46 protein-coding genes, 2 tRNA genes and 1 pseudogene (1 of these 49 running past the window's edge) are annotated in these 53806 nt (G+C 65.5%); 22 read left to right on the top strand and 27 right to left on the bottom strand.

Going from position 1 to position 53806, the window contains the following annotated elements; genetic code table 11:
• Nucleotides 1-158: pseudogene (locus GCN78_RS04320) on the top strand (methylmalonate-semialdehyde dehydrogenase (CoA acylating)); the annotation flags it as partial.
• A gap of 39 nt (nucleotides 159-197) precedes the next feature.
• Here GCN78_RS04320 and GCN78_RS04315 read toward each other — a convergent pair.
• The 12 genes from GCN78_RS04315 to GCN78_RS04260 form a co-directional block, all read right to left on the bottom strand.
• Nucleotides 198-1772 (bottom strand): histidine phosphatase family protein, encoded by a 1575-nt coding sequence (locus GCN78_RS04315; protein ID WP_226939456.1) that lies wholly within the window; start codon nucleotides 1770-1772, stop codon nucleotides 198-200.
• A 98-nt stretch (nucleotides 1773-1870) separates the two neighbouring features.
• Nucleotides 1871-3484, bottom strand: a complete 1614-nt coding sequence (locus tag GCN78_RS04310; RefSeq protein ID WP_152250565.1) for a histidine-type phosphatase — start codon at nucleotides 3482-3484, stop codon at nucleotides 1871-1873.
• Between the two features lie 75 nt (nucleotides 3485-3559).
• Nucleotides 3560-4960: an alkaline phosphatase family protein gene (locus tag GCN78_RS04305; RefSeq protein WP_152250564.1), complete on the bottom strand. Its 1401-nt coding sequence runs from the start codon at nucleotides 4958-4960 to the stop codon at nucleotides 3560-3562.
• A gap of 230 nt (nucleotides 4961-5190) precedes the next feature.
• Nucleotides 5191-6177, bottom strand: coding sequence for a LacI family DNA-binding transcriptional regulator (locus tag GCN78_RS04300; protein ID WP_226939455.1), 987 nt, complete (start codon nucleotides 6175-6177; stop codon nucleotides 5191-5193).
• Nucleotides 6178-6371: 194 nt separating this feature from the next.
• Nucleotides 6372-8852: a TonB-dependent siderophore receptor gene (locus GCN78_RS04295; protein WP_152250562.1), complete on the bottom strand. Its 2481-nt coding sequence runs from the start codon at nucleotides 8850-8852 to the stop codon at nucleotides 6372-6374.
• 73 nt (nucleotides 8853-8925) lie between these two features.
• Entirely contained in the window at nucleotides 8926-9918 is a 993-nt protein-coding gene (locus GCN78_RS04290) for a FecR family protein (RefSeq protein WP_152250561.1), read from the bottom strand.
• Complete coding sequence (locus tag GCN78_RS04285) at nucleotides 9915-10442, bottom strand: sigma-70 family RNA polymerase sigma factor (RefSeq protein WP_152250560.1); 528 nt, start codon at nucleotides 10440-10442, stop codon at nucleotides 9915-9917. Before GCN78_RS04285 ends, GCN78_RS04290 begins: the two co-directional genes overlap by 4 nt.
• 183 nt (nucleotides 10443-10625) lie before the next feature.
• A tRNA-Met gene (locus GCN78_RS04280) sits at nucleotides 10626-10702 on the bottom strand.
• A gap of 59 nt (nucleotides 10703-10761) precedes the next feature.
• Nucleotides 10762-10838, bottom strand: a tRNA-Met gene (locus tag GCN78_RS04275).
• A gap of 91 nt (nucleotides 10839-10929) precedes the next feature.
• Nucleotides 10930-11877, bottom strand: a complete 948-nt coding sequence (gene miaA, locus GCN78_RS04270; protein ID WP_152250559.1) for a tRNA (adenosine(37)-N6)-dimethylallyltransferase MiaA — start codon at nucleotides 11875-11877, stop codon at nucleotides 10930-10932.
• Nucleotides 11878-11976: 99 nt separating this feature from the next.
• Nucleotides 11977-13881 (bottom strand): DNA mismatch repair endonuclease MutL, encoded by a 1905-nt coding sequence (gene mutL / locus GCN78_RS04265; RefSeq protein ID WP_152250558.1) that lies wholly within the window; start codon nucleotides 13879-13881, stop codon nucleotides 11977-11979.
• Between the two features lie 69 nt (nucleotides 13882-13950).
• Nucleotides 13951-14889: a peptidylprolyl isomerase gene (locus tag GCN78_RS04260; protein ID WP_152250557.1), complete on the bottom strand. Its 939-nt coding sequence runs from the start codon at nucleotides 14887-14889 to the stop codon at nucleotides 13951-13953.
• 248 nt (nucleotides 14890-15137) lie between these two features.
• On the opposite strand from GCN78_RS04260, the gene GCN78_RS04255 reads away from it, so the two are divergent.
• Nucleotides 15138-15788 (top strand): VTT domain-containing protein, encoded by a 651-nt coding sequence (locus tag GCN78_RS04255; protein WP_070223029.1) that lies wholly within the window; start codon nucleotides 15138-15140, stop codon nucleotides 15786-15788.
• 97 nt (nucleotides 15789-15885) lie between these two features.
• Here the strand turns inward: GCN78_RS04255 and GCN78_RS29555 are convergent, their stop codons facing one another.
• Entirely contained in the window at nucleotides 15886-16077 is a 192-nt protein-coding gene (locus GCN78_RS29555) for a hypothetical protein (RefSeq protein WP_226939461.1), read from the bottom strand.
• On the opposite strand from GCN78_RS29555, the gene GCN78_RS04250 reads away from it, so the two are divergent.
• On the top strand, nucleotides 16076-16975 hold the full coding sequence (locus GCN78_RS04250) for a carbonic anhydrase (RefSeq protein WP_413465175.1): 900 nt from the start codon (nucleotides 16076-16078) through the stop codon (nucleotides 16973-16975). The genes GCN78_RS29555 and GCN78_RS04250 overlap by 2 nt on opposite strands.
• A 98-nt stretch (nucleotides 16976-17073) precedes the next feature.
• Here GCN78_RS04250 and GCN78_RS04245 read toward each other — a convergent pair whose 3' ends face one another.
• Genes GCN78_RS04245 through tsaE form a run of 3 tightly spaced genes read right to left on the bottom strand, consistent with a single transcriptional unit; the run spans nucleotide 17074 to nucleotide 19777 of the window.
• A complete protein-coding gene (locus GCN78_RS04245; RefSeq protein WP_152250556.1) occupies nucleotides 17074-17910 on the bottom strand; it encodes a D-hexose-6-phosphate mutarotase in 837 nt (278 codons plus the stop codon).
• 14 nt (nucleotides 17911-17924) lie between these two features.
• A complete protein-coding gene (locus GCN78_RS04240; RefSeq protein ID WP_152250555.1) occupies nucleotides 17925-19325 on the bottom strand; it encodes an N-acetylmuramoyl-L-alanine amidase in 1401 nt (466 codons plus the stop codon).
• Nucleotides 19289-19777 carry a tRNA (adenosine(37)-N6)-threonylcarbamoyltransferase complex ATPase subunit type 1 TsaE gene (tsaE, locus tag GCN78_RS04235; protein WP_152250554.1) on the bottom strand — a complete coding sequence of 163 codons (489 nt, stop codon included), beginning with the start codon at nucleotides 19775-19777 and terminating at the stop codon, nucleotides 19289-19291. The genes GCN78_RS04240 and tsaE overlap by 37 nt, the downstream gene beginning before the upstream one ends.
• Nucleotides 19778-19855: 78 nt before the next feature.
• Between tsaE and queG the strand changes: the two genes are divergently transcribed.
• On the top strand, nucleotides 19856-20947 hold the full coding sequence (gene queG / locus GCN78_RS04230; RefSeq protein WP_152250553.1) for a tRNA epoxyqueuosine(34) reductase QueG: 1092 nt from the start codon (nucleotides 19856-19858) through the stop codon (nucleotides 20945-20947).
• 24 nt (nucleotides 20948-20971) lie between these two features.
• On the opposite strand, the gene GCN78_RS04225 is transcribed toward queG, so the two are convergent.
• On the bottom strand, nucleotides 20972-21349 hold the full coding sequence (locus GCN78_RS04225) for a DUF3052 family protein (RefSeq protein ID WP_226939453.1): 378 nt from the start codon (nucleotides 21347-21349) through the stop codon (nucleotides 20972-20974).
• 229 nt (nucleotides 21350-21578) lie between these two features.
• On the opposite strand from GCN78_RS04225, the gene GCN78_RS04220 reads away from it, so the two are divergent.
• Complete coding sequence (locus GCN78_RS04220; RefSeq protein WP_226939452.1) at nucleotides 21579-22136, top strand: PadR family transcriptional regulator; 558 nt, start codon at nucleotides 21579-21581, stop codon at nucleotides 22134-22136.
• A gap of 22 nt (nucleotides 22137-22158) precedes the next feature.
• On the top strand, nucleotides 22159-22986 hold the full coding sequence (locus GCN78_RS04215; RefSeq protein WP_152250550.1) for a siderophore-interacting protein: 828 nt from the start codon (nucleotides 22159-22161) through the stop codon (nucleotides 22984-22986).
• A gap of 82 nt (nucleotides 22987-23068) precedes the next feature.
• On the opposite strand, the gene GCN78_RS04210 is transcribed toward GCN78_RS04215, so the two are convergent.
• Both GCN78_RS04210 and GCN78_RS04205 read right to left on the bottom strand, forming a co-directional pair.
• Nucleotides 23069-23653 carry a response regulator transcription factor gene (locus tag GCN78_RS04210; RefSeq protein WP_034780029.1) on the bottom strand — a complete coding sequence of 195 codons (585 nt, stop codon included), beginning with the start codon at nucleotides 23651-23653 and terminating at the stop codon, nucleotides 23069-23071.
• A gap of 32 nt (nucleotides 23654-23685) precedes the next feature.
• Nucleotides 23686-25704: a sensor histidine kinase gene (locus GCN78_RS04205; protein ID WP_226939451.1), complete on the bottom strand. Its 2019-nt coding sequence runs from the start codon at nucleotides 25702-25704 to the stop codon at nucleotides 23686-23688.
• A gap of 136 nt (nucleotides 25705-25840) precedes the next feature.
• On the opposite strand from GCN78_RS04205, the gene GCN78_RS04200 reads away from it, so the two are divergent.
• The 6 genes from GCN78_RS04200 (at nucleotide 25841) to GCN78_RS04175 (ending at nucleotide 30938) form a co-directional block, all read left to right on the top strand.
• Nucleotides 25841-26833, top strand: a complete 993-nt coding sequence (locus GCN78_RS04200) for a TRAP transporter substrate-binding protein (RefSeq protein WP_413465176.1) — start codon at nucleotides 25841-25843, stop codon at nucleotides 26831-26833.
• A 116-nt stretch (nucleotides 26834-26949) separates the two neighbouring features.
• A complete protein-coding gene (locus GCN78_RS04195) occupies nucleotides 26950-27522 on the top strand; it encodes a TRAP transporter small permease (RefSeq protein WP_152250548.1) in 573 nt (190 codons plus the stop codon).
• Nucleotides 27519-28799: a TRAP transporter large permease gene (locus tag GCN78_RS04190; RefSeq protein ID WP_070223052.1), complete on the top strand. Its 1281-nt coding sequence runs from the start codon at nucleotides 27519-27521 to the stop codon at nucleotides 28797-28799. Before GCN78_RS04195 ends, GCN78_RS04190 begins: the two co-directional genes overlap by 4 nt.
• 425 nt (nucleotides 28800-29224) lie before the next feature.
• Nucleotides 29225-29737: a methylated-DNA--[protein]-cysteine S-methyltransferase gene (locus GCN78_RS04185; RefSeq protein ID WP_152250547.1), complete on the top strand. Its 513-nt coding sequence runs from the start codon at nucleotides 29225-29227 to the stop codon at nucleotides 29735-29737.
• Nucleotides 29734-30651 (top strand): site-specific tyrosine recombinase XerD, encoded by a 918-nt coding sequence (gene xerD, locus GCN78_RS04180; protein ID WP_226939450.1) that lies wholly within the window; start codon nucleotides 29734-29736, stop codon nucleotides 30649-30651. Before GCN78_RS04185 ends, xerD begins: the two co-directional genes overlap by 4 nt.
• 80 nt (nucleotides 30652-30731) lie before the next feature.
• A complete protein-coding gene (locus GCN78_RS04175) occupies nucleotides 30732-30938 on the top strand; it encodes a hypothetical protein (protein ID WP_102296696.1) in 207 nt (68 codons plus the stop codon).
• Between the two features lie 66 nt (nucleotides 30939-31004).
• Here the strand turns inward: GCN78_RS04175 and GCN78_RS04170 are convergent, their stop codons facing one another.
• From GCN78_RS04170 to GCN78_RS04160, 3 genes are read right to left on the bottom strand one after another with little or no spacing between them, the layout of a single operon-like run.
• The gene (locus tag GCN78_RS04170; RefSeq protein ID WP_152250546.1) at nucleotides 31005-32282 is read right to left on the bottom strand and encodes a TolC family protein; all 1278 of its coding nucleotides are present in this window, start codon (nucleotides 32280-32282) and stop codon (nucleotides 31005-31007) included.
• The gene (locus tag GCN78_RS04165; protein ID WP_152250545.1) at nucleotides 32269-35370 is read right to left on the bottom strand and encodes an efflux RND transporter permease subunit; all 3102 of its coding nucleotides are present in this window, start codon (nucleotides 35368-35370) and stop codon (nucleotides 32269-32271) included. Before GCN78_RS04165 ends, GCN78_RS04170 begins: the two co-directional genes overlap by 14 nt.
• The gene (locus tag GCN78_RS04160; RefSeq protein ID WP_152250544.1) at nucleotides 35363-36487 is read right to left on the bottom strand and encodes an efflux RND transporter periplasmic adaptor subunit; all 1125 of its coding nucleotides are present in this window, start codon (nucleotides 36485-36487) and stop codon (nucleotides 35363-35365) included. Before GCN78_RS04160 ends, GCN78_RS04165 begins: the two co-directional genes overlap by 8 nt.
• Before the next feature lie 242 nt (nucleotides 36488-36729).
• Here GCN78_RS04160 and GCN78_RS04155 point away from each other — a divergent pair, with 242 nt between their 5' ends.
• Together GCN78_RS04155 and GCN78_RS04150 are read left to right on the top strand one after the other, a co-directional pair.
• Nucleotides 36730-37410 carry a response regulator transcription factor gene (locus GCN78_RS04155; protein ID WP_035821962.1) on the top strand — a complete coding sequence of 227 codons (681 nt, stop codon included), beginning with the start codon at nucleotides 36730-36732 and terminating at the stop codon, nucleotides 37408-37410.
• A complete protein-coding gene (locus GCN78_RS04150; protein ID WP_193316610.1) occupies nucleotides 37403-38800 on the top strand; it encodes a sensor histidine kinase in 1398 nt (465 codons plus the stop codon). The genes GCN78_RS04155 and GCN78_RS04150 overlap by 8 nt, the downstream gene beginning before the upstream one ends.
• Here the strand turns inward: GCN78_RS04150 and GCN78_RS04145 are convergent.
• The 4 genes from GCN78_RS04145 to GCN78_RS04130 all read right to left on the bottom strand — a co-directional run bounded on the left by GCN78_RS04145 (nucleotide 38792) and on the right by GCN78_RS04130 (nucleotide 44543).
• The gene (locus GCN78_RS04145; RefSeq protein ID WP_152250542.1) at nucleotides 38792-39100 is read right to left on the bottom strand and encodes a hypothetical protein; all 309 of its coding nucleotides are present in this window, start codon (nucleotides 39098-39100) and stop codon (nucleotides 38792-38794) included. The two genes, GCN78_RS04150 and GCN78_RS04145, sit on opposite strands and share 9 nt — an antisense overlap.
• Nucleotides 39101-39102: 2 nt before the next feature.
• On the bottom strand, nucleotides 39103-39822 hold the full coding sequence (locus tag GCN78_RS04140; RefSeq protein WP_226939460.1) for an MgtC/SapB family protein: 720 nt from the start codon (nucleotides 39820-39822) through the stop codon (nucleotides 39103-39105).
• A gap of 362 nt (nucleotides 39823-40184) precedes the next feature.
• Nucleotides 40185-43298 (bottom strand): efflux RND transporter permease subunit, encoded by a 3114-nt coding sequence (locus GCN78_RS04135; protein ID WP_152250540.1) that lies wholly within the window; start codon nucleotides 43296-43298, stop codon nucleotides 40185-40187.
• Nucleotides 43299-43301: 3 nt separating this feature from the next.
• Entirely contained in the window at nucleotides 43302-44543 is a 1242-nt protein-coding gene (locus GCN78_RS04130; protein ID WP_152250539.1) for an efflux RND transporter periplasmic adaptor subunit, read from the bottom strand.
• Between the two features lie 397 nt (nucleotides 44544-44940).
• On the opposite strand from GCN78_RS04130, the gene GCN78_RS04125 reads away from it, so the two are divergent.
• Nucleotides 44941-47475, top strand: coding sequence for a sensor domain-containing protein (locus GCN78_RS04125; protein ID WP_152250538.1), 2535 nt, complete (start codon nucleotides 44941-44943; stop codon nucleotides 47473-47475).
• On the opposite strand, the gene GCN78_RS04120 is transcribed toward GCN78_RS04125, so the two are convergent.
• Complete coding sequence (locus tag GCN78_RS04120; protein WP_152250537.1) at nucleotides 47472-48434, bottom strand: endonuclease/exonuclease/phosphatase family protein; 963 nt, start codon at nucleotides 48432-48434, stop codon at nucleotides 47472-47474. The genes GCN78_RS04125 and GCN78_RS04120 overlap by 4 nt on opposite strands.
• 37 nt (nucleotides 48435-48471) lie before the next feature.
• On the opposite strand from GCN78_RS04120, the gene ybaK reads away from it, so the two are divergent.
• The 7 genes from ybaK to GCN78_RS04085 all read left to right on the top strand — a co-directional run.
• On the top strand, nucleotides 48472-48963 hold the full coding sequence (gene ybaK / locus GCN78_RS04115) for a Cys-tRNA(Pro) deacylase (protein ID WP_152250536.1): 492 nt from the start codon (nucleotides 48472-48474) through the stop codon (nucleotides 48961-48963).
• A gap of 121 nt (nucleotides 48964-49084) precedes the next feature.
• Nucleotides 49085-49717 (top strand): glycerol-3-phosphate 1-O-acyltransferase PlsY, encoded by a 633-nt coding sequence (gene plsY / locus GCN78_RS04110; RefSeq protein ID WP_152250598.1) that lies wholly within the window; start codon nucleotides 49085-49087, stop codon nucleotides 49715-49717.
• A gap of 90 nt (nucleotides 49718-49807) precedes the next feature.
• A complete protein-coding gene (locus GCN78_RS04105) occupies nucleotides 49808-50479 on the top strand; it encodes a DsbA family oxidoreductase (protein WP_152250535.1) in 672 nt (223 codons plus the stop codon).
• A gap of 70 nt (nucleotides 50480-50549) precedes the next feature.
• Nucleotides 50550-50840 carry a DUF427 domain-containing protein gene (locus tag GCN78_RS04100; protein WP_152250534.1) on the top strand — a complete coding sequence of 97 codons (291 nt, stop codon included), beginning with the start codon at nucleotides 50550-50552 and terminating at the stop codon, nucleotides 50838-50840.
• Nucleotides 50841-50875: 35 nt separating this feature from the next.
• Entirely contained in the window at nucleotides 50876-51835 is a 960-nt protein-coding gene (locus GCN78_RS04095) for a DUF2157 domain-containing protein (protein WP_152250533.1), read from the top strand.
• Nucleotides 51832-53493 (top strand): GDYXXLXY domain-containing protein, encoded by a 1662-nt coding sequence (locus GCN78_RS04090; RefSeq protein WP_152250532.1) that lies wholly within the window; start codon nucleotides 51832-51834, stop codon nucleotides 53491-53493. Before GCN78_RS04095 ends, GCN78_RS04090 begins: the two co-directional genes overlap by 4 nt.
• A gap of 103 nt (nucleotides 53494-53596) precedes the next feature.
• A protein-coding gene (locus tag GCN78_RS04085) for a metal-dependent hydrolase (RefSeq protein WP_152250531.1) crosses the window boundary here: on the top strand, nucleotides 53597-53806 show its start. Its footprint extends 1035 nt past the window's final position; 210 of the gene's 1245 nt are visible here — the first part of the coding sequence; its start codon is at nucleotides 53597-53599; the stop codon falls past the right edge of the window.

The following is a 53806-nucleotide window of genomic DNA, read 5'->3' as shown; positions in this document are numbered from 1 at the left end:
TCCACAGCTTCGGCGGCTGGAAGCGCAGCCTGTTCGGCGACCACCACGCGCATGGTCCGGAATCGGTGCGTTTCTATACCAGGCAGAAGGCCGTGACGCAGCGCTGGCCGGCCTCGACGGCGGCCGGGGCGGAATTTGCCATGCCGACCCTGAAGTAATTCCGCTGTAAAACGCTGGCGGCGCGCAGCATCAGCGCGTCAGCGCGCCGCCACGTGGCCGTAGCAGGTTTTCAGTTTCGCATAGTCGTAGAAGACGCTGCCCGGTGCGATGCGGGCGCCGTCGCAACTGGCCTGGAAGTCGGTTTCCTTTTCGTTGTACAGCAGGCGCACGATCAGCCGGCCTTCGCCGTTGCGGTACACATCCCACTGCATGTTGGCCGCCAGCGGCGAGACGCTCTGGCCGCGCCACGGATTCGTCTCATAACTGTAGCTGGCCGATGCCGGCAAGGGCGCCAGCACCTGCTTCAAGCCCATGGCCGAAGCGAGCGGAATGAGCATCTCGGCGTGCGTGAAGCGCAGCTTGGCCGCGTGGCGCAAATCTCCCCTGGCCAGCGCGTCGACTTCCTTGAAAAAATCCTCGCGCAAGGCCAGCGCGAAACGCCAGGTCACACCGCCGCTTTCCGTGGTGGCCGGTCCCTTCTGGTAAAAATCCTCGTAGTCGGCGACATACGCGTAGTAGCGCGCATCTTCGACGGGCATGTAGCGGCTGAAATCGGCCGGCACTTCATGCCGCATGCCGGCGGCGATCGCATACAGTTCATACAGTTTCGTGGCGGCCGCATTCAGGCTGCGGATGACGGTCTTGCCGCTGCCCGTCATGGTGCGCGTGAGCTTGCCGTCCGCGCTGGTGAAGGTGTAGCTGCCCGTGTCCGCATAGCTGGCGCGGCCGCCTTCAAACTGGTCGAGGAAGGCGGGCGCAAACAGCCGTTCGAGCACGTGGCGCGCATGCGCGGCCGCTGCTGGCAGCCTGGCGGGAGCATCCATCAGCGCATGCAGCTGCTTGGTTCTTTCATAGTATTGGTAGGCCTGGCTGGCGGCATAGGTGGCGTAATGCGGGTTGGCCCGATCGGTGACAAGATCCGTCTGCGGCGCCAGCTTGTGCGCATACAGCAGGAAGCGGTTCACGCCATCGGGCTGCGCCACTGCCTTGCGTCCTTGCGGGTAGGGTGCCGGCGCGGGCGGCAGGTATAACAAGGGCGCCAGCGCGGGTGCGTGCTCGAGCAGCGATTGCGTGAAGAAGCGCGAACTGTCGCGCGCGCGGTCCACGCCCGAGTTGATGGTGACGAGCTGGCGCGGCGCCGTCGCCGCCGCCTGCCCCACTTGCGCGAACAGGGCGGGCATGCGCGCCAGCATGCGCGCGGCCAGTTGCCGGTGTTCGTCGATGCCCGTCTGCGACAGATTGCCATAGCCGGCTTGCTCGATTCCGGCCACGCCATAGCCGAGCAAGGCATTCGCCTTCATCAGGGCCAGGATGTCGGGACCCAGTTCGCGACCCAGGGGCGTGAGCGCATCCTGCGCGGCCGCTTGCTGCCACATCGCATACAGGGCCGCATCGTTTTTCATGCTGGTGAGCCCCCGCGAGCCGTGGCGCGCCACGAGCTGCGTGAAGACGGGCTGGAAGCCGTCCGGCGGCGCGGCATAGGTGGCCGGGTCCTGTTGCGGCGCATATGGCGTCTTGGTCTGGTAATAGCCTTCGACGGCCAGGGCGGGGCTGGCGCAGAGGGCCAGTGCCAGGGCCAGCATCTTGCTAGTCGGGGTAAGTGGTGGGCGCATGGCAGTCCGTAGCTGAGTTCAATTTCCTACGCGCAAGCCTAGCACCAAACGTGAAACAGGCGGGCACGGATGAATGCCGTCCCGCCCGCGTTCCCTGCTTACTGTGCCACGTGGCCGTAGCAGGTCTTCAGCTTCGCGTACACATAGAAATGGCTGCCGGCGGCAAAGCGGGCGCCATCGCAGGCGGCCTGGAAGTCCGTTTCCTTTTCGTTGTACAGCATCTTCACCAGCACATTGCCGCTGCCGTCGCGGTACACATCCCACTGCATGTTGGCGGCCATCGGCGCCACATACAGGCCGCGCCAGCTGCTGTTGTCATAGCCGTAGGTCTGCGCCGCCGGCAGCGTGCCGACGACGGTCTTCAGGCCCATGGCCGTGGCCAGCGGGATGATGGCTTCGGCGTGCGTGAAGCGCAGCTTGGCGCCGTGCGACAGGTCGCCGCGCGCGATGGCGTCCACTTCCGTGAAGAAGTCTTCGCGCAGCGCGCGCACATAGTTCCAGGTGACGTTGGCGCTCTCCGTGGTGCCGGGCCCCTTGTTGTAGAAATCCTGGTAGTCCTGCACGAAGGCCTGGTACTTGGCCGCATCCGACGGCATGTACTGCACGAAGTCGGTTTTGACCTCGTTCGTCATGCCGGCCATGATGGCGTACAGGTTGTACAGCACGGAAGCGGCATCGGCCAGGCCCTTGATGGTGGTCTCGCCGTCGCCCGTGACGGTGTTGGTGAACTTGCCGTCGTCGCTGGTGAAGCTGTAAGTGCCCGTATTGGCGAAGCTGTAGGTGCCGTTGTCGATCTTGTCCACAAACGCCTTGGTAAACAGGCGTTCAAGCACTTCGCGACCCAGGGTGCGCGCCGTGGCGTCCGTGTCGATGGCCGTGTATTTGGCCAGGAAGTCGGGGCTTTTCAGGTAGGCCTGGTAGGCCTGGCTGTCCTGGTAGGTCTGGTAGTAGCGGTCGAGGGCATCGGTGACCAGGTCCGTCTTCGGCACCAGCTTGTGCGCATACAGCAGGAAGCGGTTGGTGCCGGCCGGTTGCGCCACGGGCTTGCCGGTCGGGTAGCCGGCGGGGGCGGGCGGCAAGGTGATCAGCGGGGCGACGGCCGGCGCCGTGCTGGCCAGCGACTGCGCGAAATACGCGGCGCTGTCCTTGGCGCGGTCCACGCCGGAGCTGACGGTGACGATCTGGCGCGGCGCGCTGGCGGCATTGGCGCCGAGCTGCGTGAACAGGGCGGGCAGGCGCGCCAGCATGCGCACGGCCAGCTGCTTGTGTTCATTGATGCCCGTCTGCGACAGGTTGCCGTAGCCGGGCGCCGTGATGCCGTCCACGCCATAGCCGAGCAGGGCGTTGGCCTTCATCAGTTTCAGGATATCGGCGCCCAGTTTTTGCCCCAGCGGCGTGAGCGCATCGTCGGCCGCCGCCCTTTGCCAGACGTTGTAAAAGGCGGCGTCGTACTTCATGCTCGACAGGCCGCGCGAGCCGTGGCGCGCCACCAGTTCGGTGAACACGGGCGCGTAGCCGGCTGGCGCGGCCTCATAGGTGGCGGCTTCCTGTTGTGGCGTGTACGGCGTCTTGGTCTGGTAGTAGGTGGCGGGCGGTGGCGTCACCGGCGGCGTCACCGGCGGCGTGACAGGGGGCGGCGTATCGTCGCCGCCGCCACAGGCGGCCAGGGCGAGCATCAGGAGGGACAGGGGAAGATGGCGTGCGTGCAGCATGGCGTTTCCTTCAGGTGTGGTTAGCCCGGGCGCGCCGCGCAGGACGGCGCACCCAGGGTAGACGGGCAGGGGAAGTTACAGCTTGAGGGCCTTGGCCAGGCTGTTGGCGCGCGCATCGCGTTCGCTCAATGGCGCCAGGCCGTGGCGTTCCTCGATGAACTTCAGGATCGACACGGTTTCATATTCGGTATGGTCGATATGCCCGCCTTCGCTGAAGGGCGAGATCACCAGCGCGGGGATGCGCGTGGCAGGGCCGAAGCGGTCGCCCTTCGGTGGCGCCACGTGGTCCCAGAAGCCGCCGTTTTCATCGGTGGTGACGATGACGACGGTATCCTTCCATTGCGGGCCTTCCATGATGGCGCTGATGATGGCCACGCCTTCGTCGTCGCCGGCCGCCACGCTCGATTTTTCCATCCCCGGGTGCATGTTCTTCTTGCCCATCGGCTTGTAGAACGAGACGGGCGGCAGCTTGCCGGCCTTGATGTCCGCGAGCATGTCGGAGCGGTCCTTCAGGTGCGTGGCGCGCTGCTGGGGACTGTCGATGAAGCGCTTGAAGTAGGTGAACGGCTGGTGGTGGTACGAGAAATCCTCGGCCTTCTTGCCCGACTTGGTCGAGGCGACGGCGATGTCGTAGCCGTCGGCATAGTAGACCCAGGAAATGCCCTTGTCCGTCAGGCGGTCGCCGATGGTGGGCATGGTTTGTGGTGGCAGGAAGGTCTGCTTCTTGGTGGGGTCGAACAGCAGCGGGCCTTGCATGGTGTTGACGGCGTAGCCATCCTGTGTCACTTCCGCCTCTTCGCCCTTCTTGTGGCCCGTGCCGCGGTCATCCTGGGCGACGATGGACTTGGGCGCGTTCGGGAACACGGGCGTGCAGGCGCAGGTCAGCCACATGTGGTTGAGGAAGGAACCGCCGTAGGCGGACTGGAAGAAGCGGTCGGCCAAGGTGTAGCGTTGCGCCAGCGTCCACAGTTTGAGCTTGCTGCCGTCGAAATAGCCCATGGGCAGGGCGCCCGTATTGCCCTCGACGACGAAGCGGTCATTCTTGCCGTCGTTGATCTGGCGCTTGTGCGTCCAGAAGGCATGCACGGGACTGGCCGTCTTGTCGCCCAGCGAGACGCTCGGCTCCATGCGGAAGGCCTGGTTGCCGATGTCGCCCTTGAAGCGCGGGTCCAGGCCGCCCTTGTCGAACGCCACGGCGGGCAGCAGGCGGTACGGCTTGCCATCGGGGCCTATCTGCGTGGTGGTGTCGGGCGCGTGGCCATTGGCGATGCCGTCGGCGCCGGGGAAGGTGCCGAACAGATGGTCGAAGCTGCGGTTTTCCATGTATACGACGACGATCTGGCCGATCTTCGCCAGCTTCGGATCGGCGGCGACCGTGGCGGCCATGTCTTGCCGCGTGGCGGTGGGGGTGGTGCAGGCCGCCAGGCCGATGGCCCCGGCGCCGAACAGGGCGATTCTTAGAACGTGGTTCAACATAACAGTCTCCTGATACGCCACCGCGGACGGGGCGCTTTTTTAATGGTGTGGCCAGAACTGGCCTGTTTGAAGAAATTGCACACGTGTGCAGCACGCGTGTGCAAACAGTAACCCGGATTTTTTTTGATGTCAACAAGTACAGGTGGGGGATGAAAAAGTGTGGAAAACGGGGAACGGCGGGCCGTGGCGGGCGGGCAGACGGCGCGGCGCCATCTGCCGTGTTGCATCGCTTAGCGCGTCGTGCCGCGCCGCACCAGGGTGACGGGCACTTCCTTCAGGCGGCCCGGCATGGCAAATTTTTCCATGCGCTCGACCAGGCTCTTGACGGCGCGGCGCGCCAGTTCGCCCGCATCCTGGCGGATGGTGGTCAGCTGGTAGGCGTCCAGCGCGGCCATGGGAATGTCGTCGAAGCCGATCACCTGCAGTTGCGCGGGCACGTCGATGCCGTACTTGCTGCGCGCCGCGTCGATGAAACCGCAGGCGATCAGGTCGGTGGCGCAAAAGACGCCGTCGGGCAGCTTGCTTGACGCGAGCAGGGCGTCGGCCGCTTCCTGGCCCGCCTGGTAGCCGATGGCGTCGGCCAGGTATTCGCCGGCCGTGCAGCGCTTCTTCGCCACGGCCGGCGCCAGGTGGTCGAGGAAGGCCTTGCCGCGCGCGATGCCGCTGAAACTGCTGGCGCGCGTGTTGACGAAGGCCAGCCGTTTGGCGCCGCTGTCGAGCAGGGTGCTGGCCGCCAGTTCGCCGCCATGGCGATTGTCGCTGTTGACCACGTCCACGCCTTTCAGGTCGCGCGCGCGGTTGATCATGGCCACCGGCACTTGCCGCTGCAGGTACTCCGTGGCGACGGCGGATGGCGGCGAGCCGGACGTCATGATGACGCCGGAAATCTTGTAGCTGAGGAGGATGCGCAGCAATTCGCTGAGGCGTTCGGGGTCTTCCGTATTCATCAGCAGCGGCACCAGCGCATGTTCGCTCAGGCTGCGCGTGATTTCCCCCAGCAGGGCCACGCGGAACGGGTCCGTGAAGCCCGTGATGACGACGCCCACCAGGTTGCTTTGTCCCTGGTTCATGCTGCGCGCCAGGATGTTGACCTGGTAGCCCAGCGACTGCGCCGCTTCCATCACGCGCGCTCGCGTTTCGGGCGCCACGCTGGCGCCGGGCGTGAACGTGCGCGAGACGGCGGAGCGGGAGACGCCGGCACGTTTGGCGACGTCCACCGAAGTGACCCAAGACTTGTCTTTTTGTTCCATTGACGGTGTAGATGAATGAGAGGCCGATGCACGATGCGGTGCGGCGCAATGCCGCGCCATCATCTTAGCCGAAAATGCCGGCCGCGGCGCGAACTGAATGCCGGTCGTCCCGTCAGTCACGCGGCGCGGCCATCGCGCCGGCCCTCAGCCTCCCGGTCGTCCTACCATTTCGGCGTGTACTTCAGGGTGAACTGCACGTTGCGCGGATCGCCATAGTAGTTATTCGACCCCGTGGTGTTGTAGGACGGGATGATGTAGCGCTTGTCGAAGACGTTGTTGACGTTCAGCGACAGGGCCACTTGCGGCGTGGCTTGCCAGCCCAGGCGTGCATTCCAGATCGAGAAGCCGGCAACCTTGAAGGTGCGCTCCGTGTCGACCGTATGGCTTTGCAGGTTGGCGCCGGCGCCCACGCTGAACTTGTCCCACGCGCCTGGCAGGGTATAGCTCGACCAAAGGCGCAGCATGTGCTTCGGCGTCCAGGTGGAAAAGACCTGGCCCTTGTTGTCCGGATCGTCGAGATAGGTCGTCGTCGTGTAGGCGTAGCCGGCCGACAGCTGCAAGCCGCGCGCCACTTCGCCCGATACTTCCGCTTCCAGGCCCTGGCTGCGCACCTTGCCCGAGGCGCGCGAGCAGTACCAGCCGTCGCAGGCGAAACCGGCGGCGTAATCGGTGACGGCGCGGTCCTTGTGGTCATAGCGGAAGACGGCCAGCGAGGTGTTGACCTTGCCGTCCAGCAATTCGCCCTTGATGCCGCCCTCGTAGCTGCTGCCCGTGATGGGCTTGAGGGTGCGACCGGCCACATCGTGGTTCGTCTGCGGCTGGAACACGTCCGCATAGCTGGCGTAGGCCGACCATTGCGGCGTCAGTGCGTAGATCAGGCCCACCGACGGCGTGAACTTGGCCGTGGTGCGAGTGGCGTCGCGGTAGCCGTCCGGCGTGGCATACACGAAGTCGTACCAGTTGAAGCGCCCGCCCAGCAGGGTTTTCAGATTGCTCGTCAGCTGGCCGTTCCAGGTGGCGTACAGGCCTTTCTGGCGCATGTCGTAGGTGCTGTAGCTGGTCACACCCGTTGGGCGCGCGGCGATGGTGTCGAAATCCTGCCATGGCCGATTGTGCTTGATATGGAAGATATCCGCGCCCGTTTCCCACGCGCGCGCATAGCGGTCGTTCGACGTCATGCTGACATAGCTGGCGCCGACGACGACTTCCTGCGCGATGCCCAGGCCATCGAATTTGCCGCGCACGAAGGCGTCGATACCGCGCTTGCGGTTGTCGAAATCGGTGGAAAAGTCGCCATAGCGCGCGCCGCTGCCGTCGGGATTGATCTTGAAGGCCGTGCGCTGGTGCGTCGAGCTGGTACTTTCATTCATGCCCAGCGCCGACGCTTTCAGGCTCCATTGCGTATTGAAGTGGTGTTCCAGGTCCAGGTAGACGGTGCTCTGTTCCACCAGGCTGCGGTTCCAGTCGGCACCTGTGAAGGTGGAGCGCGGCAGAGGCAGTTCGCTGCCGTCCGCGTAGCGGGGCAGGCCGATGAAGGTGGGGCGGCCATGGTCGTTGACGTTGCTGATGGCCAGGCCCAGGGTGGTGGCCGGTCCCAGGTCGTAGTCGAGCGCCGCGTACAGGGTGCGGTTCTTGCTCCACACCTGGTCGACGAAGGAATGGGTGTCGTCTTCATCGACGATGGCGCGTCCGCGCAGGGTGCCTTCCGCGTTCAGGGGGCTGCTGATGTCGACCTGGGCGCCGTAGTGGTCCCAGGAGCCGGCGCGCCCCGTCAGCGTGATCGCGCGCGTGGCCAGCGGGCGCTTGCGCACCAGATTGACGGAACCGCCCGGGCTGCCCGTGCCGACGAGCATGCTGGAAGCGCCGCGCAGCACTTCCAGGCGGTCGTAGATGACCATGTTTTCCTGGCCCCAGTTACCCAGCGCATAGGTGTTGCGGTCGATCGGCACGCCGTCGTACTGCCATTGATCGATCTGGAAGCCGCGCGCCGTGATCACCACGCCCGGTCCCACGCCATGCACGCCCACCACGCCGGTGACGTTGTTGACGGCTTCGCGCAAGTCCGTGATGCCCTGGTCGTCCAGGCGCTGGCGCGTCAGCACGCTCACCGATTGCGGGATGTCCTTCATCGCTTGCTCGCCCTTGCCGATGGTGAGCTTGCGCGCCGTGTAGGAGCCGCTGCCTTCCGTGGTGGCGCCTTGCTCGGCCTGGCCGACGATGGTAATCGCGGGCATGGTGCGTTCGGCCGCCGAAGCGGCGCTGGCCGCCGCCGTGGGCGCGGACGCCGGCGCGGCCACCAGCACATAGCCGGTGGACGTCTTGCCGATCGTGTAGCCGCTGCCGCGCAGCAGCGCGGCGAAACCGTCCTCGATGGCGTAGCTGCCCTGCAGGCCGGCCGTCTGCAGCCCCTGCACCTTGGAGGCGTCGATGACGATGGAGACGCCCGCCTGCAGGGCGTAGCGGTTCAGGGCGCCGGCCAGCGGACCGGCGGGGATGGCATAGCTGATGGCGGCAGGGCTGGCCTGCGCTGCGGCCTGGGCGTGCAGACTGGCGCCGGCCAGCAGCATGGCCGCCAGGGCCAGCGGGCGCAGACGCGTGCGCAGGGTGTGCGGGGATGAAACGGCAACGACTTGAGCGTACATGGTGACAGCCTTTTTTGATTGATCTCAGCTGCCTTGACGCACGAGATGCGCCAACACGAACCTGCGCGGGCATTTATTTTTTTGCGGGCGCGTCCACCATCACCAGGTAGCGCGTCAGCATGCGGATGCGCAGCTGCGGGAAATTGTCGATCAACAGCTGCAGCGCCTTGTCCGTGTCATCCAGCGGCAGTACGGCCGCCACGCGGATGCCGGCGATCTGCGCGCTGTCGTAATGCAGCTGGCCGGGGCGGTGACGGGCCAGCTCGTCGAGCACTTCGGTCAGCGGCTGGTCGTCGACCACCAGCTGGCGCGTGCGCCACGCTTCCTGCACGCTGACCGCATCGATGGCCGTGATCGGCCCCACGCCGTCGTCCGTGATGCGCGTGCGCTGGCCCGCCTGCACCACGACGGCTGGTTGTTGCGGCACCTGCGCCAGCACCTTGGATTCCAGCATGCTCAGGATGGTGGCGCCATCGTCCCTGCGCACCGTAAAGCGCGTGCCCAGGGCGCGGATCGCCGCCTGCTCGCTGTCGACGATGAAGGGGCGCCGCGCATCCTTGGCCACGTCGACGAGGATGTCGCCACGCACCAGTTCCACATGCCGCTCGTCCGCATGGAAACGCACGTTGACGGCGCTGTCGCTGCCCAGGGTGATCCGGCTGCCGTCGGCGAGCGTGTGCGTGTGCCATTGTCCGGTGGGGCTGCGCAGGTCGGCCAGCAGGTAGGCGGGGCGCCCGCCGAGGGCCAGCGCGCCGGTCAGCACCAGCACGGCTACGGCGCTGGCGGCGGCCAGCTGGCGCAGACGCTGGCGGGGACGGTCGGGCGCGATGGCGGCCAGGGCGGCGCGCGCGGGGCGATGGTCGCCGCCGGCCGGCTCGCGCACGGCGTGCAATTGACGCAGCAGGTTTTCCATGCCGGCGGCGACCGTCGCGTGCAGCGGGTCGGCCGCCTTCCACGCGGCGAAGCCGATGCGCGCCTGTTCGCGCTCGGCCGGGTCGTCGGCGCTGAACTGCACGATCCAGTGCGCGGCCTCCTCGGCCGCCACCTCGGCGTCGGGGCGATTCATGCCGCCATGGCCGGGCAGGCGTGGCGGCAGGCCAGCAAGGCTTGCACCAGGTATTTTTGCACCATGCGCGTGGAGACGTTCAGGTGTGCGGCGACGGCGGCCTGCGATTGCTCTTCCAGGTAGTGCAGCAAGAAGGCGTCGCGCGCCTTGCTGGACAATCCGTCCAGCGCCGTGGCGATCTGCCCGAGCGCCTGCACGGCCATCAGGATCTCGTCCGGCGAAGGCGCGCCGGGCAGGCTGTCGGCCAGCAGGGCCAGTTCCGCCAGGTAGCTGCGTTCGAGGATCTGGCGGCGCGCGCGGTCGAGCAGCAAGCGCTTCGCCGTCGTCGACAGGTAGGCGCGCGGCTCGCGCATGCCGAACAGCGCGTCGCGCGAAGCGATGATGCGCACGAAGGTGTCTTGCGCCACGTCGGCCGCGCCATGCGGGCAGCGGAGTTTTTTGCGTAACCAGTCGACCAGCCAGCCGTGATGTTCGCTGTAGAGCGACTGCACTTGCTGTTGCAGGCTGGGCTGGATGGCGGACATGGGCGATGAATAATATGAATGAGAATTATTCTCATTTTAAGCGCCAGTGGCGGTTTGTCACAATCCCCGATTGCATGCGAGTGGCGCAGGTGTTGTGCGCAGGCCGCATGCGCGGCGGCGCCGGAAATGAAAAAACCCGCCGCTGCACGGGGCAGTGGCGGGTTTTTCGATGCTGCTAATTCTTGGTGGTGATAGGTGGACTTGAACCACCGACCCCAGCATTATGAATGCTGTGCTCTAACCAACTGAGCTATATCACCAAACAGACCGGTCAGACCGGATGCTGGTTTTGATCAGGGCAAACCTGATCGATGTTCTTTGGTGGTGATAGGTGGACTTGAACCACCGACCCCAGCATTATGAATGCTGTGCTCTAACCAACTGAGCTATATCACCCAACAGCCGAGCATTATCCAGTCTTCGCATTTCCTTGTCAATGCCGGCGCAAAAAAATGTGCGGATTTTTTGCGTGCCGCAGCGTTCATGATTATTTCAGCAACGGCCGGATTTGCGCCAGCATGGCGCTGGCCGGGTCGGCGCCGAGGCAATCGATGACGATGCGCTCCGGCATCGAGCGCAGCCAGGTCAGCTGGCGTTTCGCCAGCTGGCGCGTGGCGATGATGCCCGTCTCGCGCAGGGTGGCGCGGTCGATGCGGCCGTCCAGGTATTCCCAGGCCTGGCGGTAGCCCACGCAGCGCATCGAGGGCAAGCCCGGATGCAGGTCGCCGCGCCGGCGCAGCTGCTCCACTTCGTCGAGCAGGGCGTCGTTTTTCAGCATGAGGTCGAAGCGCGTGGCGATGCGCGCGTGCAGCACGGCGCGGTCCGACGGTTCCAGCGCGAACGATTGCAATTGAAATGGCAGCACGGTCTTTTCGCGCCGTGCCAGCAGGGCCGACATGGGCTGGCCGGACAGGGCGATGATTTCCAGCGCGCGGCCGATGCGCTGCGCGTCCTGCGGCGCCAGGCGCGCGGCCGTGACGGGGTCTTGCTGCGCCAGGCGCGCATGCATGGCGGGCCAGCCGATGGCGGCCGCATCCTCTTCCAATCGGGCGCGCAACGCAGGATCGGCGCCGGGCAAATCGTCGAGGCCATCGGCCAGGCCCTTGAAGTACAGCATCGTGCCGCCGACGAGCAGCGGCAGCTTGCCGCGCGCGGAGATCTCCGCCACCAGGCGCAGGGTATCGTTGCGGAACTGCGCCACGGAATACGCGTCGAGCGGATCGATGATGTCGATCAGGTGATGCGGTACCTGGGCCAGTTCCTCTTGCGACGGCTTGGCCGTGCCGATATCCATGCCGCGGTAGACGAGGGCGGAATCGACGGAAATGATCTCGGACGGGATGGCTTGCGCGATGGCCAGCGCGCTGGCCGTCTTGCCGCTGGCCGTGGGGCCCATGATGGCGACGGCCAGGGGGAGGTGTGGGGTGATAGTCATGGCGCTTTTTTGATGTGCTTGCTATGTCAAACCCAACGACAAGGGCTGGGGTCGGACCCTCAGGGGCCGACCCCAGTAGTCGCCGTTCGGGGTGAAAAGTTACTGGCCGCGCAGGAACAGTTTATCCAGCGCGTTGATCTCGACCTGCACCCACGTGGGCCGGCCATGGTTGCACTGGTCGGCGCGTTCCGTGCTCTCCATCTGGCGCAGCAGGGCGTTCATTTCCTGCACCGACAGGATGCGGTTGGCGCGCACGGCCGTGTGGCAAGCCAGGGTGCCCAGCAATTCGTTCTGGCGCTCGATCAGCACGCGCGAGCCGCCGTATTCGCGCACGTCGCGCAGCACGTCGCGCGCCAGCGTCTGCGCGTCGGCGTTCTTCAGCAGGGTCGGCACGGAACGCACGGCCAGGGTGGTGGGCGACAGGGCGGCGATGTCGAAGCCCAGCGCTTTCAACGTATCCTGGTTTTCATTTGCCGTCGACACTTCGATGGCGTCCGCGTAGAACGTCACGGGGATCAGCAGCGACTGCACCTGCATGTCCTGGCCCGACACCTGCGCCTGCAGCGCGTTCTTCAGCTGTTCGTACAGGATGCGCTCGTGCGCGGCGTGCATGTCGACCAGCACCAGGCCCTTGGTATTCTGCGCCAGGATGTAGATGCCGTGCAGCTGGGCCAGGGCAAAGCCCAGCGGATATTCTTCGCGCGCCATCGCCTCGGGCGAGGCGATGTAGGGTTCCACCTGCGTGATCGGCGAGGATGCGCCGCTGCCGCCGAACAGGGCGCCGTAGGCCGCCGTATCCTGGGCGATGCCTGGCGCCTCGGCAAAGAAGGGGCGGGCCGCGCCGGGCGAGGCGGGCGCGAAGGTGTTCGTGAATTGCGCGCCGAACGACGTTTGCGTCTGTTCGCGGCGCCAGATGCCGGGGCCGCCGCTAGCCGCGCCAGAGTCGCCGCCCAGGCTGGAGGCGGCCGGCAAGGGGGCGGGCACGCTGCCAAAGGCCGTGGCCGACGTCTGTGCCAGCGCGCGCTGCACCGCGTGGAAGACGAACTGGTGCACGGAGCGGCTGTCGCGGAAGCGCACTTCGATCTTCGACGGGTGCACGTTGACGTCGACCAGGGCCGGGTCGAGGTCGAGCGCCAGCACATACGAAGGGAAGCGGTCGCCGTGCAGCACGTCCTGGTAGGCCATGCGCACGGCATGCACCAGCAGCTTGTCGCGCACGAAGCGCCCGTTGACATAAAAGAACTGGCCATCGGCGCGCGCCTTGGAGGCCGTCGGCAAGCCGGCAAAGCCGTGAATACGCAGGGTGCCGGCCGACTCGTCCAGCGCCAGGCGCGCCTCGGCGAAGTCATTGCCGAGGATGTGGGCGCTGCGCTTGGCCAGTTCGCTGATATTCCACTGGTCGATGGTGCGGCCATTGTGCGACAGCGAGAACGCCACGTCCGGCCGCGCCAGGGCGATGCGGCGCACGACTTCGGCGCAGTGGCCGTATTCCGTCTGCTCGGATTTGAGGAATTTGCGCCGCGCGGGCGTGTTGAAATACAGGTCCTGCACGTCGACCGTGGTGCCGTGCGCGCCCGACGACGGCGAGACGCTGCCATTGTGCGAGCCGACGATTTCCCACGCGTGGGCCGCGTCCGCCGTGCGCGAGGTCACGGTGACGGCGGCCACCGAGGCGATCGAGGCCAGCGCCTCGCCGCGAAAGCCCAAGGTGCCCACGTTTTCCAGGTCGTGCAGCGAGGCGATCTTCGAGGTGGCGTGGCGCGCCAGGGCCAGCGGCAGCTGGTCCTTGTCGATGCCGCGCCCGTTATCGGTGATGGCGATGCGCTTCACGCCCCCTTCTTCCAGCCGCACCGTGATCTGCGTGGCGCCCGAGTCGAGCGCGTTTTCCAGCAGCTCCTTGACGACGGCCGATGGCCGCTCGACCACCTCGCCGGCGGCGATTTGCGAAATCAACTGGTCAGGCAAGGCCTGGATCGGGCGGTGGGGCGTGATGGGAGCGTTCATGCGGTCATTATACCGGGGTCAGACCCGTCGGGTCTGACCCCGGCCCTTGTTCTTGGGCTAAAAGTTGGCCTACTTCCCCACCTCCCGCACCGGTATCGGCGCATTGCACACGTCGACGTGGCCGGCCGTGACCTTGCTCCACGGGCCGCCGCGGTGGCGCTGCGCTTCCAGCACGGCCTGGTAGGCGGCGCTATCGGTGCGCATCACTTCCAGGTTGCTGCGCTGGGCCAAAGGCACGCTGGCGGCCAGGCGGATGGCCTGGATCGGCACGTTTTTCTCGGGGCTGTCATAAAAGCCCATGGGGGCCGTGCCGCGCGGCAGGGTCGACAGCAATGGCATGCCGGAGACGACTCGGCCGACGACCGTGATGTCGCGGTCCAGGTGACGCGGCGACTGGCCGATGACGGCGTACAGCTCCGCGCCGCCGCCGCTGTCGCTGGCGTTGTCGCGGCCCACGCCCACGGTGGCATAGCAATGCGTGAGCCAGGCCGTGCCGGACTTCGGGTCGCGCGCGGACGGGAAACCGTTCGAATGGCCCACCTGCGGCGCATAGCCGTCAACGTCCGGCAGACGCGTGAAGTTCCTGACGTTTTTCAGGGGCACGGTGAATTCGCCGGGCAGGGTGCGCCGGGCATGCTGGATCGGCTTGGGATTTTTCTCGTTCGGATCGCCCCACTGCGCCACCCAGTTGTCCTGCGCGCGCGTGATGGCCAGGCCGTCGTAATACTGTTCCGCCACCAGGGCCTTGATGTTGGCCACGTGCCTGGGCGCGAAATCGGGCGCCAGTTCGATCACCACGCGGCCGGCGGGAATGTCGAGGTACAGGGTGTTGTCCGGGTCCAGCGGACGCCAGTCGGATGGCTTCGAAGCCTTGATCACGTCGGCCAAGGTCGCCTTGGCGGGCAGTTCGGCGGGCGCCTTGATCTGGACGGGCGCCGCGTGGGCGGTCAGCTGTGCAAGGCCCAGTACGGTGGCCATGGTCAGGCCGCTCAGTGTGGGTCGATACATGTTTTCTCCTGGTCGGCGCGGGTTGCGCTGGTCAGAAAGTGTATACCGGAATGGCAATGTTTCGTTGGAAAAACATTGCGGATAGCAATCCTGGCAGCGGCCTGCCGCGACGGCGTTTCCTTAACCTTTACTTAAAATGCCACGCCGCCAGGGGCGCTGCCGAATTAATCACGAAATATCGGCCGGGGGACTGCCGTTGCGCTGGCCGGGTGGTGTATGATTCCGCCGCTACCTTTAGGGAAAAATATATGGATTTTGTGCAATTCCTCGACATGATCGTGCATGTCGACAAGACGCTGGGTCTCTTGATCGAGCAGTACGGTACCCTCGTGTATGCGGTGCTGTTTGCCATTATTTTTTGCGAGACAGGCCTCGTGGTGCTGTTTTTCTTCCCTGGAGATACCTTATTGTTTATCGCCGGCGCGTTTTGCGCGACGGGACAGATGCACCTGGGCTTGCTGATCGCCTTGCTGGTGACGGCCGCCGTCACGGGCAACACGCTCAATTACTGGATAGGCGAGGCCATCGGGCAAAGGGTGTTCACCCACGATTACCGCTGGATCAACAAGGATGCCATGCGCCGCACGCATGAATTCTTTGAAAAGCATGGCGGCAAGACCATCATCCTGGCCCGTTTCGTGCCGGTGGTGCGTACCTTCGCTCCGTTCGTGGCCGGCATTTCCGACATGACGCATGCGCGCTTCCAGATGTACAACGTGACGGGCGCCCTGTTGTGGGTGGTCGGTCTGGTGACGGCGGGCTACTTCTTCGGCAATATCCCATGGATCCGCGACCACCTGACCTTGATCGTGCTGATCGGTGTCGGCGCCGCCGTCGTGCCGGTGGTACTGGGCGGCTTGTGGAAACTCTACAAGCGCATGGTCGGTAAGTCGGCTTGACGCTCCGTCGATCCAGGGCAAGCACGCTGCGGCGCCGTCCGCAGCTGGCCCTGGATTAACTTTCTTCTCCGCATTTCTGTTTTACTCCCCCACTGATTCAAGTTTTGTTGCTTTCCAGCCGTAAACCAGAGGGTATTCTCACTTTCTGGATTTCCATGCGACATTTGAGCGCCCTGTTAGCTTGCAGCCTTGCCGCGATGACGGTCATGGCAAGCGCCAAAGATGCCCCCGCTTCGGCGAGCGCCACCGCATCCGCGCCCATGTCGGCGTCGGCGCGCGCGGCCGCCATGAAAACCCTGACCGAATCGGTGAAGGGCAAGGAGGCCAAGGCGCCTGTCGTCGTCGCGCCCACGGCGCGCGAGAAGGAAGAAGCGGCCGAAGTCGACCTGTCCGAACGCATCGCGGCGCGCCTGGCGGAAATGCGCGCCACCCAGGCGGCCCGCGCCGCCGCCCGCGCCAGGCGCGCCGCCGTGGTGAAGGCCGCGCCGCCGCCACCGCCGCCCGTGCCGCGCGGCACGCACTGGTCGTATGAGGGCGACAGCGGCCCGGCCAACTGGAGCAAGATCAATGTCGACTGGGCCAAGTGCGGCAATGGCAGCCGCCAGTCGCCGATCGACATCCGCGATGGCATGAAGGTGGAGCTCGAGCAGATCAGCTTTGACTACCACCCCTCGTCGTTCAATGTGGTCGACAACGGCCATACGGTGCAGGTGGGCGTGAGCGGCGGCAATTACATCACGGTGCAGAACCGCATGTTCGAGCTGCAGCAATTCCATTTCCACCGTCCGTCCGAAGAGCGCATCAATGGCAAGGCATTCGAGATGGTGGTGCACCTGGTGCACCGCGACGCGGAAGGGCGGCAAGCCGTGCTGGCGCTGCTGCTGGAACGGGGCGCGCCGCAAGCGACCATCCAGACCGTGTGGAACAACCTGCCGCTGGAAAAATTCGAGACCATGCAGCCGACCATCCTGCTCGACCCGGCCGAGATGCTGCCGGCGCGGCGCGACTACTACACCTACATGGGATCGATGACGGAGCCGCCTTGCAGCGAAGGCGTGCTGTGGATGGTGATGAAGCAGCCGGTGCAGGCCTCGCCGGCACAGATGGCGCTGTTCAGCCGTTTGTATCCGTTAAATGCGCGCCCGATTCAGCCGACCAACGGCCGCATCATCAAGGAATCGAACTAAGAGCGCCTGAAAAAAGCCCATGGCGTTGTTGCCATGCCTCGTCGTACATGCGTACTGCCTTCGGCAAGGCGCCTAGCCCTGGACTTTTTCAGTCACTCTTACATAAATTCGAGGCGCTGGCGGCCGACCCATTCGGCGCCGGCTGCCAGCGAATCGGGCTGGATCAGGGCCGGCTCGATGCAGATGAAGCGCTGGTATTCGTCGTCGGCCAGGTCGGGCAGGGCGGCCGCGTCCTGCGCGCCCGGGTTCCACACGACGGCATCCGTAAAGCCCTGCTGCTCCAGGTGCAGGGTGGCGTCGCCGGACTGCAGCTGCAAGGCACCCGGCAACTGGTAATAAATGCGGTCCAGCTTGTCCGCGAATTGCAGCACCTCTTCCGCCTGCAAGGCATCTTGCGGCGTCTCGTCCGAATAGCGCACGCGCTGCAGGCCGCCGATGCGCGCCTCGCTCAATTGATCAATCGCAAAATAGCTGTGCAGGGCGGCCGAGAACGGGAACGCCTGCTCGCCCGTGTTGTGCACGGACAGACTCAGCTCCAGCGATTGGCCTTGCACCGCCACGCGCAGGCGCAGGGTGAAGGCCCAGGGCCAGCTGGCGGCGATCGCTTCCGGCAAGTCGGCCTGGGTCAGGGAAAATTGCGCCCACGCGGCGCCATCGGTGTCGCCCGTCGATTCCAGCTGCCACGTCGCCACGCGCGCAAAGCCGTGGCGCATGCCCGTGCCGCGCGCGCCGAACTGGGGGAAGATCACGGGCACGCCGCCGCGGATGGCGCGGCTGCCGTCGAGGGCCGAATCGCGGCTGCAGAACAGGCGCTCCTGACCATCGCTGGTCTGCCAGGCGACCAGGTGGCCGCCGTACAGGGTGACGGTCGCTTGCGCGCCATCGGCGGCGCGGATGGTCACGGCCGGCAGCTGGCCAAAGGTGCTGTTGCTCATGCTAGGCTTTCATGTCAGGTCAGGCGGCTTTTCGCCAGCGGCGGATTCTTGGCAAAGTAATTCTTGATGCCCGTGACGATGGCGTCGGCCATCTGGTCCTGGTAGCCGTTGTCGGTCAGCTTGGCTTCCTCTTCCGGATTCGAGATGAAGGCCGTCTCGATCAGGATGGAAGGGATGTCCGGCGCTTTGAGCACGGCGAAGCCGGCCTGCTCGACGGAACCCTTGTGCAGGCGGTTGATGCCGCCGATTTCGCGCAGCACGGCCTTGCCCAGCTTCATGCTGTCATTGATCTGCGCCGTCGTCGACAGGTCGAGCAGCACGCTGGCCAGCTGCTTGTCGTGGTTCTTCACGTTCACGCCGCCGATCAGGTCGGCCTGGTTTTCCTTGTTGGCCAGCCACCGCGCGGCCGTCGAGGTGGCGCCCTTTTCGGACAGCACGAAGACGGACGAGCCGCGCGCCGTCGGCTGGATGAAGGCGTCGGCGTGGATCGAGACGAACAGGTCGGCCTGCACCTTGCGCGCCTTTTCCACGCGCATGCCCAGCGGGACGAAGAAGTCGGCGTCGCGCGTGAGCATGACGCGCATGTTGGGCTGCAGTTCCAGCTTGGTCTTGAGGCGCTTGGCGATGGCCAGCACCACGTCTTTTTCGCGGCTGCCGCGGCTGCCCATGGCGCCCGGGTCTTCGCCGCCGTGGCCGGGATCGAGGGCGATGGTAATCATGCGCACCACCTTCTGGCCCGGCAGCGGGCGCGCTTCGGGGCGCTGTTCCGGGCGCAGTTCGGGTGCGGGCGGCGCGATGCTCGTCACCGGTGGCGTCACAGCGGCCACGGGCGGCTTGCCGCTCTCGGGCAGGGGTAGCGCGGGCGGCGGCGTATGCGTGTCGGACATCAAAGGCTTGGCCGGGTCGCTCGACCAGTCGCCCTTTTCGATCATCTGCGCGATCAGGTCCGGCTCGCGCACGGGATACAGATCGAAGATCAGGCGGTGGTTGTAGGAGCCGGCCGGCGGCAGGGTAAACAGCTGCGGCGTGACTTCTTCCTTCAGGTCGAACACCAGGCGCACCACGTTGGGCCGGTTCTGGCCCACGCGCACCTGCTTGATGTACGGGTCGTTCGACTGGATCTTCGCCACCAGGCCCTTCAAGGTGGGATTGAGTTCCAGCCCTTCGATGTCGACCACCAGCCGTTCCGGATCCTTGACGATGAAGTGGGTCGCCTTGAGGATGCTGTCGTTTTCCAGGGTGACGCGGGTGTAGTCCTCGGCCGGCCAGACGCGCACGGCGAGAATTTGCGCCGCCATCGCCGACATGGGCGCGAACACGGACAACAGCAGGGTGCCGCCGGCCTTGAGGACCGTGCGCCGGGTGATGGGCGAGGAGATCAAAGGTTCGGGGCGAATTTGAGACGGTGAAGGCATGACAGACCCAATTCAGAAGACGCTTGCAATTCTACATCACGTCCTGACCCCGCAACGTTCAAATAAACATTCAGGTCTGCCGGCGGCAGCACCGGTTCGGCTTTCTCTGGCCATTCGACGATGCAGATGTTGCGGCCATCGAAGTCTTCGCGAAAACCGGCGTCGAGGAATTCCTCGGCGCTGCCCATGCGGTACAGGTCGAAGTGGATGACGTTGACGCTCTGGCCGTCGAGCTGCACCGTGTACGGTTCGGACAAGGTGTAGGTGGGGCTTTTCACGTGGCCCGCATGGCCGGCCGCGTGCAGCAGCGCGCGCGTGAGGGCCGTCTTGCCGGCGCCCAGGTCGCCGTGCAGGTAGATCGCCAGGCCCGGCGCCAGCGCGCGCGCCAGTGCGGCGCCCAGCGCGGCGGTGCCGGCTTCGTCGTGGAGGTGGGCTTTGAAGTGTTCGGTCATTATCTTCCGTATCGCATAAAATGGAGGCTGCTGTCATTGTAACCGCCCGCGCGCCTGCCGTTTTCCGTAAAGTCCCCTATGTCCGCCACCGTCACCGATCTCGCCGTCCTGGCGCGCACCATTAAAGAATGGGGGCGCGAGCTGGGTTTTGCCGAGGTGCGCATCGCCGACGTCGACCTGTCGCACATGGAAGCACCCTTGCAAGCCTGGCTCGATGCAGGGTACCACGGTGAAATGGATTACATGGCCAGCCATGGCATGAAGCGCGCGCGCCCGGCCGAACTGGTGCCGGGCACGGTGCGCGCCATCAGCGCGCGCATGAACTACCTGCCGCCGGCGCTGGGACCGGACTGGCGCGCGCACGAGGCGGCGCGCGACGCCGACCCCGCGGCGGCCGTGATTTCCGTGTATGCGCGGGGCCGCGATTATCACAAGGTGATGCGTTCGCGCCTGCAGCAGCTGGCCGAGCGCATCAAGGGCGAGATCGGCGACTTCGGCTACCGCGTCTTCAGCGATTCGGCGCCCGTGATGGAAGTCGAGCTGGCGCAAAAGGGCGGCTTGGGCTGGCGCGGCAAGCACACCTTGCTGATCAACCGCCAGGGCGGTTCCTTCTTTTTCCTGGGCGAGATCCTCGTCGACGTGCCGCTGCCCGTCGACCCGCCGGAGACCCCGCGCTGCGGCCAGTGCTCGGCGTGCATCACGGTGTGCCCCACGCAAGCCATCCTGGGGCCGTACCAGCTCGACGCGCGCCGCTGCATTTCCTACCTGACGATCGAATTGAAGGGCGCCATTCCCGTCGAGATGCGCCCCCTGATCGGCAACAAGGTGTACGGCTGCGACGATTGCCAGACCGTCTGCCCGTGGAACAAGTTCGCCCAGCGCGCCGTGGTGCCCGACTTCGACGAGCGCCATAGCCTGGGCAGCGCGGGCATGGTGGAGCTGTTCGCCTGGACGGAAGAGGAATTCAACCGCCGCATGGAAGGCAGCGCGATCCGCCGCATCGGCCACGAACGCTGGCTGCGCAATCTGGCCGTCGGCATGGGCAACGCGGCCGCCAAGGCCCGGGGCCAGGCCGACATCGTCGCGGCCCTGCTGTCGCGCCGCGCGCATCCATCGGCCATCGTGCGCGAGCATGTCGAATGGGCGCTGGCGCTGCACGGCATCGTTTGACCCGCCGTTATAGCTGCGTTTAGTTTAAACCTGCTTCAGGCGCAGCGCCGACCACTCGCCGTCGATGGCGACCATCGCCACGCTGTCGAGCCCCACGCTTTGCGCATGGTCGCGGATATCGTCGCGCTGGATGTCGCTGCCCGCCTTCGCGCCGCCCTTGCGGTACGCCACCCACAGCGCGCCACCGGGCGCCAGGCGCGCCTGCGCCACGGGCAGGAAGCGCTCCAGTTCCACGCGGCTGCGCGCGAACAGCAATAGCCAGTCGGCGCTTTCTCCTTCGCTCGCCAGCTTTTCCGCCGGCAGCTGCGCCAGCAGGGCATCGTGCCCGCCGTCGTCATTGAGCACGGCCAGGGTCCTGGCATTTTTCACGTACATTTTTTCAGCAATGGTTTTGTCAGGCATGGCAGGGGCGTGGGCTGGGGAAAAGACCAGCATAACAAATTTTTCCTTGACTTATCGATATATCGTTATAAAATGTCGACACCTACTAACGATATATCTTTAAAGAGAAAACATGAGAAACTCACACCACACAGAACACGGCCACGGCGGCCATTACCATCGTCACGGCCATTGCGGCCAGCACCACCATCACGGCGAGCATCGCCACGAACACCGTCATGAATACTTCATGCATGGCCGCGGCCCGCGCGGCTTCGACGAGCGCGGTGATGGCATGGGCGGCATGGGCGGTGGTCCTGGCGGGCGCGGCGGGCGCGGCGAACGGGCCGAGCGCGTCTTCGGCCGCGGCGACCTGCCGCTGATCGTGCTGGCGCTGATTGAGATCAGCCCCCGTCACGGCTATGAAATCATCAAGGCCATCGAAGAGCGTTGCGGCGGCGCCTACGCCCCCAGCCCGGGCGCCGTGTATCCCACGCTGACCCTGCTGGAAGAGCAGGACCACGTGACGTCCTCCGAAAGCGCCAGCGGCAAGAGGCTCTACACGATCACGGACCTGGGGCGCGCGTATCTCGACGAGAACCGCGCCCAGGTGGACGGCATCCTGGCCCGCCTCGACATGTTTGCCCGCGTCCAGGCGAAAAACGCCTTGCCCGAGCGCGTGCGCCAGGCCATGCACACCCTCAAGCATGCGCTGTTGCTGAACAAGACCAACTGGAGCGAGGCGGAAGCCGAGCGCGTCTCCGCCGTGCTGGAACAGGCGGCGAACGCCATCGTCGACGGCCACTGAGCCCACTTTACAAGGACAAGCAATGACTGCTGCCTCACCTGCCACACCCCGCCCGCACGCCATCGAGCGCGTGCGGCACGACTTGAAACTGCGCGTGCTCACCGTCGCGCGCACCGAGCAGCTGACGCCCCACATGCGCCGCATCACCCTGGCGGGCGACGACCTGGATGGCTTTGTCTCGCCGGCGCATGACGACCACGTGAAACTGTTCTTCCCCGCTCCCGGCGAAGACACCCCCGTGTTCCCCGTGCTGGGCAATGGCGCCAATCCCATAGAGTATGCGGAAGGGCCGCGTCTCATCGCCCGCAACTACACGCCGCGCCGCTACGACGCCGCGCGGCGCGAGCTGGAAATCGACTTCGTGCTGCATGGCGACGGCCCCGCGTCGCTGTGGGCGGCGCAAGCCGCGCCCGGCCAGACCCTGGGCGTGGGCGGCCCGCGCGGCTCGATGCTGGTGCCGCTCGACTTTGACTGGTATGTGCTGGTGGGCGACCAGACGGCCTTGCCGGCCATCGCCCGCCGCCTGGAGCAGTTGCCGGCCACGGCGCGCGCGATGGCCGTGATCGAAATCGTCGAAGACGGCGAACAGATCGCCTTGGAGTCCGCCGCGCAGCTGGACGTGCGCTGGGTGGCGCGCCATGGCCGCAAGGGGCCGCTGCTGCTGGAAGAATTGGCGAAGGTCGCCTTGCCACAGGACGGTGACGGCTACGTGTGGGTGGCGTGCGAACATGCGCAGGTGCAGGGCTTGCGCGGGCATTTCATCGATGCCGGCGTGCCGAAACAGCACCTGCATGTGGCCAGCTACTGGAAGCATGGCGTGGAAGAGCACCATGAGCACCATGACAACTGATTAAAGCCGGGGTCAGACCCCCTCATGCGTCGACGTATGATATTACGTCGACGCGTTTGAGGGTCTGACCCCGGATTTCAACTTACTTTAACAACCCCGCCAGCTCCACCGCCGTCTTGACCTGCATCTTGTCGAAGATATGCGCGCGGTGCACTTCCACGGTGCGCATGCTGATGCCCAGCTTGTCGGCCACCACCTTGTTCATCTTGCCCGCCAAAATCAGGTCCAGCACTTCGCGTTCGCGCGTCGACAGGGTTGCCAGGCGCGCGTGCACGGCGGCCAGTTCGCCCGCCTGGCGCGAGTTGGCCAGACCCTGCTGCACGCGGTCCATCAGGTCGTTGTCGTTGAACGGCTTTTCAAAGAAATCGAAGGCGCCCCGTTTCAGGCTGTCGACGGCCATCGGCACGTCGCCGTGGCCGGTGAGGAAAATCACGGGCAGGCGCGCCGTCAGGTCGCGCTTGACCAGCTGGTCGAACAGGGCGATGCCGTTCATGTCGGGCATGCGCACGTCGAGCAGCACGCAGTCGCCGGCGGCGTCGAAGCTGCCGTCGAGGCTATCGAGGAATTGCTGGGCGCTGGCGTAGTTGCGCGCCTCGATGCTGCGCGAGGCGGCCAGCCAGGACAGGGAGTCGCGTACGACCTCTTCGTCGTCGATGATGTGTAACATGGTGTCTCCGGCTTGTCGTTATGCGTTATGCGTTAATGCGAGTGCGGCGCGCGCGGCGCGGCCGGCACGCTGAAGGTAAAGATCGTACCGCCAGCGGGGTTGGCGTTGAAGGTCAGCGCGCCGCCGTGAAATTCGATGGCGGTGCGGCAGATGTTCAGGCCCATGCCCATGCCTTCGGACTTGGTCGAGAAAAACGGCGAAAACAGCCGCTCGGCCACGTCCTGCGCAATGCCGTGGCCATGATCGATCACGTCCACCGTCACCATGCCTTGCTGCGCATCGTGACTGGCCCGCAGGCGCATGATACGCCGTCCCGGCGCCGCATCCTGCATCGCCTCGATGGCGTTGCGCGTCAGGTTCAGCAGCACTTGCTCGATCATCACGGGGTCGGCGCGCAGCAGCGGCAGGTCCGGCGGCAGCTCTTCCTGGATGGTGACATAGTATTTGCGCGCCTGCAGGTCGATCAGCGCGCGGATGCCGTCGATCAGGGTGCGGATGGCGATATCCTGGCGCTGCGGCTCGCTCTTGCGCACGAAATCGTGCACGCTACGGATGATCTGGCCGGCCCGCTGCGCCTGCGCGCTGGCCTGCTCCAGCGCCGGTTTCAGGGTGTTCGGCTCGACGGGGGCGCCGCTGTCGATGGCGCGGCGGATCAGGTTCAGCGCGCCCGTGGTGTAGCTGGAAATGGCCGCCAGCGGCTGATTCAATTCGTGCGCCAGCATCGACGCCAGCTCGCCCATGGTGGCCAGGCGCGAACTCGTTTGCAGCTTTTCCTGCTGCTGGCGATTCAGTTCCTCGACCCGCTTGCGGTCCGAGATATCGAGCACGGAACCCATCCAGCCTGTCTGCTGGCCGTTCTTGTCCACCAGCGGCGCTTCGAAGATCAGCACCGCCACGCGCGTGCCGTCGGGGCGCTGGAAATAGGTTTCGAACTGCGGCGTGGGATTGCCCGCCAGGGCCTTGACGAAGCGCTGCTGGTATTCCTCCAGCGCCTCGGGCACCCAGTAGGGCATGGGCGGCAGGCGGCCCAGGATTTCCTCGGGCGGATAGCCGACGATCTGGCAAAACGCGGGATTGACGTACGTGACTCTTCCTTCCAGGTCGCGCGCGCGCATGCCCGTCACCAGCGAGTTTTCCATCGCCGTGCGAAACAGCATCTGCTGGCGCAGCGCGCCTTCGGCCACCAGGCGGCGCGAAATATGCCGCCACAGGGCCAGCAAGCTCCACAGCAAACCCAGCGACAGGGCGATGACGGAGCCGACCAGCAGATTGGGCAGCAGCTTGGGCTGGCTTTTCACGCTGTCGGTAAACAGGGTGATGGTGGCGCCCGGCACGTCGAGCGCGCGCTTGTGCGTGTACACGCCGTGGCCGGGACCGGCGGCGGCGCGCCGCGCCAGCACCTTGTCGTCGCGGTCGATCAGGGAGATCTGGTTGTCCTGCGCGAACCACCACGGCACCATTTCATCGAGCAGGCTGCTGATCTGATAGGTGGCCACCAGGCTGCCCACGTAGCGCTGGCCATCGAACAGGGGCTGGTGGTAATCCATCAGCATGGCACCCGGCGGCGCGTCGGGAAAGCCGCTCTGCTGCGAAGGCTGGGCGTACTGGCCCCGGTGCAGGCGGCGCGCATTGTCGGCCGCCGTCAGCGAGGCCGGCGAAAACGCCAGCGCATGCGGCAGGCTATTGTCGCTCGTGGCCAGCACCTTGCCGCTGGTATCGAGCCACAGCACGCGCTGCAGTTCGCGGCCATTGCGCAACATCTGCTGCAGCCGCTCGTGCACTTTTTCCGCCGACAGGGTGCCGCTGGCGATGTCCACGCCCAGGTTGAACAGGCTTTCCTCGTTGCGCGCCAGCTGGAAACGGATGGTCTGTTCCACCCACAGGGTGTCGGCGATCAGCTGCTCCTGGCGCTCGTTGCTTTCCATCTGGCGCGCCTGCCAGGGCAGCCAGAACAGGATGGACAGGAACAGCAGCAGCAGGATGACGGGCAGCAGCCAGCGCATCGGGCTCGACAGCTTGAAACGGCGCGCAAAGGTGGGGGAGGTCGGCATGGCTGGCAGGGTAGCGGCTTATCGGGAGCCGGCTATTGTGGTTAACCACAATAGCCTTGGCAGTTTCTTTGGCACAATATTCAAGTAGACAAATAATAAAGTTTTTAAAAAAACCACTCAGGAGACAAAAATGCAGATGAAAACCATGTTCGTCGCGCTGTGCGCGGCCATCGGCGCCACCGCCGGCGTCCACGCTTACGCGCAAGCCCCCATCGTCATCAAGTTCAGCCACGTCGTGGCCACCGATACGCCGAAAGGCCAGGCCGCGGAACGCTTCAAGCAGCTGGCCGAGAAAGCCACAAATGGCAAGGTCAAGGTCGAACTCTACCCGAACAGCCAGCTGTACAAGGACAAGGAAGAGCTCGAAGCACTGCAGCTGGGCGCCGTGCAGATGCTGGCACCGTCGCTGGCCAAGTTCGGCCCGCTGGGCGTGAAGGAATTCGAAGCGTTCGACCTGCCCTACATCTTCCCCACCAAGACGGCGCTGTACAACGTCACCGAAGGCGAAATCGGCAAGAGCCTGCTGAAAAAGCTGGAACCCAAGGGTATCACGGGCCTGGCCTACTGGGACAATGGCTTCAAGGTGATGTCGGCCAACAAGCCGCTGCACACGCCGGCCGACTTCAAGGGCCTGAAAATGCGCATCCAGTCGTCGAAGGTGCTCGACGCGCAGATGCGCGCGCTGGGCGCCAACCCGCAGGTGCTGGCCTTCTCGGAAGTGTATCAGGCGCTGCAGACGGGCGTGGTCGACGGCACGGAAAATCCGCCGTCGAACATGTACACGCAAAAGATGCATGAAGTGCAAAAGCACGTGACCGTGTCGAACCACGGTTACCTGGGCTATGCCGTCATCGTCAACAAGAAATTCTGGGACGGTCTGCCGCCCGAGATCCGCACGCAGCTGGAAAAAGCCATGCGCGAAGCGACCACGTTTGAAAAAGCCATCGCCCAGCGCGACAACGACCAGGCGCTCGACGCCATCAAGAAAGCGGGCAAGACGCAGATATATACCCTGACGGTGCAGGAACAGGCCGAGTGGCGCAAGGCGCTGGCGCCCGTGCAGAAGGCCATGGAAGGGCGCATCGGCAAGGATCTGATCTCGGCCATCAACAAGGAAAGCGCGAAGTAACAGCGCTGGCCGCGCCACCCGGCGCGGTTGCCAGGGGCATCCCTGTCTTTCTGCAGCAACGGCACCTGCGCGTCCTGCGCGGGTGTCAGCGTACCCGCATTCTTTGAAAGTCCACCATGAAATTTCTGGATCACCTGGAAGAGTGGCTGATCGCGTCCCTGATGGGCGCCGCCACCTTCATCATCTTCGTCGCGGTCGTGCACCGCTATCTGGCAGGCTTGCCTATCCCCGGCCTGCAAGACTTCCTGATTCAAATCAATACCAGCTGGGCCCAGGAACTGTGCATCTACATGTTCGTCTGGATGGCCAAATTCGGCGCCGCGTACGGCGTGCGCACGGGCATCCACGTGGGCGTCGACGTGCTGATCAACCGCATGAACCCGCGCTGGCGCGACCGCTTCATCGTCTTCGGCCTGGGCGCCGGCGCCCTGTTTACGGGCATCGTGGGGACCTTGGGCGCCAGCTTCGTGTGGTCGATCGGCCACACGGACCAGACCTCGGCCGACATGGAAATCCCGATGTGGCTGGTCTACCTGGCCGTGCCGCTCGGTTCCTACCTGATGTGCTTCCGTTTCCTGCAGGTGATGGTGCATTTCATCAAGACGGGCACCTTGCCGAAACATGACCACTCGCACGTCGAGGGGCTGGAAGACGAATTGACGGCGGAAGAAAAAGGAGCCAAGGCATGAACGCGCTGATTATTTTTGTGTTGCTGCTGGCGCTGATGCTGACCGGCATGCCGATTTCCATTTCGCTGGGCCTGACGGTGCTCACCTTCCTGTTCACCATGACCAGCGTACCCATCGAATCGGTGGCCCTGAAGATTTTCACGGGCATCGAGAAATTCGAGATCATGGCCATCCCGTTCTTCATTTTGGCGGGCAACTTCCTCACGCATGGCGGGGTGGCGCGGCGCATGATCAACTTCGCCAGCTCCATGGTGGGCCACTGGCATGGCGGCCTGGCGCTGGCCGGCGTGATGGCGTGCGCGCTGTTCGCGGCCGTCTCCGGCTCCAGCCCCGCCACCGTGGTGGCGATCGGCTCCATCATCCTGCCGGCCATGGTCAAGCAGGGTTATCCGCGCGGCTTCGGCGCCGGCGTCATCACCACCTCGGGCGCGCTGGGTATTTTGATACCGCCATCGATCGTGATGGTGATGTATTCCGTCAGCACGAATACCTCGGTGGGCAAGCTGTTCATGGCGGGCGTGATTCCCGGCATGATGCTGGCCATGCTGCTGGGCCTGACCACGTGGTTCCTGGCGCGCAAGCACAACTATCCGCGCATGCAGAAGGCCAGCTGGGGCGAGCGCTTCGTCACGTTCAAGAAGAGCGCCTGGGGCCTGCTCCTGATCGTCATCGTCATGGGCGGCATCTATTCGGGCGCGTTCACGCCCACGGAAGCGGCCGCCATGGCTGCCGTGTATGCCTTCATCATCGCCGTCTTCGTCTACAAGGACTTGAAGATCAAGCAAGTGGGCAAGGTCTTGCTCGATTCGGCCGCCATGTCGGCGATGCTGCTGTACATCATCACGAATGCCGTGCTGTTCTCGTTCCTGATGACCAGCGAGAACATTCCGCAAGCGATGGCCGAATGGATCACGGGCAAGGGCCTGGGCGTGATCAGCTTCCTGCTGGTGGTCAACGTCTTGCTGTTGTTGGCTGGTAACGTCATGGAACCGTCGTCCATCGTGCTGATCATGGCGCCGATTCTGTTCCCCGTCGCCATGAAACTGGGCATCGACCCTGTGCACTTCGGTATCTTGATCGTGGTCAACATGGAGGTCGGCATGTGCCATCCGCCCGTGGGCCTGAACCTGTATGTGGCGTCCGGCATCACCAAGATGGGCATTTCGGAGCTGACCGTGGCCGTGATGCCGTGGCTGCTGACGATGCTGGCCTTCCTGGGCTTGATCACCTACGTACCACAAATCTCGCTGTGGCTGCCAAATTTAATTTACAACTAAAACAGTTGTCCCCGTCATGGTGCAAAAAAAGTCGATCCGGCCGAATAAATGCGCTATGATGGGCAGCCTTAAGGGGAAACACGTATATGCATATACGCCCAGGTAGCAAGGCTGAAAGACAGAATTGGCAATAAAGTTAGTGGGGGAGTGGTCTATAAAAACGGTATTGATACCGGGGATATATTGAGGAGACACACGTTTCACAGAAGTTGTTGAGTCATAGCTGTCTGCGGCCACAAGCCGGCACCGGCGGACCCAAACGACCGGGAACGTGAAGCAATATTTGAAGCGCACCGACTGGTGCGCTTTTTTTTCGTGCCGGGGAAACGTCCGCCGACACGCCCAAAGTCGGTGCATAATTCCCAAGGCGCTGTTTCCGGCGCCGGCAAGTTGCATATATGCCACACTTGAATAATGATCAGCAGATGAAAAAACAACAGGGCAGTGAACTGTTCAGCGCCATCATGGCCGCGCCGTTCGGCGCCATGGGCGTGCGCGCGCAGGACGGCCAGCTATGCGAACTGGTCTACCTGCCGCCGCACTTCGACGAGAAGGCGCCGCAGGATGCCGTCTCCGAGCGCGCTTGTGTGCAGCTGACGCGCTATTTCCACGATCCCGATGCGCCGTTCGACCTGCCGCTGGCAGGCTTGGGCAGCGCCTACCAGCAACGCGTATGGACGGCGATCGCCGGCATCCCGCGCGGCCAGGTGCGCACGTATGGCGACGTGGCGCGGCTGATCGGCTCGGCCCCGCGCGCCGTGGGCCAGGCATGCGGCGCCAACTGGTTTCCCGTGGTTATCCCCTGCCACCGCGTCACGGCCGCTGGCGGCCTGGGCGGCTTTGCGCACCACGACGACGCGACGGGATTCCACCTGGGCGTGAAGCGCTGGCTGCTGGCGCATGAAGGCGTGGCGCGCATGGGGTGCTCAACACGATGATGAACAGCCTGCTGGCACCGGACAACGCCACCCTGATCGATGAATTCTGCGACAGCCTGTGGCTGGAAGACGGCCTGTCGAAAAACTCGCTGGACGCCTACCGGCGCGACATGCGCTTGTTTGCCCGCTGGCTGGAAGTGAACCGGCCCGGGCGCGAGGGCCTGTACGAGGTATCCACGGCCGACATCGAGGCGTATTTCGCCGCCCGCCACGACGAGAGCAAGGCGACGTCGTCGAACCGGCGCCTGTCCGTGCTCAAGCGTTTTTACCAGCTGGCCCTGCGGCACAAGCATATCGCCGCCGACCCGTGCCTGAAGATGGTCTCGGCCAAGCAGCCGGCGCGCTTCGTGCACACCTTGAGCGAAGCGCAAGTCGAGGCCTTGCTGGCGGCGCCCGACGTGAGCACGCCGCTGGGCTTGCGCGAGCGCACGATGCTCGAACTCATGTACGCGAGCGGCTTGCGCGTGTCGGAACTGGTGGACTTGAAATCCGTGGAGCTGAGCCTCAACGATGGCGTGCTGCGCATCACGGGCAAGGGCAGCAAGACGCGGCTGGTGCCGTTCGGCGAACAGGCGCGGCTGTGGATCGAGCGCTACCTGAAGGAAGCGCGCGGCGTCATCCTCGACGGCCAGATGGATGATGCGCTGTTCGTCACGCGGCGCGGGGGCGCCATGACGCGGCAAATGTTCTGGGTCATCATCAAGAAACACGCGCTGAGCGCCGGCATCACGGCGCCGCTGTCGCCGCACACCCTGCGCCATGCGTTCGCCACGCATTTGCTCAACCATGGCGCGGACTTGCGTGTTGTGCAATTGTTACTGGGTCACTCCGATATTTCCACCACGCAGATTTACACGCATGTGGCCCGCGAACGGCTGAAACTGCTGCATGCGCAGCATCATCCGCGAGGCTAAACATTTGGTGTTTGGTTCAATTACGTCATAATGTGCCTTATGTGCTTATCTGTAACATCTAAAAACTAAAGAGGTAGTAAATGGCCAAGACAAATTTCCAATACGAAAAACGGCAAAAAGAGCTGGAAAAGAAGAAGAAAGCCGAGGAAAAAGCCAGGCGCAAGCTGGAAGCGAAGAACAATCCGAAGCCGGCCGATGGCAGCGAAGGCGATGAGCCGGAAGCGGACGACGCCGACGTCGACGCCGATCCGGCCGCCGAAGGCGACGCGCCCGCCCAGCCCCAGTAATTCCCCGTTCCCGACGACCGGTGCGGCATCGCCGCGCCGGTATCCCCTCGTTTTCCTTTCCTCCCGCTACAAACGCGGCCGCTGGCCAAGCGCCAGTTGCAGTTGCGTGCTGGCGATGGCCGCATCGGCGCGCGCCTGCACATAGCCCTGGTACGCCTCATCGGCCGAACGCTGCGCCGCCAGCCATTCCAGCAGCGTGGCATTGCCTTTGACGTAGGACAGGCGCATGCCATCGACCACCTTTTGCGCATCGACCAGCACGCCGTCGCGGTAGCGCGCCAGCCTGTCCTGCGCCGCCCGCAGCTGGCGCTGCGCCGTGCGCACTTGCGTTTCCGCTGTCAGTTCCGCCTGGCGCAGGGCCAGCATGGCCTGTGTCACGCCGGACTCCGCCTGCACGATGTCGCCCTTGTCGCGACGCGAGAGGGGGATGGGGATGGCCAGCGAGAGGCTCAATGCGCGTGAGCGCGGTGACCCGTCGACGGGATTGCCGCTGGCGTCAAATCCGTCGTGATCGCCGCGCGCGGCGGCCAGGCCCACGGTGACGGTCGGGTCGACGGCGCGGTTGGCGCGCACCAGGGCCGCGCCATCGCGCAGATTGTCCAGGATGGCGCGGGCGATGCGCACGTCGCTGCGTTCGCGCAGCGCCTGCGGCACGAGGGTGCTGGTTTCGCCGCCCGCAAACGCGGCGAAGTCACAGGCCAGCTGCGCGTCCGGAAACAGGCTGTCGAACTGGCGGCCCAAGGGCGGCGACAAATTCAACATGGCGCTGTCGGCTTCGCTGCGCGCCTGCGCCAGGTCGGCCTGGAACTGGTCGCGCTCCACGCGCGATTGCAGCAGCTCGATGCCGCCCACGTCGCCCGCCTTGCGCCGCACGGCGTTCGCCTCGACCACCTTCGACAGGGCCGCCATGGTCTGTTCCTTGCGCGCGGTGACGTCGCGCGTGCGGCACGCTTCCGTGAACGCGGCCGCGGCCGTGCCATACAGTGCGCTCCTGAAACCTGCCACCGTTTCCTCGGCCAGCGCGACATTGCTGTGCGCTGCTTTTAATCGCGCGGCGCGCTTGCCGCCCGTCTCGATGGCCATGCTGATGGCCGGATTCCACGTGATGGGGCGGTGCTCGACGCTGCGCACCGTCTCGCGCGTGGCGCCCAGCGTGAATTCCGGGTCGGGACGCAGACCGGCGATGCCGATGCCGGCCTTGGCCGACGTGATGCCTTCCTGCTGCGCCTGCAGTTCCAGGCTGTGGCTTTCCACGGCGGCCAGGTAGCTTTCAAAACTCAAGGGCGCGGCGAAGGCGCAGGGGGCCAGCAGCCAGGCCGCCAGCAGTACATTAAAACGTGTCATGGTTTACTCCTTTGTCGGTCTGGCGCTTGTGTACGTGCGCCTCGATCAGGTAATACAGGGCCGGCAACAGCAGCAGGGTCAGCGCCGTCGCCGTCACCAGGCCGCCCACCACGACGGTGGCCAGCGGGCGCTGCACGTCGCTGCCCAGGCTAGTCGCCAGCATGGCGGGCGTCAGGCCCAGGGCGGCCACGGTGGCCGTCATCAGCACGGGACGCATGCGGTCGCGCGCACCCTCCAGCACGGCCTCGCGCAAGCTTTTCCCCTCGCCGCTGCGCAAGCGGTTGATCTGCGCCAGCATCAGCACGGCATTCAGGACGGCCACGCCGAACAGGGCGATGAAGCCGACGGCGCTCGACACATTCAAGGTCATGCCGCGCAGGTGCAGCGCGGCCAGGCCGCCCAGCATGGCCAGCGGCACGGCCAGCAAGACCAGCGCGGGCTGGCGCAGGTTGCGGAACTGGCCAAACAGCAGCAGGAACATGGCGCCCAGGGTCATCGGCAGGATCAGGGCCAATCGGCTTTGCGCGCGCTGCAGGTTTTCGAACTGGCCGCCCCATTCGACGCTGATGCGCTGGTGCTCGCCCGCCACGGCTTGCGCCACGCGCGGGCGCGCCTCGGCCAGGAAACCGGCCAGGTCGCGTCCGCGGGCATTCAGGCGCACGATGATGTGGCGCCGTCCCATCTCGCGCACGATCACGCTTTCGCCCGAGGTGGTGCCGATGGTGGCCACCTGCGCCAGTGGAATCCTCGCGCCGTTGGCGGCGGTGAGCTTCAGGCTGGCGATGGCGTCCGGGCTGGAACGCGTGGCCGGCGGGAAGCGCACGGCGATGTCGTAGCTTTTCTCGCCCACGTAGACCTGGCCGATGGGCGCGCCGCCGATGCCGGTGGCAATCAGGTCGGCCACGTCGGCCGCGTTGATGCCGTAGCGGGCCGCTTTTGCCCTGTCCAGTTCCACCTTCAGGTTGGGCAGCGGCGGCTCCACGTCCACCGCCACGTCGGAGGCGCCGGGGATGGTCTTCAGGACATTTGCCACCTTGCCGGCGATGGCGCGCACTTCATCGAGGTCGTTGCCGAAGATCTTCACCGTCAGGTCGCTGTGCGCGCCCGACAATTTATCCTGCACGCCATCGATCATCGGTTGCATGAAGGCCACCGTGACACCGGGCATGCGGGCGAAGCGCGCGTTCATTTTCGCGATCAGCTGCTGCTTGCTCATGCCCGACTTCCAGCTCTTGTACGGATGCAGGCCCACGCTCGCTTCGATATGCGACGGCGTCCAGTAATCGGTGCCGTCGTCGTTGCGCCCCGTTTGCGTGACGATGGTCGACACTTCCGGAAACTCCAGCGCGGCGCGGCGCAGTTCGCTGGCCATCTCCGACGCCTTGTCCAGAGTGATCCCGGGCGGCATCTGCACCTGCAGCCACAGCGAACCTTCATCGAGGTAGGGCAGGAAGTCGCGCCCGATGCTCGCGCCCAGGATGGCAAGCGCCGCGAGCGATCCGGCGCACACCATCGCCACCCAGCGCTTCCTGCCGACCATGCGCTCGAGGAAGCGCCCATACGCGGCCGCCAGCTTGTCCAGCACGCGGTTGTGGAAGGTGCGGCGCGGCTTGCGCAAGGCCAGCCAGGCCAGGCCCGGTATCAGCACCAGCGCCACCACCAGCGCGCCCACCAGCGCCGCGCCCACCGCATACGCCATGGGCGAAAACAGCTTGTACTCGATGCGCTGGAAGGCGAACAGGGGTAAATAAGCGGCGATGATGACGGCCATGCCGAACATGATGGGACGCGCCACCTGCAGGGTCGCCTCGATGGCGTCGTGCAGGGTGAGGGGCCGCTCCTGTTCGCGCTCGCGGCGGCGCAGCATGTTTTCCAGTACCACCACGGAACCGTCGACGAGGATGCCGAAGTCGATCGCCCCCAAGGACAGCAGGTTGGCGGGAATTTTAAAGTGGTGCATGAAGATGAAGGCGATCAGCAGGGCCAGCGGAATCGTCAGCGCGACGATGGCGGCCGCGCGCGGGCTGCCCAAAAACAGCAGCAGCACCAGGGCGACCAGCAGCATGCCTTCGCTCAAGGTATAACTGACCGTGTGCAGGGTGGCGTCGATCAGCGAGCTGCGGTCCAGGTAAGGCACGACCTTGACGTCCTTCGGCAGCACATTGGCGTTCAAGTCATCGACGGCCGCATGGATGCCGGCCAGCGCCTCGGACGGATTGAAATCCTTCAGCAGCAGGGTGATGCCTTCGATGGTGTCGGGGTTGTCATCCTTGCCGAGGATGCCGCGCCGTTCCACGTTGCCGTAGGCGAGCTTGCCCAGGTCCTTCACCAGCACGGGCACGCCGTCCTTGCTGCTGACGACGACGTTGCCCATGTCGTCGAGCGAATGCAGCAAGCCCACGCCGCGCACCACGTACGATTGCTGGCCGCGGTCGATGACGCTGCCGCCGCCGCTGATGTTGTTGGCGTTGATGGCGTCCTTCACCTGGGCCAGCGAGAAACCGTAGCTGTCCAGTTTTGCGGGATCGAGTTCCAGCATGAATTGCGTCGTCAGGCCGCCGAAATTGCTGACGTCCGCCACGCCGCGCACCTGCTGCAGGCGCGGGATCACGGTCCAGAACTGCAGTTCGGACAGTTCGCGCAAGCTGCGTGATGTCGATTCCAGCGTGTAGCGGTAGATCTCGCCTGTCGGCGAGGTATAAGGATCGAGCCCCGGCTTGGCGTCGTACGGCAGGTTCACGCTGGCGAGCCGCTCCTGCAGCCGCTCGCGCGTGAAGTAGCCATCGCTGCCATCCTCGAACACGACCGTGATCAGCGACAGCGCGAACAGGCTGCGCGTGCGCAGCACGTGCATGCCGGGCGTACCCAGCAGGGCGCGCTCGAGCGGAATGGTGATCTGCTGCTCGATTTCCTCGGCGCCCAGGCCCGGCACCTGCGTGACGATTTGCGAAGTGACGTCGGCGATGTCGGGATAGGCTTCGATGGGCAGCTGCTTCCAGCAATACACGCCGTAGGCGGCGACGAACAGCAGTACCAGCCAGACGATGCCGCGCCGCTGGCAGCAGGTGGCGATGAAACGGTCAATCATTGAGCAGCACTCCTTCCTTGACGACGATGCGTTCGCCCGCGCGCAAGCCCGAGACGATTTCCACCTGGTCTCCATGGCTGGCGCCCACTTCCACCATGCGCGGCGTGAACACCAGCGCGCTGCGCTCGACCATCACGCGCGTCGATGGCCCGCTTTGCAGCACGGCGGACGCGGGCACGAGGAGGGCGCGGCGGGGCGCGCCGGCGAATCCCGCGTGGGCGAACATGCCGGGCTTGAAGGCGCCGGCGCGGTTGTCGATGGCCACGCGTACCTTCACCGTACGCGTCTCGGGATCGAGCACGGCGCCCACGTACGCGACCTTGCCTTCGAAGTTTTTTCCGGGCCAGGCGTCGACGGCGATGCGCGTCTTTTGTCCCACCGCCACCTGCGCCAGGTCCCTTTCTGCCACGTTGGCCGACAGCCACACGGTGGACAGGTCGGCCACCGTCATGACGGGCGCGTTGATATCGTTCCAGTAGCCGCCCTGGGCGCCTTCCATGGCGATCACGGTGCCGGCGATCGGCGAGCGCAAGACGTAGTCGCGGCGCGAACCGCGCGCGTCGGCGCCGTACTGGGCCAGCTTGTCGGCGCTGGCCCGGGCGTCGCTGCCGGCCTGCGCAAAGGCTGCCTGGGCCGCCTCGTACTCCTTGCGCGCGGCGATGTCCGCCTCGAACAGGGTTCTCTGGCGTTCCAGTTCCTGGCGCGCCTGCAGCAGGACGGATTTCGCCTTGCTGTCGTCCGCGTAGGCGGCGCTCAGTTCCGCGGAATCGAGCGTGAACAGCGGATCGCCCGCCTTCACGCTGTCGCCCAGCGCGCGCTGCAAGCGCGTGATGCGCCCGGCCAGGGGCGGCGTGATCTTCACCAGTTTTTCCGGCATGGCCTCGATGCTGCCCGGCGCTTCCGTCTGCGTGGCGATGTCCTGTTCCTGCACGGCGGCGATCCGCAGGCGCTGGCGCAGCGGCGACAGCTTGTCGACGGCGATGCTGCCGTCGTCCAGATGCGTCGCTTGGGCGGGCGGGGTGGCCGCTGGCGTCGGCTTGGCGCAGCCGGCCAGGGCCGAGCAGGCGAGAGCGAAGGCGCAGCTGGCGCCCAGGGCGTTGCGGGTGGTCGTGTTCATCCCGTGTTTCCTTGTTATTGATGGTGAGGGGGCATGCGTGGATGCCGTGCCCAGGCGGGCGGTCAGAAGGGGGCGCGGGCAGCGTGTTACGAATAGGCTCACTGCAGCGCCGGGAAAGCATAGCAATGCCGTCCTGAAGAAGCACCCAAGAACGCCTGAATCATTCTTCAGGTTCGGTGCGCGCGCGGTGCTGCGCGGTAAAATGGCACCATGAAGAACACGGCGCAATGCGAAAGGCAGGCATGAGAATCCTCCTGGTGGAAGACGACCGCAAGGCGGCGCGCCTGCTGGCGCGTGGCTTGCAGGAAGAAGGCTTTGTCGTCGACGTGGCGCACAGCGCGGAAGAGGGCGAGGACGAAAGCTACGCCGTCGATTACGACGCGATCGTGCTGGACTGGATGTTGCCGGGCAAGCAGGGCATCGACTTTTGCCGCGACTTGCGCGCGCGCGGCATCCAGACGCCCGTGCTGATGCTCACGGCGCGCGACGCCACGGCCGACCGGGTGGCGGGCCTGAACACGGGCGCCGACGATTACCTGACCAAACCGTTCGAATTCGAGGAGCTGCTGGCGCGCATCCGCGCCTTGCTGCGCCGCTCCGACATCAGCCGCCCGCTGGTGCTGGCGCTGGCCGACCTGACGCTCGATCCCGTAAGCCACCAGGCGACGCGGGCCGGCGCGCCGCTGGTGCTGACACCCAAGGAGTATGCGATTTTATTGATCCTGCTGCGCCAGGCGGGCGAGGTGGTCAGCCGCGCGCGCCTGGCCGAGCAGATCTGGCAGGCGGACCTGATCGGCATCGACAATCTGATCGATGTCCACGTGCGCAATCTGCGGGGAAAAGTCGATGCGCCGGGCTTGCCGCCCTTGATACACACGGTGCGCGGACGCGGTTTCCGCCTGGCGGAAAACAATGGTGGCTAGCTTTCGCAAGCGCTTGCTGCTGGTGCACCTGGCCGTCATCCTCGCCATCGTCGCCTGCACGGCGCTGGCCGGCTACTGGGGCCTGTCGCGCGCCGTGCATGGCCAGCTCGATGCGGCCCTGCTGGCGCTGGCCGAAACGGAAATGGCCATGCTGCCGGCCGCGCCGCGCCAGCCCGTGCAGGTGCACGAGGTGGCGCCGGGCCTGGCGCCGCCGTCATTGACGCGGCTTGACCGCCTGGTGCAGATCATCGATGGCGAAGGCCGCGTGCTGGCGCGCAGCCGCAACCTGGAGGCGGCGCAGCTGCCGGCGCCGCCCGCGCTGCAGGCGCGCCTGGCGGCCGGCGAGACCGTCTTCGAAACCTTGCCGAAGTTTGGCGACGAGCCGCTGCGCATGGTCTCGATTCCCGTCCCATCGTCCGGCGCGCGCCTGGCGGTGCAGGTGGCCGGTTCGCTCGACGACACCAACCACGTGCTGGCCGCGGCCACCGTGCTGTTTGGCGCCATGGCGCTGGCCTTGCTGGCGGCCGTGGGGCTGGCCGGCGAAATGCTCACGCGTCGGGTGCTGGGCGCCATCGACGACGTGGTCGATCAGGCGCATTCGATCGGCGAAGCCAGTCTGCACCAGCGTCTGCCCCATCCCGGCACGCAGGACGAGATCGGCCGCCTGGTCGATACCCTGAACGCCATGCTGGACCGCCTGGAACACGGCTACGATGCGCAGCGGCGTTTCACGGCCGACGCCTCGCATGAATTGCGCTCGCCCCTGTCGCGCCTGCGCACGGAAATTGAAATCACCCTGCGCCGCCCGCGCGAAGCGCCCGAGTATGTCGACGCGCTGGCCTCCTGCCTCGATGAAGTGCAGCGCCTGACGACCCTGGTGGAAGAGCTGTTGATGCTCACGCGCCTGGACGTGGGCCAGGAGCGCAATGCCGTGGAAACCATCGCGCTCAATCCGCTCGTGCGGGCGGCCGCGCAGCGCCTGGAAAAGGCGGCGGCGCAGCGCGGCATCCGCATCGTCTTCGATGCCGGCGTGGACGTGCAGGCGCGCGTGGCGGCCGGCCCGGTGGACCTGGTGCTGGCCAATCTGCTCGATAACGCCGTGAAGTTTTCGCCGCCCGGCAGCAGCATCACGGTGCACGTGGCGCGCGAGGGCGGGCATGCGCTGGTGGGCGTGGCCGACGCGGGACCGGGCATCGGCGTGGAAGACTTGCCGCACCTGTTCGAGCGTTTTTACCGGGGCGCCCAGGCGCGCGCGGGCGAGGCGCCCGGCTTCGGCCTGGGCCTGGCCCTGTCGCAAGCCATCGTGCACGCGTACGGCGGCAGTATCGAGGCGCAGAACCGCCCGCAAGGCGGCGCCCTGTTCCTGCTGCGCCTGCCCGCCTCAAGCTGAAGGCGCCACGCCTTCCCAGCGCACTTGCCGCACTTGCGGCCAGGCGCCCGCGCGGTTGACGAAGCGCACCAGCACGGCGCGCTGCACGGCCTGGCACAGCACCGTGGCGATCAGGCGCACCACCTGCCGTGCCGCATCCCAGCTGCGCAGCATCTGCGACGGCGCCAGGCCCGCGCCCTTGAGTTCGGCCAGCAGCAGGCGCGCGACGTGGTCCGCTTGCGCCGCGGGGCAGGTGACGGTCAGGCGGTAGGTGGCCACGACAGGGCCGCGCCGGGCAAACCAATGGAGGAATTTTTTCATCATCACACTCCCCGCTCGGCGACAAATTCCGCGTTGTTGACCAGCGCCCAGCGCACGGCCGAGACGCTGCCTTCCAGGCTGACCTGGCTGACGATCTGCTCCAGCAATCCCAGGCTGGACAAGGGCGTGAGCAGGTCGGCCCGCACTTCGATGCGCCCGGCCTGCGCCGCATCCTCGCTGTGCAAGGATTGCAGCATCAGCGCCGGCATGCCGCTGATCAAGCGCAGCATCAGCTTGCGCACCTGGACTTCCTGCTCCGCCTCGCACACGGCCGTCACGCGGTAGATGCTTTCCGTCTCGATGCCCGCTTCGCTGCCATGCGCGTTGATGCGCTGCGCCAGATGACGCAGCACGAGGTTGGCCACCAGGACAAATCCCGTGCCGATGGCCGCTTCCAGCGCAAAACCGAGGCCGCACAGGATGCCGATGGCGGCCGAGCACCACAGGGTGGCGGCCGTGTTCAGGCCGCGCACCGTCATGCCTTCGCGCATGATGACGCCGGCGCCCAGAAAGCCGATGCCCGACACCACCTGCGCGGCGATGCGCATATGGCCGGCGCTGTCGCCTTCGAGCACGGAGACCATCACGAACAGCGAGGCGCCGACGGACACCAGCGCGTTCGTGCGCAGGCCCGCCATGCGTTGGCGCAGCTGGCGTTCGGCGCCGATCATGGCGCCCAGGGTCAATGCCGCGGCAACGCGCAGCGCAAAGTCAAATACCACCATCAGTTTCTCCCGGCTGGGGAGGAACAGGCGAGTGCGAGGGCGAAGACAATCCGCCCGCAAGGGGGCAGCAGACGATCACGGTGGAACGATGAGGAGGGAAGTGGCGGCGAATGGACATCGCCGCTGGTAAAGCCACACCTTGCCGAGGGCAGGGCGGGCGGAATGCGCGCGTCTTGCCTAAGGCCGATCGCCGATGGTCAATCGACTACTGTCACTGGAACAAGCACCCACGAGTCACTCCATATCATTGATAACGGCGACAGTCTAGTCAGTGGGGCTGCTTTGGTCAACTGAAGCTCTCTTCAGGAAGCCGCCGCGTCGTCCCCGCCAATGCGGGGACGGTGAAGGCGACCGGTCGATCAGTGGGCGTGCGCCTTGCCGCCGTCGGCGGATTCGGCGTGCTCGCCGCCACCGAAGAAGCGGGCGGCGCGCTTGCCCAGGCTATCCAGATAGGTGTAGGCGACGGGCACCACCACCAAGGTCAACAGGGTCGAGGTGATGACGCCGCCGATGACGGCGCGGCCCATCGGCGCCTGCGATTCGCCGCCGTCGCCCATGCCGATGGCCATCGGCAGCATGCCGAACACCATCGCCAGGGTCGTCATCAGGATGGGGCGCAGCCGCACTTGCCCCGCTTCCATCAGCGCCTCGAACTGCCCCAGGCCTTCGCGCTGGCGCTGGTTGGTGAAGTCGACCAGCAAGATCGCATTCTTGGTCACGAGGCCCATCAGCATGATGAAGCCGATCACGGAGAAGATGTTCAGGGTGCTGCCCGTGATCAGGAGAGCGGCCAGCACGCCGATCAGCGACAGCGGCAAGGACACCATGATGGCGATCGGCTGCAAAAAGCTGCCGAACTGCGACGCCAGCACCAGGTAGATGAAGATCACGGCGATCCCCAGCGCCATCATCGCGCCGCCCATGGTCTCGGCCATCTGCTGCGCATTGCCGGCCACGTCGAAGCGCACGCCGGGCGGCAGGTCGATGGACTTGATGGCTTTCTGCACGTCGGCGTCGACGTCGCCGGCGGGCCGGCCCTGCACGCCCGCATAGATGGCGACGCGGCGCTGCAAGGCCTGGCGTTTCAGCACTTGCGGGCTGGACGACGGCACGAAGTCGACCACCTGGCGCAGCGGAATCATGATCGGCTTGCCATTCGCGTCAAATTTGCTCGACGCCAGCGACAGGTCGGCCAGGTCGGCCACCTTCTGGCGGCCCGATTTGGGCAGCTGCACGTTGACGTCGTAGTTTTGCCCGTCGCTGGCCAGCCAGTGGCTGACCGTGTCGCCCGCCACGAACGGACGCAGGGCATTGCCGATCTGCTGCACAGACAAACCCAGGTCGCTGGCCAGCTCGTTGTTGATCTTCACGGTGGTCGACGGATTGGCGCCTTCCTGGCTGTATTCCATGTCGGCCAGGCCTTTGATGGTGCGCATCTTGTCCATCAGGCGGTGCGCCACCGCATCGAGCTTGCCTTCATCCGTGCCCAGGATGGCGATGAAGATGGGGCGGTTGCCCACCGACAGGGTGATGCCGGCGATCGGCGCCAGGCGTTCGCGGATCAGCTTTTCCAGTTCCTGCTGCGAGCGGCGTTTGTGCGTCTTGATGTCCGTCAGCTTCAGGTTCACCTCGGCCGTGTTGCGGCCATCCTGCGTGCCCACGTTGGCCACCAGGCTGTCGATCTCGGGGAATTCCTTCAGCGCCGTTTCGATCTGGCGCACTTTGCTATCCGTGTAGGCGAGGCTGGAGCCGACGGGGGTCTTGAAGCGCAGGTTGACCCAGCCCTGGTCCGTTTCCGGGAACATCTCGCCGCCGATCATCGGCACGAGCATCAGGCTGCCCGCGAACAGCGCCACGGCCGTGGCCAGCGTCGTCTTGCGCCAGCGCAGGGCCACTTTCAGTACCTTGCCATACCAGACGTGCAGGCGGTCGATGCCCGTCTCGATCCAGGCCATGAAGCGGCCCAGCCAGGGCGCGTACTTGAAGCGGTCCTTGACGGGGTCGCGCCAGACGGACGACAGCATGGGGTCGAGCGTGAAGCTGACGAACAGGGAGACGAGGACGGCCACCGCCACGGTGATGCCGAACTGCAGGAAGAAGCGGCCGATGATGCCGTCCATGAAGGCGACGGGCACGAATACGGCGACGATGGCGAACGTCGTGGCCATCACGGCCAGGCCGATTTCATTGGTGCCGTCGTTGGCCGCCTTGTAATGGTTCTTGCCCATGCCCAGGTGGCGCACGATGTTTTCGCGCACGACGATGGCGTCATCGATCAACAGGCCGATGCACAGCGACAGCGCCATCAAGGTGAGGAAGTTCAGGGTGAAGCCGAAGGCCTTCATGGCGATGAAGCTGGCCAGCACGGAGATCGGCAAGGTCAATCCCGTGATGATGGTCGAGCGCCACGAGTGCAGGAACAGGAAGACGATCACCATGGTCAGCACGGCGCCTTCGATGATGGTGCGCTTGACGTTATTGAGCTGGCTTTGCACGCGTTCCGATTCGTCGTCCAGCACGCGCAGCTTGATATCGGGCGGCAGCGTCTTTTGCAGGTCGGCCGCCACTTTCAGGATGCCGGTGCCCACTTCCACCACGTTGGCATCCTGCACCTTGGTGATTTCCATGGTCACGGCTTGCTGGCCGTTCATGCGCGAGATCGACAGCTCTTCCTGTTCGCCGTCGACCACGGTGGCCACCTGGTCCAGGTAGACGGGGCCGACGGCGCGGCGCGCGACGATGATCTTGCCGAACTCGCGCGCATCCTTGATCTTGCCTTCCACGCGTACCAGCTGCTCGGCCGCGCCATGGCTGATCGAGCCGGCCGGCAAATTGGTATTCGTCGCCTGGATGGCGCGGATCACTTCATCGACGCCGATGCCCTGGGCATTGAGTTCGATCGGCTTCATGCTGATGAGGATCTGGCGCGCGCGCAGGCCGCGCAGCTTGACTTGGCCGACGCCGGCCACGCCCTGGAAGCGCTTGCTGATGATCTGTTCCGTCATGGTCGACAGCGCGCGCAGGTCATGCCCGGCGGAGGTGAGCACGATGGTGGCGATGGGACGCTCGTTGTCGCCCTCGGCACGGGCGATGAACGGGTCCTTGGCTTCCTTCGGGAAGCGCGGTCGCACCAGGGCCACCTTGTCGCGCAAGTCCTGCATGGCCTTGTCCATGTTCGTCGACAGCTCGAATTCCAGGTAGACGCCGGCGCGTCCTTCCCACGAGTTGGCGCGGATGGTCTTGATGCCGCTGACGGTGTTGACGGCGTCCTCGATGGGGCGCGTGATGTCGTTTTCCACCGCTTCGGGCGAGGCGCCCGGGTAATTCACTTCAATGGCGGCGAACGGGAACTGCACGCTGGGCATGCTTTCCACGCCCAGGCCGCGGTAGGAGAAGATGCCCAGCACCACCAGCGCCACCATGACCATGGTGGCGAAGACGGGGTTTTGAATACTGACTTTGGTCATCCACATGATTTAATCCTTCCGTGCCAGCACGGCCGCCGGTGTGGCGGGCGCGGTGGGGGAGGTGGCTGGCGCGGCGAAGGTCACGCCGTGGCCCGGCTGGACGCCATCGAGCTTGGCGATGATGACTTTCGCGCCCGGCACCAGGCCGGATTTGACTTCCGCATAGCCTTCATCGTCGTTGCGCAGTCCCAAGGTGACGGGCTGGGCGACCACCTTGTTGTTCACCAGCGCATACACGACGGGCCCCTGCTTGTCATTGCGCACGGCCGTCAGCGGCACCAGCGGCGCCACGGGCGAGCGCTCGGTGACGATGCTGCCCTTGGCGAACATGCCGCCGCGCAGCGCGCCATCGCCATTGTCGACGGCGATGTAGACGAGCATGGCGCGCGAGCCGCTCTCGGTGGTGGGGTTGATGCGCGTGACCTTGCCGGCGAAGTCGCGCGCGCCGAAGCCGTCGACCTTGAAATGCACGTCCTGGCCCAGCTTGATGCGGGGGATATCCGCGCTGGGCACGGGCGCTTCCAGGGTCAGCTGCGCCAGGTTGACGATGGTGTAGACGGGCATGTCGGGCGAGACTTTTTCGCCGGCCTGCAGGTGGCGCTTGCTGACGATGCCGGCCATCGGTGCGCGGATCACCGTGTCGGCCAGTGCGATGCGGGCGATGTCGAGCATGGCGGCGGCGGACTTGACGTTGGCGCGCGCCAGGTCGACCGAGTTTTGCGTCGTGTCGTAAGCCGTCTGCGAAATGTATTTTTGCTTGAGCAGGGCCTGGCTGTTCGCTTCATTCTTGCTGGCCATCGACAATCGCGCCTGCGCTTCGTCGAGCATGGCTTGCTGCTGCGTCAGGCGGGCGCGCTGGTCGGCCGCGTCCAGGCGCACGAGGACTTGCCCATTGGCCACTGACTGGCCTTCCTGCAAGGTCGTTTCCTGAATCACGCCGGAGACCTTGGCCTTGATGGTGGCCTGGGTCAAGGGCGCCAGCGAACCGGACAGGGGCAGGCTGATGCTCAGTGCGCGGGCATCGATGGTGGCCACGTCGCCCTGCGCCAGCTCATGCACGGGCGATTTTTCCTGCACCTTCTTCTTGCTCGCCTGCAGTTCGGCGGCCTTGGCCGCTTGCTGCTTCGATTGCATGACCGTCCAACCGCCGCCGGCCAGGCCCAGTACGACCAGGATCAGCAAGGGGGTGCGCCAGCGCCGGCGGCGCGTGGCGGCAAGGGGAGAGGCGGGGGGCAGGGTCTCGTTTTTCATAGGTTTTTTTGGTCAGGAGCGGCGCAGGGATTCGGCGCCAGGTCTCGGTGCGGACCCGGCCTTTCGCTGGCCGGGGGGGAATTCGGGTAGCGCATCACCGTGGCGGCCGCAGACAACACGCCTGCCGCTGCGGCCGTTCACGGCGATGCGCATGTTGCCACTTTAGGAAGATTCAAGTCCGGCCGCCATCGCCGTGCGACAGATTGCACAAAATCGGGGCTGAAATGCAAAAAACGGCGACCGGAGACCCCTGCCGGCCTCGGCGCCGTGCGCGTGACGATGCTTGCGCATGCTCAAGAAGCCGATTCGCCGGCGCGCAAAAATGGTCGGGATGGTTGCGCCACCGGACAGGTCATACGCCCGCCGGTTGCCGCGTGGCCGCGTCACGGGGGGCCTGATGTCTGATCGGATTGCCGGAGCCGCCCCGTCGCCGGGCCGTTTGCTGGCCGCGGCCGAACCCCAGGCGGGGCCGGCCGCCAAGGCGCTCGATTTGCTGTCCATCATCGTCGCCGCCGTCGAGCAGGCGCCGGGCCTGGCCGTGCGCGGCATCGACCGCGACGGCATCGTGCGCTACTGGAGCCTGGGCGCGGCGCGCCTGTATGGCGTGACGGCCGAGCTGGCGCTGGGCCAGCCATGGGCCACGGTGGCCGCCGCGCTGCCAGACACCGCCACCGTGGCCGAGGAGGTTGCCGGCGACTTGGCGGCCGTGTGGGACAGCGGCAAGGCGCGCGGCATGCGCCTGTGGAAGCTGGACGCCGATGGGGCCGCGCCGCGTTGCATCTGTTCCACCGTGTTTCCTGTCATTCAGTCCGGCCGCGTGCGGCAAGTGGTGTGCATCGATGTCGACATCACGGCCAGTGGCCAGGATGGCGCGGCGCAGGGCGCCTTGTTGCTGATGGGTGACAATTTCCGCCAGCTGTACGAGAAATCGGCCGACGCCATCGTGCTGCTGCGCGACGAGCATATCGCCGAAGCGAATCCGGCCGCCATTGCCCTGTTTCAATGCGAAGACCGGCAACGCCTGTTGGGGCGCCGTCTCAGCGACTTTTCACCGTTGCGCCAGCCCGATGGCGCCTTGTCCGCGTTGCGCGGCACGCAACTGGCGGCGCAGGCCCACGCCGATGGCAACTGCCGCTACGAGTGGCGCTATCAGACGTGCGCGGGCGAGCTGTTCTGGGGCGAAGTGCTGCTCACTTCCGTCACGCTCGACCATACCTATCTGTTTTACGCCGTGATCCGCGACATTTCCTCGCGCAAACTGGCCGAGCGTTCCCTGTACCTGGCGGTCAAGGTCATCGAGCATGCCAGCGTCGCCATCGTCGTGCTGGACCCGCAGCAGCGCGTCGTCAGCATGAATCCCGCGTACAGCGAGATCAGCGGCTACAGCCTGGACGACATGCTGGGCAAGCCTTTCGTCCTGCACGGCGTGGAGCCGGACGCGCCGGCCTTCTTCGACCACGTGTGGGACGAGGTCGATGCGAACGGCTATTGGCAAGGCGATATCGTGGGGCAGCGCAAGGCGGGCGGGCGCTACCCGGCCTGGCTGTCGCTGACGGCCATCCGCGACCTGCAGGGGCAATTGAGCAATTACCTGGCCATCCTCAGCGATATCAGCGAGCGCAAGAAGAACGAGGAGCACACGCGCCACCTGGCCGAACATGATTTCCTCACCGACTTGCCGAACCGCGTGCTGCTGCTGGACCGGCTGTCGCTGGCCCTGGCGGCCGCGCGGCGCAAGCTGAGCATGCTGGCCATCCTGTACCTGGACCTCGACCACTTTAAGCACATCAACGACAGCATGGGCCATCACGTGGGCGATTTGCTGCTCAAGGAAGTGGCGCGGCGCCTGGTGCGCTGCGTGCGCGGCGTCGACACGGTCAGCCGCCATGGCGGCGACGAGTTCGTCATCATCCTGGCCGAGGTGGGCGGCATCGACCAGGTGGCCCATGTGGCGTCCAGCCTGCTGCATGCCGTCACGCAGCCCTATCAGCTGGGCGAATACGAATTGCAGGTGTCGACCTCGATTGGCGTGGCCATCTTTCCCAGCGACGGCGACAGCATCGATGCGCTCGTGCACAACGCCGACGTCGCCATGTACCACGCCAAGGAAAACGGGCGCAACAATTTCCAGTTTTTCAATGCCGAGATGAATGCGCAAATCGTCGAACGGGCCAGCCTGGAGCAAGGCTTGCGCGAAGCGCTGGGGCGCGATGAGTTCGTGCTGGAATTCCAGCCCGCGCTCGAGGTCGTCAGCGGGCAGATCGTCGGCGCCGAAGCGCTGTTGCGCTGGCGCCACCCGCAACTGGGCCTGCTGCCGCCCGAGCGCTTCATCGCCGTGGCCGAGGAGTGCGGCTTGATGGTATCGATTGGCAACTGGGTGCTGCAGCAAGCGTGCCGACGCGCGCGCGCCTGGCACGATGCGGGCCAGGACTGGCGCGTGGCCGTGAATCTGTCGCCGGCGCAATGCCTGCACAATAATTTATTGCTCAGCGTGCAAGAGGCGCTGGCCGTGTCGGGCCTGCCCGCCGGTTGCCTGGAACTGGAAGTGACGGAGTCCTTGCTGATGAAGGGCGGCGCGCGCCTGGCCGGCGTGCTGGCGCAGCTGCGGGCGCTGGGCGCCAGGCTGGCCATCGACGACTTTGGCACCGGCTATTCGCGCCTGGCCAATCTGCGCCACTACCCGGTGGACAAGCTGAAGATCGACCCATCGTTCCTGCCCGCCACGGCGGATGGCGCGGCAGGCGAGTCCGACACGGCCGTCGCCGCCACCATCATCGCCATGGCGCGCGAGCTGCGATTGACGGTGATTGCCGAAGGCGTGGAAACGGCGCAGCAGCTGGCCTATCTGCGGGGCCAGGGTTGCCAGCAATACCAGGGACGCTATGCCAGCGTGCAAGTCGAGGACAGCGCGCTGGCGGCGTTATTGAACTAATCAATGTTTCCCAGCAGCTTGATGCGGGCCAGCACCTGGCCATGATCGGAGGCGTGCGGCAGACCCAGCAGCAAATGGTCGTTGAGATAAGTCACCTCCTGCAGCACGCCGATGGCGCGCGGCGAGGCGGGATGAAAATGCTCGGACACGAGAATGTGGTCGATCGTCATGTAGGCGTTGTCGTGGATATTCGTGTAGCCCACGTGGCGCAAGGCATCCTGGCGCAGCTGGATGGCGTTGGCGTCGTACAGGCGCGCGCGCATTTCCATGCCCGCTACACACGGCGCGCCCGCCCCCATGACGATGGCCGTCGTGACGGCATTGGCGATGTCGTTGAAGTCGCCCAGCACGATGCGCGGACGGCCGCTGTGGCCCAGTTCGCTTGCCAGCACGCGCAGGGCGACGGCTTCCGCGCCGCGCCGCTGCAGCGAGCGCAGGTTGGCCAGCGCGTAGGCGGCCGCATCGTTGCCGTCGCCATGGCGGTAGTCGGGCCGGCGCGATTTCAAATGCACGACGACGACATCGGTGAGTTGTCCACCAGGCAAGATGACCTGCACATGCAGCGGTGCGCGGGCGAAGCGGTCGGCATTGTCGTCGGCAGGCACGCTCACGCCGGCGGGGAAGTTCGCCCAGGCAACACCGGCGCCGGCCAGCGGCAGGCGCGACACGAGCGCCACCGTGGGCAGCATGCGTCCGGCGGCATCGACCGCATCGTGGCCGGCCAGGGTGGCCGCGTGGTAATGGCGCGTGCGCGACAGCACGTCGCGCAGGGCTGCTTGCGAGAAAATTTCCTGGAAAGCGATCACGTCGGCGTCGAGCAGGTCGATTTGCCGCGCCGTCCATTCCGCCTTGGCTTCGTATTGCGCCGGGCTCAACGGTTCCAGGTTGTCATACAATTTCGCCCCGGCGGGAGCCAGGTTGCAGACATTGAATGTGGCAAAGCGGATTTCTTGCTGCATAATTAGCACTCCTCACTGAACGATCAGCGTATCACGCATGGCTAAAAAAGAGCATATTTCCGAAACCCAGGCGACGCAGTTGCTGCGCAAGCATCACGTTTCCTTCGACGAGCACCCGTATCCGTACGAGGAGCATGGCGGCACCAGCGTCTCGGCGCGCGAGCTGAACGTGCCCGAGCACGCGGTGATCAAGACCCTGGTGATGCAGGACGAGGCGGCCAAGCCGTTGATCGTGCTCATGCATGGTGATTGCAAGGTGTCGACCAAGAACCTGGCGCGCGGCATCGGCTGCAAGTCCGTCGAGCCGTGCAAGCCCGAAGTGGCGCAGCGCCATTCTGGCTACATGATCGGCGGCACGTCGCCCTTCGGCACGAAGAAGGCCATGCCCGTGTACGTGGAGCAGTCCATCCTGGAATTGCCGCGCATCTACATCAATGGCGGGCGACGCGGTTTTCTCGTCTCGCTGGCGCCGCAGGTGCTGCTCGATTTACTGAACGCCAAGCCGGTGCAGTGCGCCCTGCAGGATTAAGTGTCCGATGAAGAAAACCTGGCCCCGCCCTGTCCGTAGGCGGGGCGCTGGTGTATATTCTGCTGCGCCAGCCTCGATGCTGATGCAATAAACACAATAAAGGGAAGAAATGAATCCAGTAATGACAACCGTGGCGATGACAGTGGCCGCTTACTTGCTCGGCTCGATATCGTTTGCCGTGGTGATGAGCAAGGTCTACGGCATTGCCGATCCGCGCACCTATGGCTCGAAAAATCCGGGCGCCACCAACGTGCTGCGCAGCGGCAACAAGGGCGCGGCCATCATGACCCTGCTGGGCGATGGCGCCAAAGGCTGGTTGGCCGTGTTCCTGGCCGACCACTTTGCCAGCGCCCTCGGTGTGGGCGACACGGCCGTGGCCCTCGTCGCCATCGCCGTCTTCCTCGGCCATTTGTGGCCCGTGTTCTTCCGCTTCGTCGGCGGCAAGGGCGTGGCGACGGCGCTCGGCGTGCTGCTGGGCATTAATCCCTGGCTGGGCCTGGCGACACTGGCCACCTGGCTGATCATCGCCTATGCCTTCCGCTATTCCTCGCTGGCGGCCCTGGTGGCGGCCCTGTTCGCGCCGTTTTACTATGGCTTGCTGTTCGGCGTCGACCCGATCTTGCTGGCCGTCATCGTCATGAGCGTGCTGCTCGCTTACCGCCACAGCCAGAACATCGCTAACTTGCTCTCTGGCAAAGAAAGCAAGATCGGCGGCAAGAAGGATGGGGCCAAGGCGCCCGTCAAGAAGAAGTAAGCGCTTGATTTCCCGCGGCCCGCACGCATATGCTGTGCTTGCGGCGCCGCGCGGTGCGGCCGCCACCGACTCGCGCAAAGGCTGCCCACCATGACTGTCCCCACCTCCTCCGCCACACCCGTTCCCGTCCGTATCGATTTCGTTTCCGACGTTTCCTGCCCCTGGTGCGTGGTCGGCCTGAAATCGCTGGAACAGGCACTGGACAAGCTGCAAGACACGGTCCAGGCCGAGATCCACTTCCAGCCCTTCGAACTGAACGCGAATATGCCGCCTGAAGGCGAGGATGTCGGCGAACACATCGCCCGCAAGTACGGTTCCACGCCGGAACAGATGGCGCAGTCGCGCGAAGCGATCCGCGCGCGCGGCGAGCAGCTGGGCTTTACCTTCGCCATGGACAAGCGCGGCCGCATCTACAACACGTTTGATGCGCACCGTCTGCTGCACTGGGCCGCGCTGGAAGGGCGCCAGAAGGAACTCAAGATGGCGCTGTTCGATGCGTATTTCACGCAAGGCCAGGATCCGTCCTCGCACGCGGTCTTGCTGGCCGTGGCCGGCAAGGTCGCCCTCGACCCCGTGAAGGCGGCCGAGGTGCTGGCATCGAACGCCTATGCGGACGAGGTGCGCGCGCAAGAGCGTTTCTACCAGCAGAACGGCATCAACTCGGTGCCTGCCGTCATCATCAACGAGCGCCACCTGATTTCCGGCGGCCAGCCGCCCGAAGTGTTCGAGCAAGCCTTGCGCCAGATCATCAGCGGCGCTTAAGCCAGGTGCCAATGGCGCGCGCCATGGCGGGCATTTTCGGCTACACTCGGCGCAGAAGGAGGATAGCCAAATGCCAATAGCCCGCTGGAATGGCGCCGTCATCGCGCAAGCCACCGATGCGCAGGTGCAAGTCGTTGAAAACAATGTGTATTTTCCTTTAGCTACAGTGACGCAGGCCTGCCTGCGTCCCAGCAGCCATACAAGCGTCTGCCCGTGGAAGGGCACGGCCAGCTATTACGACCTCGTCGTCGATGGCGCCGTCAATGCCAACGCGGCCTGGGTCTACCCCCAGCCCAAGGATGCCGCCAAAGAAATTGCCGGCCACGTCGCCTTCTGGCGCGGCGTGAGCGTCGAGCGCTGACGCTTTCCTACTACCAATCAACCTGAAAGCAGACGATGGATTTACGCCTCGCCGTGTACCAACTCGCCTCGGCCCATGCGCTCGATGCCCAACAAACCCGGCAATTGCAGGAAGTGGCTGGCTTCCAGCGCGAACCGGCGCGCCTGGCCTACTGGCTGCCGCGCGGCGTGGCCGTGCTCGGTGCCGCGCTGCTGGGCATGGGCTTGATCTGCTGGGTCGCCGCCAACTGGGAAGACCTGGGGCGCATGGGCCGCTTTGCCCTGCTGCAAGGGGTGTTCGCCGCCGCCTGCGTGGGCGCGTTCGCCGTGCCCAGGGCGCGCGTGCCTTTGCTGTTGCTGGCCTTGCTGGCCATCGGCGGCCTGTTCGCGTATTTCGGCCAGACCTACCAGACGGGCGCCGATCCGTGGCAGCTGTTCGCCCTGTGGGCTGCGCTGGCCTTGCCCCTGTGCCTGGTGGCGCGCAGCGACGTGCTGTGGACGCCGTGGATGCTGGTGCTGGCTACCGCCGCCGTCCTCTGGATGCGGGCCCAGGCGCACCACAGCTGGCGCGTCGATTCTAGCGCTCTGTCCATTTTCCTCATCGGCTGGCTGGTCGTGCTGGCCGCGTGCGTATTCGTCTCGCCCCTGCTGGCGCGCTGGACGGGCGCGGGGAGCTGGGCCTTGCGCCTGGGCCTGCTACTCGCCACCTACATCATCGCGGGCACGGCTGTCAGCGGCCTGTTCGGCGATAAGGTCGCATCGCCGTACTGGGCCGGACTGGGCTTGCTGGCCGTCGCCGGTATCCTGCTGTCCACGCGCCGCTACTTTGACGTGTTCGGCCTGAGCGTCGTCGCGCTGGGCCTGAATCTCTTGCTGGTGGCTGGCCTGATGCGCATGCTGCTGAGCGACGGTGCCAGTGGTCTCGACAAGCTGGTCATGCTGGGCTTGCTGGCCGCCGCGCTGCTGGCGCTGACCGTGAAAGGCATTCTGTGGCGCACGCGCCGGGAGACGGCATGAACAATATTCATCGTCAACGAGCCGATGCGCTCGCCACCCTGATCGACGACGCCACGCGCGCCGGCCTGTTGCCGCCCGGCGCCGCCCGTCCCGTGCAGGATGTACGGCCGTGGCCGCTGGTGCTGATGACGGCCTTCGGCGCCTGGCTGGCCGCCATTCCGCTGATGCTTGCGCTGGGCGCGGCCCTGGACAGTGTCATACGCAGCGGCCCCGGCGCGTATATCGTGGCCGCCATCGTGCTGCTGGCGGCCGTGCTGCTGATCCGCAAGCGCGGCGTGGCGCTGTTTCTCGAGCAAATGGCCTTGCCCTGCCTGCTGGTGGGCGGCGCTTTGCTCGGTTATGCGCTGTACCGCGACTGTTCCACGCAGACGGCGTCGCTGCTGCTGTGCCTGGCGTGCCTGGTGGTGGCCGCCGCCTTGCCGCGCGACTGGCTGCGCGTGCTGTTGGGCCTGGTCGCCTGCGGCTTGCTGGGGCTGGGCATCGTCGACAGCACGCGCGACTGGATTTTCGAGAACGACCCCATGCAGCTGTATTTCGCCTGGATGCTGGCCCTGGCGCTGTGGCTGGGCGTGCATTGGTTGCAGAAACAGGCCTTCAACGACGGCCGCGGCGCGCCCGTCGCCGCCTTCCTGGAATCGCTGTCGACGGGCTGGGTCCTGGCAATCTTGCTGGGGCTGGTCTTCTGGTCCGGCATGACCTTCATGCTGGGCGGTGTCGTGGGTGGTGGCTTTACGGGCGAAGTGGCGCGTGAAGTGACCAGGCACCAGGGCGCTGCCTGGTATGCGCAGGCCTTGAACGGGGTGTCGCTCGTGCTGGCCACGGCCGCCGCCGCCTGGACGGGATGGCGCTGGCCGGCGTTGCGCCAGTTGCCCGCCATCGGCGTGGCGCTGGTGCTGATCATGCTGGCGTGGTGCATGCCGGCGCTCGGTCCCGTGCTGTTGATCCTCGCGTATTGTTTGACGAGCGGGCGTTCGCGCGTGGCCGTGGCGGCCGCGCTGGCGGCCGCGTGGATACTCGGCAGTTTCTATTACCAGCTGACCTGGCCGCTGGCCAGCAAGGCGGCGCTGCTGGCCGCGGCCGGCGCCGTGCTGTGCGCCCTGTCGTGGCTGGCCACGCGCGGCGCCGTGCTGCACCTGGTGGAAAGCAAACCCTCGGGCGGGCCCGCCCAGGGCCGCCATGTCCGCCTGGGCGTGCTGACGGGCTTGCTGCTGGTGCTGCTGGTGGCCAATGTCGGCATCTGGCAAAAAGAGCAGCTGATCGCCAAGGGCGACGCCATCTTCGTGGCGCTGGAACCCGTCGATCCCCGCTCGCTGATGCAGGGCGATTACATGCGCCTCAATTTCGTCAACCTGGGCGTCCTGTCCACCCTGGCCAGCGTGGAGAGGGCGCCCGGCCGGCCCCTCGTGGTGGCCAGGCGCGATGCGCGCGGCGTGGCGGAATTGCTGCGCCCCTACACCAAGGAAGCGCTGGCGCCCGGCGAATTCCTGCTCGAGCTGACGCCGAAAGATGGCAACTGGGTGCTGGTCAGCGATGCCTGGTTCTTCAAGGAGGGCGAGGCGGCGCGCTGGGAAAAGGCCCGTTACGGCGAGTTCCGCGTGCTGCCCGATGGGCGCGCCTTGCTGGTGGGCATGCGTGGGGAAGATTTACAGGCGCTGTAGACGCTTGATTTGAACAAACCCAATGGCAGCATCCGGGGTCGTACCCTGAGGGTACGACCCCAGCCTTTGCTCTTGGGGTGGCCGCATCCTGTAAAATTGCCCGATGGATAATATTACGCATTCGGTCATCGGCCTCGGGGTCGGCGAACTGGTACACCGCAGCCTGCCGCCCGAGCCGCAGGCCCCCGCCCAGCGCACCCGGCGCGCGCTGTTTCTCTTTACGGCCTGGTTTGCCAGCAATGCGCCGGACCTCGACCTGGTGCTGACCCGCCTGCTGCCACGGCCTTTCGGCTACATGCTGCACCACCGCGGG

Origin of the sequence: Janthinobacterium rivuli (genome assembly GCF_009208735.1) — a bacterium.
Classification (GTDB): Bacteria; Pseudomonadota; Gammaproteobacteria; order Burkholderiales; family Burkholderiaceae_D; genus Janthinobacterium.
The sequence above is the reverse complement of the archived record's forward strand: the minus strand, read 5'-3'. Positions and strand labels throughout refer to the sequence as shown.

Bases quoted from the DNA above. Each gene is read 5' to 3' on its own strand.
- GCN78_RS04090 (WP_152250532.1), top strand. From the start codon at position 51,832: ATGAACAATATTCATCGTCAACGAGCCGATGCGCTCGCCACCCTGATC.
- miaA (WP_152250559.1), bottom strand. From the start codon at position 11,877: ATGACTATCACCCCACACCTCCCCCTGGCCGTCGCCATCATGGGCCCC.
- tsaE (WP_152250554.1), bottom strand. From the start codon at position 19,777: ATGACCGAACACTTCAAAGCCCACCTCCACGACGAAGCCGGCACCGCC.
- plsY (WP_152250598.1), top strand. From the start codon at position 49,085: ATGACAACCGTGGCGATGACAGTGGCCGCTTACTTGCTCGGCTCGATA.
- GCN78_RS04165 (WP_152250545.1), bottom strand. From the start codon at position 35,370: ATGATTGACCGTTTCATCGCCACCTGCTGCCAGCGGCGCGGCATCGTC.
- GCN78_RS04190 (WP_070223052.1), top strand. From the start codon at position 27,519: ATGAACGCGCTGATTATTTTTGTGTTGCTGCTGGCGCTGATGCTGACC.
- GCN78_RS04130 (WP_152250539.1), bottom strand. From the start codon at position 44,543: ATGAAAAACGAGACCCTGCCCCCCGCCTCTCCCCTTGCCGCCACGCGC.
- GCN78_RS29555 (WP_226939461.1), bottom strand. From the start codon at position 16,077: ATGGCGGCCGCGCGCGCCGACGCCGACATGGGCGCGGATGCGGTGGCG.
- GCN78_RS04185 (WP_152250547.1), top strand. From the start codon at position 29,225: ATGAAAAAACAACAGGGCAGTGAACTGTTCAGCGCCATCATGGCCGCG.
- GCN78_RS04305 (WP_152250564.1), bottom strand. From the start codon at position 4,960: ATGTTGAACCACGTTCTAAGAATCGCCCTGTTCGGCGCCGGGGCCATC.
- GCN78_RS04160 (WP_152250544.1), bottom strand. From the start codon at position 36,487: ATGAACACGACCACCCGCAACGCCCTGGGCGCCAGCTGCGCCTTCGCT.
- GCN78_RS04205 (WP_226939451.1), bottom strand. From the start codon at position 25,704: ATGCCGACCTCCCCCACCTTTGCGCGCCGTTTCAAGCTGTCGAGCCCG.
- GCN78_RS04250 (WP_413465175.1), top strand. From the start codon at position 16,076: ATGAAAACCCTGACCGAATCGGTGAAGGGCAAGGAGGCCAAGGCGCCT.
- GCN78_RS04215 (WP_152250550.1), top strand. From the start codon at position 22,159: ATGACTGCTGCCTCACCTGCCACACCCCGCCCGCACGCCATCGAGCGC.
- GCN78_RS04155 (WP_035821962.1), top strand. From the start codon at position 36,730: ATGAGAATCCTCCTGGTGGAAGACGACCGCAAGGCGGCGCGCCTGCTG.
- GCN78_RS04260 (WP_152250557.1), bottom strand. From the start codon at position 14,889: ATGTATCGACCCACACTGAGCGGCCTGACCATGGCCACCGTACTGGGC.
- xerD (WP_226939450.1), top strand. From the start codon at position 29,734: ATGATGAACAGCCTGCTGGCACCGGACAACGCCACCCTGATCGATGAA.
- mutL (WP_152250558.1), bottom strand. From the start codon at position 13,881: ATGAACGCTCCCATCACGCCCCACCGCCCGATCCAGGCCTTGCCTGAC.
- GCN78_RS04240 (WP_152250555.1), bottom strand. From the start codon at position 19,325: ATGCCTTCACCGTCTCAAATTCGCCCCGAACCTTTGATCTCCTCGCCC.
- GCN78_RS04095 (WP_152250533.1), top strand. From the start codon at position 50,876: ATGGATTTACGCCTCGCCGTGTACCAACTCGCCTCGGCCCATGCGCTC.
- GCN78_RS04120 (WP_152250537.1), bottom strand. From the start codon at position 48,434: ATGCAGCAAGAAATCCGCTTTGCCACATTCAATGTCTGCAACCTGGCT.
- ybaK (WP_152250536.1), top strand. From the start codon at position 48,472: ATGGCTAAAAAAGAGCATATTTCCGAAACCCAGGCGACGCAGTTGCTG.
- GCN78_RS04245 (WP_152250556.1), bottom strand. From the start codon at position 17,910: ATGAGCAACAGCACCTTTGGCCAGCTGCCGGCCGTGACCATCCGCGCC.
- GCN78_RS04195 (WP_152250548.1), top strand. From the start codon at position 26,950: ATGAAATTTCTGGATCACCTGGAAGAGTGGCTGATCGCGTCCCTGATG.
- GCN78_RS04310 (WP_152250565.1), bottom strand. From the start codon at position 3,484: ATGCTGCACGCACGCCATCTTCCCCTGTCCCTCCTGATGCTCGCCCTG.
- GCN78_RS04135 (WP_152250540.1), bottom strand. From the start codon at position 43,298: ATGTGGATGACCAAAGTCAGTATTCAAAACCCCGTCTTCGCCACCATG.
- GCN78_RS04290 (WP_152250561.1), bottom strand. From the start codon at position 9,918: ATGAATCGCCCCGACGCCGAGGTGGCGGCCGAGGAGGCCGCGCACTGG.
- GCN78_RS04225 (WP_226939453.1), bottom strand. From the start codon at position 21,349: ATGCCTGACAAAACCATTGCTGAAAAAATGTACGTGAAAAATGCCAGG.
- GCN78_RS04315 (WP_226939456.1), bottom strand. From the start codon at position 1,772: ATGCGCCCACCACTTACCCCGACTAGCAAGATGCTGGCCCTGGCACTG.
- queG (WP_152250553.1), top strand. From the start codon at position 19,856: ATGTCCGCCACCGTCACCGATCTCGCCGTCCTGGCGCGCACCATTAAA.
- GCN78_RS04170 (WP_152250546.1), bottom strand. From the start codon at position 32,282: ATGACACGTTTTAATGTACTGCTGGCGGCCTGGCTGCTGGCCCCCTGC.
- GCN78_RS04285 (WP_152250560.1), bottom strand. From the start codon at position 10,442: ATGTCCGCCATCCAGCCCAGCCTGCAACAGCAAGTGCAGTCGCTCTAC.
- GCN78_RS04125 (WP_152250538.1), top strand. From the start codon at position 44,941: ATGTCTGATCGGATTGCCGGAGCCGCCCCGTCGCCGGGCCGTTTGCTG.
- GCN78_RS04175 (WP_102296696.1), top strand. From the start codon at position 30,732: ATGGCCAAGACAAATTTCCAATACGAAAAACGGCAAAAAGAGCTGGAA.
- GCN78_RS04200 (WP_413465176.1), top strand. From the start codon at position 25,841: ATGAAAACCATGTTCGTCGCGCTGTGCGCGGCCATCGGCGCCACCGCC.
- GCN78_RS04100 (WP_152250534.1), top strand. From the start codon at position 50,550: ATGCCAATAGCCCGCTGGAATGGCGCCGTCATCGCGCAAGCCACCGAT.
- GCN78_RS04255 (WP_070223029.1), top strand. From the start codon at position 15,138: ATGGATTTTGTGCAATTCCTCGACATGATCGTGCATGTCGACAAGACG.
- GCN78_RS04145 (WP_152250542.1), bottom strand. From the start codon at position 39,100: ATGAAAAAATTCCTCCATTGGTTTGCCCGGCGCGGCCCTGTCGTGGCC.
- GCN78_RS04295 (WP_152250562.1), bottom strand. From the start codon at position 8,852: ATGTACGCTCAAGTCGTTGCCGTTTCATCCCCGCACACCCTGCGCACG.
- GCN78_RS04105 (WP_152250535.1), top strand. From the start codon at position 49,808: ATGACTGTCCCCACCTCCTCCGCCACACCCGTTCCCGTCCGTATCGAT.
- GCN78_RS04220 (WP_226939452.1), top strand. From the start codon at position 21,579: ATGCATGGCCGCGGCCCGCGCGGCTTCGACGAGCGCGGTGATGGCATG.
- GCN78_RS04210 (WP_034780029.1), bottom strand. From the start codon at position 23,653: ATGTTACACATCATCGACGACGAAGAGGTCGTACGCGACTCCCTGTCC.